The organism is Rhizobium sp. Leaf306 (assembly GCF_001423425.1).
In the GTDB taxonomy this organism is placed as follows: Bacteria; Pseudomonadota; Alphaproteobacteria; order Rhizobiales; family Rhizobiaceae; genus Neorhizobium; species Neorhizobium soli.
Window position 1 is genome coordinate 624,181 of record NZ_LMNX01000001.1, and the last position, 56,592, is coordinate 680,772.

The following is a 56,592-nucleotide window of genomic DNA, read 5'->3' on the forward strand; positions in this document are numbered from 1 at the left end:
GTTTTCCTGGGGTGCGCTGATGGGCTGGGCCGGCGTGTTCGGGAGCCTTTCCTGGGCGCCGATATGGCTTTATGCGGCAGCCGTTGCCTGGACGATCGGTTACGACACGATCTATGCCCATCAGGACAAGGAGGACGACGCTCTGGTTGGCGTGCGCTCCACGGCAAGACTGTTCGGGGACAATACCAAGGCCTGGCTGATCGGGCTTTACGGTCTGACGCTTGTGTTTCTGCTGTTTGCCTATATTGCCGGCGATGCGGGCCTCTTTGCCTATGTCGGACTGATCGCCGCGACCGTCATGCTCGCCTGGCAGATCCTGATCATCAATATCGACAATCCCGACCAGTGCTTGAAACTGTTCAAGTTCAATACACAAGTCGGCGCCGTTCTGTTCGGCGGACTGATTTTGGGCCTCATATTGTAACTAAGGAAAAGCCCGGCTGTTCGGCCGGGCTTCGCATTTTCGCGGGCGGTGGTTCTTAAGAGTACGTCTCCTAACGCCGCGCGATGATTTCCTTGCCTTCGATCTTCAAGATAACACCGAGGCTGCCGGTTGCGCGGCGGACCAGGAAACGCGGGCGGCGCTCTGCGAAATAGGAATGGCGGCGGCGCGGCTTGGTCGTGGCGGTGCGAAGATCGCCGAGGTGGTTTTCCAGCGGACGGGCAATGCCATCGGCTTCGACCATCAGCATCGGAATGCGGAACGCATCCGACCAGCTGCGCCAGTCTGCAGCGATATCGCAGAGATCGTGGGCGACGAGAAGCGGGATGCAGAGATCCGGATCGTCGTGATGCAGTTCAAGCGTGACAGTGACGTCGCCATCGCCATGATCGATGGCGCGGGCGGCCACACCCTTGAAGGCGCGGGCCGGGAGAGCGAAGGAAAGCGGCAGACCGCTTTCCGGAAGGATCTTGCGCAGAACAGCTCCGCGCTCGTCGATGGTGATTGTTACATCTCCTGACGTCTCGTTCATCGCATAGGTGACCTGCTGCGGAAAACGTGACGGATCGATCCTCAATGTCGACCCTGCCCAGACGGGCTTCAGAACGGTATTCGTCATCGGTTGTGCTACCCTTGTTTTACCTGAGAGCCGTTTCCGGTGTTTCCGGCTGCGTATCTCTGCGGGACTTATGTCCTCTGATAGGCTCACAATAAGCGGGCGCTGTTCGAGACTGCTTAAAAATCGCGGTTAAGGAAAACCTGCCGTTTTGAATGGTTAGCGAAACCGCATATGCTTTAAGTTTCCGAAGGATGAACGGGATCAAGTGTGTGCCCCATCGGGACGGATCAGACCCGCACAGTGAGACGGTCGATCTCGGTATGGGAAAACACCTCTATTCCCGCGGAGATAAGCAGCGCCGCGGTGACGCCGTTGCCGGCGTGCTTTCTCCCGGAAAACGACCCGTCATAGATCAGGCCCGAGCCGCAGGACGGGCTGCCGTCGATCAGCAGCGCATGGGTGCAACCGTTTTGCCTGGCAAAATCCAGCGCCCGGCGGGCACCGGCCACAAACTCCGCCGTCACGTCGCCGCCGGTGATTTCGAGCACGCGGGCGCGACCGGCGAGCACGTCATCTCCCGTCATGCCATTTTCGATTTCAGCTGGCGGACGCGGCACGCTCATGCCGCCGGCAAGCTCGGGACAAATCGTCACCAGACGCCCCTCCTCCCGCCACCGCTCGATCGCCGGATGGACGAGCGGCTTGCCCGTGCCATCATAACGGACGGCATGGCCGAGAAGGCAGGCGCTGATGAGGATCATCGGCTGCTTCATGCGGATGGATCGAGATGGCGGAGGGCGTCGGCCTTTTCGTGCAGCATGGGGACGAAGTCTGCGAAGGGTTCGCCAAAGGTGATCTGCACGGGCTTGTTCATGGGCGTTGTCCTATCGGCTCCACGCTATGAAGATAGCACGGAGCCGATGGAGAACAAAGGTTAGGACACGATGCGGGAGAAGTCCGCAACCGTGGCTGTCGCCTCCCGGATCGCCTTCAGGAGAGCGAGACGGTTGGCGCGGATTGCGGCATCCTCGTCATTGACGAGGACGTCGCCGAAGAACGTATCGACCGGAGCGCGCAGCTTCGACAGGGCTTCCATGGCCGAGCGGAAATCTTCCTTGGCAACTGCGTCCGAGGCTTCCTTCGAGGCTTCGGAAATCGCCGCCCAGAGCGCCTTTTCGGCATCGAGCGTCAGGAGTGCCTCGGAAACGCCATCGGCAACGACGGTGCCCTTCTTCTCTTCGGCGGCCAGCAACTGCGTGGCGCGCTTGGTGCCGGCGAGCAGGTTCTTTCCGTCCTCAGAGGTGATGAAGGCCGTCAGTGCTTCGGCACGACGGGCCACCAGCAGCAGATCGTCAGCGTCGGGCGTCAGCACCGCATCGATGATGTCATGACGGGCGCCGAGATCGCGCAGATAGACTTTCAGGCGGTCGTGGAAGAAGGAGAGGAGGTCTGAATCCTTGGTGACCGCAAGAAGCGGCAACCGAACCTTCCGCTCCAACAAAATCCGCACGACACCCAGCGCTGCACGGCGCAGGGCATAGGGGTCCTTGGAGCCGGTTGGCTTTTCGTCGATGGCCCAGAAGCCGACGAGTGTATCCAGCTTGTCGGCGAGTGCCAGCGTCAGGCCGACCTTGTCTTCCGGCAGGCGGTCGGAGGGGCCGTTTGGCTTCCAGTGGTCTTCGATGGCGGCGGCGACCGATGCATCCTCGCCCTGCAGCAGCGCATAGCGGCGGCCCATCAGGCCCTGGAGTTCCGGGAACTCGCCGACGGCTTCGGTGCGCAGATCCGCCTTGGCCAGCACGGCAGCACGATCGACCAGAACCGGATCGGCACCGGTGATCGGCGCCAGTTCCTTCGCCAGTGCGCGGATGCGGGTGACGCGTTCGCCCTGGCTGCCGAGCTTGGCGTGGAAGGTGACGTTGAGCGCATCGAGCTTGGCCATGCGCTGGTCGAGCGACTTCTTGAGATCGAGGCCGAATTTTTGGGCCGAGGCTTCCAACGTCGCGAGATCAGGCAGGTCGCCCTGGTCGCGGGTCCAGAAATGGCGGGCGTCGGAGAGGCGTGCGCGCACCACCTTGCCGTTGCCGTGAACGATTTCCTTGCCACCATCCTTCGCCTCGATATTCGAGATGAGAATGAAGTGGTTGGACAGGCTGCCATCGTCAGTGCCCTGGCGACGGGTGACGAAGCATTTCTGGTTGGTCTTGATGGTGAGGCGGATGATCTCGGCCGGGATTTCCAGATAGTCTTGCTCGAACGTGCCAAGCAGCACATGCGGCCATTCGACGAGGCCGGAGACTTCCTCCAGAAGGCCTTCGTCCTCGACGAGGTCGAGACCGTTGGCGAAGGCGATGTCGCGCGCGTCGTGCAGGATCATGTCCTTGCGGCGGTCCGCATCGAGCATGACCTTCGCCTTTTCGAGGTTCGACACATAATCGTCAAAGCGGCGCACGGTGATGGCGTCGGGCGCATGGAAGCGGTGGCCATAGGTGATGTTGCCGGCGGTGATGCCGTCGATCTGGAACGGAATGACCTTGGTTTCTTCATGCTCGGTGCCGAACATGCAGACGATCGACTGCAGCGGGCGAACCCAGCGCAGGCTTTCAGGCCCCTTGCCCTCGATGCCGGCGAAGCTCAAACCCTTCGGCATGGAGGCAGCACCCCAGCGCATGGATTTCGGCCAGGGGAAGGAGCGGATGATGCCGGGCATGACCGCTTCGATGATCTCTTCCGCCGCACGGCCGGGCTTGGAGACGACGGCCAAGTAGAAATCGCCCTTTTTCGGATCGCTGGCGACCTGGGCTTGCGAGATATCGGCAAGGCCTGCCTTGCGCAGGAAGCCGGCGATCGCCTGTTCCGGCGCCTTGGTGGATGGGCCCTTGATCTCCTCGCGCTGATCGGCCGAGCGCGCGTTGAGACCGCGGATATCCAGGATGAGGCGCCGCGGCGTCCAGTATTCGCGAACGCCCTCATAGGTCAGGCCCGCATCCACCAGCGCATCGGTAACGAGTTTCCTCAGATCGCCGGCAGCCTTGCGCTGCATGCGGGCCGGGATTTCCTCGGAGCGGAGTTCTAGGAGCAGATCGGGCATATCATTCTTCCTCACCCTCCCCTTGAGGGGGAGGGTCGGACCGCAGGTCCGGGGTGGGGTGACAATCGTGTGCTTCTGCTAGCAAAGTTAAGCGCTGCTGCACAATGGAAAATATGGTGTCGAGAACGGCTTCGAGTTCGTCAAGCACTTCAGCATTCCAGAATCGGACGACGTGGTAACCCGACGCCTTCAGGTAAGCGGTCCGTTCGGCGTCATATCGGCGCGCAGTCTCCTGCGCATGCTGGCTACCATCCAGTTAGATGATCAGGCCGATCTGGTGGCAGGCGAAATCGGCGAAGTACCGGCCGATCGGGACTTGCCTGCGAAAATGCGTGCCTTCAATCGGGATCTTCCAGAGATGGCGCCAAAGCCTGGCTTCGGCATCCGTCGCGTTGTTTCGCAAACGACGCGCGTTGGCGACTTTGAAGCGTTGAAGTTTTGCCGGTTTTTCCTCTGCCATGCGCCACCTCGAGAGAGTGTTCGAAGCATGCAATTACCCCCACCCGCCGCTTCGCGGCGACCTTCCCCCTCAAGGGGGGGGTGAAGAAAGTCATGAGCCGCGTCCCCCTTGAGGGGGATGTGGTTGTGGCAGGGTCGAGGTTTCTGCCATGCGTCACCCCACGAGAGTGCTCGAGGCAGGCGTCACCCCCACCCGCCGCTTTGCGGCGACCTCCCCCCTCAAGGGGGAGGTGAAGGAAGTCACCGGCGACTTCACCTCCTCACGCGGAGGTGAAGGACACTACCAGCCGCCTCCCCCGCCTCCACCGCCGCCGCCACCCGAGGAGCCGCCGGTGGAGAAGCCTGAGGATGAGGAGGATGTGGGTTGTGGCAGGGTCGAGGATATGGTCGAGGCCATGGAGGAGGAGAAGCCGCCGATGCGGTCTCCGAAACTGTTGAAGCCGCCGCCGTGATACCAGGCGGCGGTGTAGGCGGCGCCGAGACCGGCTGCCGCAAGCCAGGTGTCGAATGCCTGGCTCCACGGCTTCTCGACGCCGAGCGCTACTGCATAGGGCAAAAGCTTTTCGAAATGCTGCGGCGACATTTCCGGTGCGCCGGCCATGTTCATGCGGTCCTTCTCGGCGACGGTCAGATAGAGGCGCAGGCCTTCGATCCCGTCCATCAGCTTGGCGCCGATCGGTGTCGGCGCGCCCATCAGGAAGAAGAACATGACGTTGGCGAGCACGATGCCGCCGACCGATACGAGCAGCGGCCAGTGATCGGTGCCGGTGAGTTCGGAAACGAGCGCCACCAGGACGGAGGAGACGATCGAGAGGGCGACGAGGCCGACAAAGCCGAGCACGACCACGGTCATGATGCGGCCAAACAGCGACGAGCCTCGCCGCAGCTTCTTGCCGAAGCCGACCGCGATGAAGCCGAAGAAGACGGCCACGAAGACCGGCACGATCAGCACGGCGATCATGTCCGGTTCCAGATTGCCGAACACAAGCAGGGCTATGAGAAAGACGACGCTGAGGCCGATGCCGCCGAGCACATAGCCCCAGTTGGCGTTGTAATATTTGCCGCGATGTTCGCGTTCGATCGCCTGCCGGAAATTCTTGCCGACGGTCTGCACAGTGGTGCCGTTGTTCTTGTCGATGACGAAGCTTTCACCCTTGCCGCCGACTGCCGAGAGAATGACGGACTGCCCGGCGGGCAGATCGCGGCCGCTGCTCTTATCGGTGCGCCTGATGACGATCTGCCTCGAGAGATCATCGAGCACGACATAGCCCTTGACGGCAAGATCGATGGCGCTCGCGGCAAAGGCGGTCCAGCCGCCGCCGGAAAAGCCCTTGTTGTCGATATAGTTGACCAGCGCCGGAGACAGGCCATCGGGCGCATCCCAGCGCGGAACGACGATGCCGCGGGCCGGATCGCGGCCGACGCGTTTCCAGACGGCGAAGTAATAGGCCAGCACGATGACGAGACCGGCGCCGGCGATCAGCGTGCCCATATGATCGCGCAGCCACCAGCTGCGTTCCTGATCCTTTGAGGGTACGGCCACGACGCCCTTCGGAAAGCCGGCAACGATCGTCAGCCCTTCCTGCGGTCCGAGCGGTCGCGTCGTCGAGAAGACAGCACTGTCGCCGTTTGCCTGCATGCGGGCATTGCGGGCGGTCGAGCCGAGCGGGCCGGTAAAGGCCGCCGTCTGCTGCACCTGCCCGCCATCCGGCAGCGTGACCCTGGCCGAGGCCTGGGCGATGCGGAAATCCCAGCCGTTGCCGGTGACGTTCCAGTAGAGTTCGTCGTGATCGTCAAAGTAGCGGATCTGCCGGTCTGTCCTGTAGGTGAGCACGAATGTATGCTCGCCATCACGCAGGAAAACGTCCTGGTCTCCGGAATAGATGCGGATGCCGCCGGCGATGGTCTCGGTGCGGTAGGGTTCATTGCGGCCATCGCGGGTGACGGAGACGATATCGAAGCCGACCCGAACCGTGCGTCCCTCGGCATCGACCATGGTCAGCGGAAAGTCGCGGAAGATGCCGCGGCGGATGCGGTTGCCTTCCGACTTGGCGACAATCGTCTCGGTCACCGTCAGCTCGCCATCCGGCGCGACTGAGATTTCGGAATGGTAGCTGCGGATATACTCCTCGGCAGCGGCCGGAAGCCATGCCGCGCAGACAAGCACAACAGCGAGAACAAGGCGCCGAACCATCAGCCGGCTCCTCTTTAGAATTTCACGGTGGGAACGGCGCGATCGGCCTCGTTGGTGATCTCGAAATACTCGCGTTTGGAAAAGCCGAACTGTCCCGCCACCAAGTTGTTGGGGAAGGTTTCCACCTTGACGTTCAGTTCGCGCGCAGCACCGTTGTAATAGCGGCGCGACATCTGGATCTCGCTTTCGATGGTTTCGAGCGATGCCTGCAGTTCGGAGAAATTCTGGTTGGCCTTGAGATCCGGATAGGCTTCCGCCAGCGCAAACAGTTTTCCGAGCGCCTGAGAAAGCATGCCTTCGGCCTGGGCACGGCCCGCGACATCGCCGGCCGGCACCGCCTGCGCCTGGTTGCGCAACCGCACGACCTCTTCGAACGTGCCCTTTTCATGGGCCGCGTAGCCCTTGACGGTCTCGATAAGGTTGGGGATCAGATCGGCGCGACGCTTCAGCTGCACGTCGATGCCGGACCAGGCTTCCTCGGCCATCTGTCGCGCCTTGACGAGGCCGTTATAGATGACGACGAGATAGACAGCCACGAGGGCAAGAATGCCGAGCGCGATATACATGACGAGAACTCCCCCGGATAACAATAGCCGGGCGGAGACTAAGTCGGGTTCAATGAATTGTCACTGGAAATCGGTGGGTTAGCCCGGAAACGCTCTAGGCAGCTTCCCGGCCGAGTTTGGCGCCGCCGGCATCCGTCAGCAGGAAGGCTTCGCCGCAGGCCTTGGCGAGCGTGCGCACCCGCAGGATGTAGCTCTGGCGTTCGGTGACCGAAATCACGCCGCGCGCATCCAGCAAGTTGAACACGTGGGATGCCTTGATGCACTGGTCATAGGCCGGGAAGACGCATTTGTGCAGCATCTGGTTCGCCTGATCCCCCGGCGCGCCGAAAGCGAGCAGCGCCTGGCATTCCTTTTCGGCATCGATGAAGTGACGGTGCAGCATTTCGGTGTTGGCGAATTCGAAGTTGTGGCGGGAATATTCCTGCTCTGCCTGCAGGAAGACATCGCCGTAGGAGATCTTCTCTTCGCCTTCGCGGCCGTTGAAATTCAGGTCATAGACGTTGTCGACGCCCTGGACATACATGGCCAGCCGCTCGAGACCGTAGGTCAGTTCGCCGGCGACCGGCGAGCATTCGATGCCGCAGACCTGTTGGAAGTATGTGAACTGCGAGACTTCCATGCCGTCGCACCAGCATTCCCAGCCGAGACCCCAGGCGCCGAGCGTCGGGCTTTCCCAGTCGTCCTCGACAAAGCGCACATCGTGCAGAAGCGGATCAAGACCGATCGCGGCCAGCGAGCCGAGATAGAGTTCCTGCAGGTTGGACGGGTTCGGCTTCAGGATGACCTGATACTGGTAATAGTGCTGCAACCGGTTGGGATTTTCGCCGTAGCGACCATCGGACGGGCGACGCGAGGGCTGCACATAGGCAGCTTTCCAAGGCTTCGGACCAAGCGCGCGCAGCGTTGTGGCCGGATGGAACGTGCCGGCACCGACTTCCATGTCGTATGGCTGCAGGACCGCACATCCCTTGTCAGCCCAATAGGCATGCAAGGTCAGGATCAGCGCCTGGAACGAGCGCTTCGGGTTCATGTGATCTGGCAGGGTCGTGGCGGTCATGGGACTGGTCGCTATTTGCTTATTTCCGGTGGCGTCAGGTGCCACGGGCGGGACTGGGGGTCAAGAGTTTTGCGGCATTCGCCCGGCTGCGGCCGCCGTTGCGAACCGCGACTCTGCCGGGCCAAACGTCACTTGATCAATCGCAATTCACGCAGGGGCAGGTCACCTATGGTTCAAAGCACCGTTCGGATAAATCTCTGATTTTGTTGCCAAGTATAGAACCAGCCAGACCGGACCGGGCGTCGGAACGTTTCATTTTTCTTAAGTAAACTATGCTAAATTTCAACAAATCCGCACAATAGGACGATTGAAATGGTAACAATTCGTACCAAGATGATCTTTACGAGCCTTGCGATGTTCGTGCTTGCGGGCGGTGCTGCCGGAGCCGGGATTTGGGGTTCGACGACGCTGACGAACAATGTCGATACCGTCGCGCGCACCGCCGAGATCTTGCGCAATCACATGCAGGCCGACATGATGCACGACGCCCTGCGTGCCGATGTTCTTTCGGCACTGATGGCACGCAGTGCCCAAGGCGAGATCTCCACCGCTGACGTCAGCTCGGATCTGAAAGAGCATGTCGAGTCGTTCCGCAAGGCAATCGACGACAACAAGGCTCTGGTGACCGATCCCGAGATACAGGCTGTTCTTAAAAACCTGGATACGCCTCTGCGCGGTTACATCGACAATGCCAGCGCCATTGTCGCGCAGGCAGCGAGCAACCCGGATCAAGCACTGTTGTCGCTACCTGCATTCCAGCAGCAATTCTCGATCCTCGAAACCGCCATGGAAAAAGCAGGCGATAGCATCTCGTCGCTGTCCGACGGCGTCAAGCTCAACAGCGACCGGCTGGCGGTTCTGATCGACACGATCCTCAAGACTGTGCTGGCCGCAACGGCCGTATCTGCGCTTGTCCTGCTGTTCGTATCGCGAAAGACCATCATTCAGCCGATCCGCTTTCTTGCAGGCGACATGCAGAAGCTGGTCGGAGGCAACACGGCGCTGTCCATCACGGGGATCAATCGCACCGACGAAATCGGCGAGATGGCGACGGCTGTCGAGGTGTTCCGGCAGGCAGCGATTACCAACAAGCGACTGGAAGCGGAGGCGATTGCCGCGCGGGAGCGCAACGAAGCCGATCGCATCCGGGTGACCAGGGAAGCAGAAGCGGCAGCCCGCGTGATGCTGCACGAGGCAACCTCCAGCCTGGCGGGCGGGCTGCGAAAGCTCGCGGCAGGCGATCTCAGCTTTCATCTCTCGGACGCTTTCGCACCTGATTTTGAAGCGCTGCGGCACGACCTGAACACAGCCGTACACCAACTTGACCAGACGCTGACCACCGTCGCACAGGCGGCAGGCTCGATCGACACCGGCACCCGCGAAATCAGCATCAGTTCGGACGACCTGTCGAAACGCACGGAACAGCAGGCCGCCTCGCTCGAAGAAACTGCTGCGGCGCTCGACCAGATCACCATCAATGTCGCCAACGCCTCCAAGCGCGCCGACGAAGCCCGCGCGATCGCGATCCAGGCCAATGCCAGCGCCACCCAGTCCGGCATCGTCGTTGCCAGTGCGGTCGATGCGATGCAGCGGATTGAGGAGTCCTCGGGACAGATCTCCAGCATCATCGGCGTCATCGACGAGATCGCCTTTCAGACCAACCTTTTGGCGCTCAATGCGGGCGTCGAGGCCGCACGGGCCGGTGAGGCCGGCAAGGGCTTTGCGGTGGTCGCACAGGAAGTCCGCGAGCTGGCGCAGCGCTCTGCTCGGGCCGCCAAGGAGATCAAGGAACTGATCCGGAATTCGACGACAGAGGTCGAGAGCGGTGTGAAACTGGTGCGGGAAACCGGCGGCTCCCTGAAGGTGATCGGCGACTACATCATCACCATCAACCAGCATATGGACGCGATCGCAACGTCGTCGCGCGAGCAGTCGGTCGGTCTTGCCGAGGTCAATACAGCCGTCAACCAGATGGACCAGGTGACGCAGCGCAATGCAGCGATGGTGGAGGAAACCAGTGCCGCCAGCGCCTCATTGGCCACCGAAAGCCACCGCCTGCACGAGCTGATCTCACAGTTCACACTCGGCCGGCCCGCTGCCACAAAGCATGACAAGACACGCCGGGTTGCCTGATCATCGGAGCCAGGAACTACCAACGCAAAAGCAGCGCCCGGGAACGGACGCTGCTTTTTTTCTATGTGGAGCGCCAACCTCCCTCATTCCTGTGCTCGTCAGGGGATAGAGGGAGGCGTGGATGCCGGAATGAACGAAAGCGCGAGTAGAGGATGGAGCAACGTGGCAAGCGGGTGACGCGGCCATGAGCGCGATATCAAAGTCTATGTCTTCAAACCGTATCGACAGCGACTATCCGCCGGCAACAGCCTGATCAGACGTCGTCGTCGCGCTTGACCCGGTATTCGCCCGTCACCGGATCCTTTTCCAGCGTTCCCATGGCGCCGGTGCGTTGCTGCTCTTCCTCGCGGCGCGTGCGCGCCGTGAGCCGTTCCGCGTCCTTGATGAAGCGCTTGTAGAGCATCCATCCGCCGCCGATCAGCAGGGCCAGAAGTATGAGCTGAGCCATTTCCCGTCGAAACCTTATAAGGCGGGCATATCAGAGCCCGAAGCGGCTCCACATTGCCCGTTCTTCCAGGCCTTCGGCAAGACCTGCCGTGGCGCCTGAGGCAATTTCCCCCAGATTGGCGGATCCTAGCGCAACGCCCGGCACCCGGCGACCGAACAGGGTCCGCGTGCCGCCGATCAGCTCAAGCTTGGCATCCTTGCCGAAACGGCGCTTGATCACATCGCGCATCTCGCCCAGCCCATCGATGAGGCCAAGTTCGAGGCCACGGGTGCCAGTCCAGAAGAGCCCGGAGAAAATCGTGCTATCTTCGCCGAGCCGTGACCCGCGGCGCGATTTCACCATGTCGATGAAGACCTGGTGGATCTCGAGCTGCAGCGTCTTCAGGTACTCGATGTCGCCTTCCTTTTCAGGCTGGAAAGGATCGAGAATCACCTTGTTCTCGCCGGCCGTATAGACGCGGCGTTCGACGCCGATCTTCTTCAGCATTTCCGGGAAGCCGAAACCACCAGACACGACGCCGATCGAGCCGACGATCGAGGTCGGATCGGCAAAGATTTCGTCGCCGGCAAGGGCAATCATGTAGCCGCCGGACGCTGCCACATCTTCCACGAAGATCAGAACCTTCTTGTCCTTTTCCTCGGCGAGAGCCCGGATGCGTTGGTAGATCAGGCGCGACTGGACAGGCGAGCCGCCCGGCGAATTGATGGAGATGGCAACGACCGGCGCATCCTTCTTTGCGAAGGCCTTTTCCAGCATCGGCGCCACGGTTGCGATGTTGAGCGTCTGCTTGAACTGGCTGCCGCCCGCCATGATCGTGCCATGCAGTCGGACCACCGGGATCGACAAACCGGTCTTGCGGAAACGTTTTGGCAGCAGGCGATTCAAGAAGCTCATCATCCATCCTGTTCAAGCATATATCGGAAGCCTGGATGTATGTTCTCGAAGGGCGAACACAATGGCTGAGCCTCTAAAAACGGGGTTTATCGCCGTCTTCGGTGATAGGCGGTGCGACCGTTGTTCAAATCATCCGCCTGCGACATGAAGGAATTGCCATCCGCTCCATGCACGATCAGCGGCGCGCGGAACACCAGCCGCGCTCTCGATCCCTTGACGCCGGTTACCAGAATGCGGGTCGCATCCTCGCCCGGGCGGGGGTGGACCGGGGTTATTTCAAGCCCGCCGAAGCGCTTGCCGCAGGCCTCGATGATATCGACGATGGAATCCGGACGGGCGATCAGCGACAATTGCCCGCCGGGTTTCATGATGGCGGCGGCCGTGCGCAGCCAGTTTTCGAACAGGCCAGCGGTCATTGCATGCGCTTCGGCTTTCAAGGCATCCGGCGTTATGCGGTCGTCGGCGTGGTTGAAGGGCGGGTTCATGATCACATGGTCGTGCACGCCGTCGTGCAATCCCGCGTCGACCCGGGCCTTGCCCATGAGCGTCACATCGGCGCCGAGAACCGTGATACGGTCAGACAGGAAAGCATTTTCCGGCAAAGCCAGCGTTCGCCGCGCATACTCCGCCATCAACGGCAATTTCTCGACCAGAACGATGCGGGCGTTTTCGAGCCGGCTCGCGACCGCTAGTCCTGCGGCACCGGCGCCGGATCCGAGATCGGCAACCGAAATGGACCGTTCGTCCGCCACAAGCGAGGCGAGCAGCATCGCATCCACGCCGGACCGGTGGCCGCCGCCCTTCGGCTGCACCAGATGGAAGCGGCCGCGGTGAAACGCATCGATGGTGAAGTCCGACGAAAGATCCTGCGGGATGCCGGCGGACGTGGTCACGGGCGAAGCTCCGCCTCCAGGCCGGCATCGATCAGGATGCGGCGGGCTTCGTCTCCCCTCTCCTCCTCGACAAGGAAGCGTTTCGACAGCATGCCGAGCGAGCCTTCGAGCACGCTCATGGACTGGTCCGCAACCATGAAATGAATGCCGGCATCCTTCATCAGGCTGCTCGCAACCGAGAGAAGCACCGGGTCGTTGGCGCGAATGAGTTCCCGCATGCGGCAAAAATCCCCCTCAAAAACGGCAGGTCAGCGAATTGTCACTTGCCGCATCCTGCCACGCTTTCTATTGTCCAAGCCGGAACTTAATTTAGGAGTCCGGTCGTTGGGCGTCGTAATACCGCTTGAAGAAGGCAAAAACAAATCTGCTTCCGTGAAGCCCCTGGTGGACCTCACGAGAGGAGACATGGAGCGGGTCAACCAGCTGATCCTGTCGAAGGCAGGCTCCGACGTGCAAATGATCCCGGAAGTTGCCAACCACCTGATCTCGTCGGGCGGCAAGCGGCTTCGGCCTATGCTGACGCTCGCTTCTGCGGTGCTGTTCGGCTACAAGGGCGAAGGCCATGTGAAGCTCGCGACCAGCGTCGAATTCATGCACACGGCAACGCTGCTGCATGACGATGTGGTGGACGAAAGCGATCTGCGCCGCGGCAAATCCACCGCACGGATGATCTGGGGCAACCAGGCCAGTGTTCTCGTCGGCGACTTTCTGCTCGGCCAGTCCTTCAAGATGATGGTCGAAGTTGGTTCGCTTGAAGCGCTGGACGTTCTGGCAACCGCGGCTTCCGTGATTGCGGAAGGCGAAGTGCTTCAGCTTTCCGTCGCCAAGAACATGGAAACCACCGAGGACGACTATCTCTCCGTCATTCGCGCCAAGACGGCGGCTTTGTTTGCGGCGGCGGCGGAAGTCGGCCCGATCATCGCCAATGCCGACAAGGCCGGGCGTTCCGCGATGCGGTCCTATGGCATGAACCTCGGCTACGCCTTCCAGCTGGTCGATGACGCGCTCGATTACGGCGGCACCGCTGCCGATCTCGGCAAGAATGTCGGCGACGATTTCCGCGAGGGAAAGATCACGCTTCCGGTCATCCTTGCCTACCGGCGTGGCACCGAAACGGAGCGGGCATTCTGGAAGACGGCGATCGAACAGGGCGAAAGCAGCGAGGAAAATCTTGAAAAGGCGCTGGGCCTGATCAAGAAATACGACGCGCTGAACGACACGATCGGTCGGGCCCTGCATTACGGCACGATTGCCCGCGATGCGCTGGCGCCGCTGCCGGCATCGCCGCTCAAATCCGCGATGCTCGAGGTGATCGACTTCTCCATCCAGCGCGTGAACTGACGCTCCCTCCGTCGCGTTGACGAAGGTGTGACCGTTCCTGCCCGGCATCCGCTCTCTGCGATGCCGGAGAATTCCTTGCGGACATGCTTCAAAAAAGCCATTCTGTCATGACTCAATTGGCGCGGGATGGTGGCGATTTGCCACCGTCAAAGCGTCGCCTGCTCAAGGCCCACCACGAAAGGCATTCTTTTTATGCGGCAGAAATACAGCCTCCGTCTGCTTTCCAGCGCAGCGCTCGCAGCCGTTCTCATGCTCGCCGGTGCAGCGCAAGCGGCGACGCCAGAGGCGAAGCCGGCCGCCGCGGAGAGCGTGAAATTTGATGCCAGCGACGCGCAGTCGTTTTCGGGCGCGTTCCTCGCTGCCCGCACCGCCGATGTCGACCATGATTACGCGAACGCGATTGCGCTCTATCGCAAGGCGCTGTCCTTTGATGCGGCCAACCTTGAAATCCGCGAACGCCTGATGATTTCGCTGTTTCTGAGCGGCGATTTCGAAGGCGGCTTGAGCGAAGCGGAGAGGCTGAAGGACGATGCCGGGGTCGAGCGCATCACCCGCATCGTGCGGGGACTGGACGCGATCCGCGACAAGCGCTTCGATGCCGCCAAGAAGACGCTTGCCTATACCGGCCCGAACGATCTTGACCGGCTGACCCACCAGATGATGATGGCGTGGGCGGATGTCGGCGCAGGCCGCGGCCGTCAGGCGATCTCGACTATTGCCGGCCTCAAGGGGCCCGACTGGTTCAAGGTGTTTACGGACTATCATCTTGGCGCCATGGCGCTGGTTTCCGGCGACACGGCCAGTGCACGCAAATATCTGACCACCGCCATTACCAACCAGGAAGCGGTTGCGACAGCGCCCGATACGTTCATGCGCGCCATCATGGCGCTTGCCCGTCTTGAAGCCGCTGCCGGCAACAAGCAGAAGGCGCTCGACGCGATTTCGGTCGGCGACCAGATGATCAGCAACTATGCGCCACTGAAGGCGCTTCGCCAGAGCATTGAAAAGGGCGAGAAGCCCGAGCAGCAGATCACCAACGCTGCCGAAGGCGCGGCCGGCGTGCTGTTTTCGATCGGCGGCGCGCTGAACCGCCAGGGCGCCGAGGATATGGTCGGTCTCTACCTGCAGATCTCCCATGCAATGGACCCGAAGAGCGCCGACACGCTAATCCTGCTCGGCGGCATTGCCGAGAAGATGGAACAGCCGCAACGCGCCATCGAGCTTTATGCAAAGGTGCCGGCCGACAGCCCGATGCGCCGGATTTCCGAACTGCAGCTGGGCATCACCCTTTCCGATACCGGCAAGGTCGACGAAGCAAAGAGCCATCTGAAGGCGCTGATCGATTCGGATCCGGCCGATATCCGCAGCTATATCGCCTATGGCAGCGTGCTTTCCGAAGCCAAGGACTACAAGGCGATGGCCGCCAATTACGACAAGGCTGTCGAAATGATCGGCTCCGTGCCGAAGCCTGGCGACTGGACCGTGTTCTTCCAGCGCGGCATTTCCTATGAGCGGCTGAAGCAGTTCGACAAGGCCGAGCCGAACTTCCGGCGGGCGCTGGAGCTCAATCCCGAGCAGCCGCAGGTGCTGAACTACCTCGGCTATTCGCTTGTCGACCTCAACCTCAACCTTGCCGAAGGCCTCGACATGATCCGCAAGGCAGTCGATGCGCGGCCGGACGATGGCTATATCGTCGATTCGCTGGGTTGGGCCTATTTCCGCCTCGGCAAGTTCGATGAAGCCGTGACCGAACTGGAACGCGCAGTGCAACTGCGCGCCGGCGATGCGACGATCAACGACCACCTGGGCGATGCCTACTGGCGTGTCGGCCGCAAGCTGGAAGCGGTCTACCAGTGGAACCGGACGCTGATTTCCGAAGGCGAGGACGTCAACAAGGAAATGGTCAAGGAAAAGATCGCCAACGGCCTGCCGCCGCTCGATCCGAACGCGACGACGGCCGATCGCGGCCAGGCAGCACCAGTGCCGCCTGCCCCGCCGGCACCTGCCACTCCCGACAAGAAATCCTGATAAAGCGGGCTTTCCAGCATGACCATATCCGATACGCAAGACGCCACAGACGTGGCCCTGACAGAACTTGCGCCTGCGAAGATCAATCTTGGCCTGCATGTCGTGGGGCTTCGCTATGACGGGTTTCACCTGCTGGAAAGCGTCGTCACCTTCGCCGATCTGGGTGACGAGCTGACCTTCACGCTCTCGGAATCGGATGAGTTTTCCGTTTCCGGCCGCTTTGCGTCCGAGCTTTCAAATGACGAGGCGGGCCAAGCTGGCAATCTCGTGATCAAGGCGCGCGATCTCTTTCGCCAGCAGCTGGTTTCCAACGGCTTTCCGGCGCCTCCCGTTTCGATTCACCTCGAGAAGAAACTACCGATCGCGGCCGGGATCGGAGGGGGATCGGCCGATGCGGCGGCCACGCTTCGCGGCCTGTTCCGGCTGTGGAATGCGGAGATACCGGAAGCAGCCCTTTTGGCGCTTGGCCTTTCGCTGGGGGCCGACGTGCCCATGTGCCTGACGGGGGCTGCCGTTCTGGCCGAGGGGATCGGCGAAAGGCTTGAACCGCTGCCGATCATGCCGTCCCTTTCCCTCGTGCTCGCCAACCCGCTGATCAGCGTCTCGACGCCTGAGATTTTCAAGCTACTGGTGGACAAGGAAAACGAGGCCCTGCCGCCGACGCCGACCGACGCAGGCGGCTGGCTGCCTTACCTGAAAACGCTTCGCAACGACCTGGAGCCGCCGGCTCGCGCGCTCATCCCTGAGATCGAGGAACTCTCCGCGATGATCGCAGCGCAAGGTGCCGAGCTGGTGCGCATGTCCGGATCCGGAGCAACCTGTTTCGGTATGTTCCCTTCGAAGACAGACGCGGAAGCCGCCGCGCAGGCGCTGACCTCCCTGAAGCCGGGCTGGTATTTCGAAGCGGTCGAAACCGTCGGAGCAAAGCCATGAGCAAGATCGCCGAAACGCGCGAGTTCATTCCTATTTCGATCGCGGTACTGACCGTGTCGGATACCCGGACTATGGTGGACGACAAATCCGGCGATACGCTGGTTGCCCGTATCGCGGAGGCCGGTCACAGGCTTGGGGCACGCGCCATCGTGCCCGACGACAAGGAGCGGATCGCCGGCCAGGTGCGCGAATGGACCCTCGACCCTGAGATCGACGTGGTCATCACCACCGGGGGAACCGGCTTTACCGGCCGCGACGTGACGCCGGAAGCGCTGGAGCCGCTGTTCGACAAGAAGATGGACGGGTTTTCCGAGGTGTTTCACCGGATTTCCTACGACAAGATCGGCACCTCGACGATCCAGTCGCGGGCAACCGGCGGCGTTGCCAATGCAACCTTCATCTTCGTGCTGCCCGGCTCTCCCGGTGCCTGCAAGGATGCGTGGGACGGCATATTGAAAGCGCAGCTGGACTACCGCCACATGCCCTGCAACTTCATCGAGATTATGCCGCGGCTGGACGAGCACCTGCGGCGCGGTTCGGACAAGTAACGGCCTGATCTACCGCGCGGACGCTGCGACCCAGGCGGGGATCATTTCGCTCGCCAGTCTCGACGGCTTTGCGGCGGTCTTTACAGCCTTGGCTATACCCTCAAGACCCATGCCGGGCTTTGCGAGAGCGACGGCCTCGCGCTTGGGCAGGATCAGCCCCTGCTCGAGCGGCGGGACTGAACGGACGATCCTTGTAAGGAACGGCTTGCGGTAGGTTCGCGAAGGCGAGAACCGCACGGGCTGACGGTTGAGCGCCAGATATTCCATCACCTCGTCGATCCAGCCGGCCTGGAGACGCGCTCCGGGCTCCAGCAGAAGCAGCCATTCGGCGCGCGCCTTGTGCAGGATATCGACGATATCCCAGGAGCTGTGGAAACGGCAGCCGGCGGCATCCGCGACACGGGAGGACCCGTCGCGCGAGTTGTGATCGAGCACCACGACATCGCTGACCAGCCCCTCCACCGCGGCGGAAACAAGGACGGACAACGTCTGCGCGAGCTCGGCTTCCTGATCCCGGCATTCCAACAAAACAGTCAGCATTTTCAATGTCTAGCGCATTGCACAACGGATTGCCACAAAACCTTTGCGAGTTTGTTCTTGCATTGTTCTCAATGTCGCGATAGGAATCTTGTCATTCGAGAACGGGAATTTTTCCCGTCAGGAGTGCCCCATGAACGAGCTGTCCCATTTGCGGCAGGACGCATTCGCGCCTGCTCATACGGCTGATATTGCCGATGCATTGGTGAAGACCTCCGGCCTCCGGATCGGGGGGGATCGCCGGCGCGGTCGTGGCGCCGGACTGAACCCTTCAGGACGTTTCGAGACGGAGCGTCGCGAGGCTTTCGACGACGGCTGGCAGACGATCGAGGAACTAGAACCGTTCAGGACCGAGGTGCAGGTGGAAAAGCCGCGCACGGCGATTACCCGCAACGATTCACCCGACATTCCCTTCGACCGCTCGATCAACCCGTACCGCGGCTGCGAGCATGGCTGCATCTACTGTTTCGCGCGGCCGAGCCACAGTTTCATGGGGCTTTCGCCGGGGCTGGACTTTGAATCGAAGCTGTTTGCCAAACCCGACGTGCCGAAACTTCTGGAGCGCGAACTGAGCAGGGCCGATTACAAGGTCCGGGCGATTGCGATCGGCACCAACACCGATCCCTACCAGCCGATTGAACGGGAATGGCGCGTCATGCGCCAGATCCTTGAAGTCCTGCAGAAGGCCAACCATCCCGTAACAATCGTCACCAAATCGTCGCTGGTCACCCGCGACATCGACATTCTTTCCGACATGGCGTCGAAGGGCCTCGCCAAGGTCGCGATATCGCTAACCACCCTCGACCGCAAGCTTGCCCGCAGCATGGAGCCGCGCGCGTCGACGCCCGCCAAACGGCTCGAGGCGATCAAAGCGCTCTCGGACGCTGGCATACCGACAGCTGTGTTCACCTCGCCGATCATTCCGGCGCTGAACGACCACGAGATCGAGCGGCTCCTGGAAGCGGGGCACGCTGCCGGCGCAACGGAGGCGAGTTACGTGCTCTTACGTCTGCCGCTGGAAGTGGCGCCGCTGTTCCGCGACTGGCTGCTGCAGCATTACCCGAACCGCTACCGGCATGTGATGTCGCTCGTTCGCTCGATGCGGGACGGCAAGGATTATGACGCGGAGTTCGGCAAGCGGATGAAGGGCACCGGTCCTTACGCCTGGCAGATCGGGCGACGCTTCGAGATGGCAACGAAGCGGCTCGGCATGACGCGTCGGGGCGTGCCGCTCAGGGACGATTTGTTTGTTCGTCCGAATGGCGCGGGCATTCAGCTTTCGCTGCTTTGAGTTTGGCCTGCAGGGGCATCCGTCGTCCCTGCGAAACGGCCTGATGACGTCGCGAGAGTTACAGCGACTTTCATTCAGGTCGATTAATTTCGAATTTCGGCACGGTTCCCGCATATCACCTGCCGAAAGACCCCCGGTTCCCACCATCATCCCGAAAGGGCGCCCCCGATGGTGGGCAACGACGCCGCACTCGTTGTCCGGGGGTTGCCGGAGGTCGGGCGGGCGTGCGAAACTGCCGCCATGTTGCTTCGCACGCCGCCCGATTCTCTGACATTGTTTGAAGAGACGCCATTCGTTCCAGATTTCAGCCTGGAGCTGATGGCGCGGGATGCCGGACATTGGCCGGTGGCTGGCACCGACGAAGCAGGCCGCGGTCCCTTGGCGGGTCCGGTTGTGGCAGCCGCCGTGATTCTCGATCCCGACAACATTCCACCCGGTCTCGACGATTCCAAGAAGCTCAGCCTGAAGCAGCGGGAAGCGCTGTTTGCGATGATCATGGCGACGGCGCATGTGTCGATTGCATCGTCTGGTCCGCGCCTCATCGACGAGCGCAACATCCTGCGCGCCAGTCTCGACGCCATGCGGCGTGCGGTGATCGGACTGAATATCAAGCCGGCCTATCTCCTCACCGATGGCCGCGACATGCCGCCTGGGCTCGCCTGCCCCGGCAAGGCCGTGATCAAGGGCGATAGCCGCTCTGTCTCCATCGCCGCGGCCTCGATCGTGGCGAAAGTCACCCGCGACCGGATGATGGGTCGCGCATGCACCGTTTTTCCGGCCTATGGCTTTGCCAAGCATGTCGGATACGCCACCAAGCAGCACCGCGACGGCATTACGAGCCACGGCCCCTGCCCGCTCCACCGGATGAGCTTTCGTCCGATGCGGAAAGATCCGCTGCCGGAAGACGATCTCGCCGATCTCCAGGCCTCGGACATTACCCTCACCCCATAACGCAAAAGGCCGAGCTTTCGCCCGGCCTTTTCTTAATTCATGTATCTGAAGCTTAGTTCAGGCGCGTTTGAACCGTACCGACGGCGTCTCTGAACAGGGCTTCCTGCGTTGCTGCATCGGCCTTGCGGGCGATGACGCTTTCGGCGGCAGCGATGGCGAGGTCGACGGCGGCGGCGCGAACGGCGCTCACGGCATCGGCTTCCGCCTGCTTGATCTTCTGCTCGGAGACCGCATTGCGGCGGGCGACGAATTCTTCCGTCTTCTGGCGGGCTTCTTCCGTCAGGGCAGCGGCTTCGCGCTCGGCGGAGGCGACGATGCTGGCAGCGTCGGCTTCGGCCTGCTTGCGCTTCTTCTGGTATTCAGCCAGCAGCGCCTGGGCTTCTTCGCGAAGCTTCTTGGCTTCGTCGAGTTCGCTGCGGATGTTGGCGGCGCGTTCGTCGAGCGACTTTGCCATCATGCCCGGCACCTTGATGTAGATCAGGATGCCGAGGAAAATGACGAGACCAACGAGTGCGAAAAATGTTGCGTCGAATGCCATGCGATCAGGCCCCCGTCTTGGCGGCCGCGACGGCAGCCTTGATGTCATCGCCGCTTGCCTTGCCGCCGATCATGAGATCGACGATGGCGGATGCGGTCTCTTCGGCGATCTGGCCGACTTCAGCAAAAGCCTTGTCCTTGATCTCGCCGATGCGGGTTTCTGCTGCACTGAGCTTTGCGGCCAGTTCGGCTTCGATGGCGCTACGGTCGGCAGCGGCCTTGGTCTTGGCGGCTTCGCGGGCCGCTTCGGCAATGCCGTGCGACTTGGCGCGGGCGGCGGCCAGTTCCTTTTCATAGGTCTCGACGGCAGCATCGGCTTCCGCCTTGGCGCGGCCGGCTTCCTCGAGATCCTTGGCGATACGATCGTGACGATCCTCGATGATTCCGCCAACGCGCGGAACGATCACATTCTTCATGAGAAGGTAGAAGAGACCGAACGTGATGACGAGCCAGAGAAGCTGCGACGCGAAATGGGATGAGTCGAGCGGCGGAAACGCGCCACTGTGCTCAGTGTCGTGGGCGACACCGGTTTCGGTATGCACTTCGCCAGCCGGAGCAGCATGCGGTTCGGCCGCCGGTGCGGCGCCCGGTGCTGCAGGCGTTTCAGGAGCGGCCGGCGCGGTCTGCGCATATGCCGAAGTCACGAACATCATCACCTCCGGGTGAATTCCAAATGCGAAGGATCACGGTGCGCTTTGAAACGACCGTGATCCGAAGTCCAGGTCTGGTATTAGACCACGAACAGGAGAAGGAGAGCTACGAGCAGCGAAAAGATGCCCAGAGCTTCCGTAACGGCGAAACCGAATACCAGACGGCCGAACTGGCTGTCAGCGGCAGACGGGTTGCGCAGGGCGCCCGACAGGTAGCTGCCGAAGATGTTGCCGAGGCCGAGGGCCGTGCCGGCCATGCCAAAGCAAGCCAGACCTGCGCCGATGAACTTTGCTGCTTCCGCTTCCATGATGAACTCCTTGAATGGGTTTGCGGCTGATGACTGACGCCTCAGGACGCCAATTTGGTAGTTATTCTTAGTGCCCGCCGGGATGGACCGCGTCGTTCAGGTACATGCATGTGAGTACCGCGAAGACATAGGCCTGGAGGAAGGCAACGAGGAATTCGAGACCGGTCAGGGCGACCGTCATGGCGAGCGGCAGGATAGCGCCGCCGATGCCGAGTGCGCCGAGTGCTCCAAGCGAGCTGACAAAGCCCGCGAACACTTTCAGCGTGATGTGGCCGGCCAGCATGTTCGCGAAAAGACGAACGGAGAGCGAAATCGGCCGGGACAGGAAGGAGATGACTTCGATGACGACGACCAGCGGCAGAAGCGCGCCGGGTACACCGCTTGGCACGAACAGCTGAAGGAAGCCGAGGCCATGCTTGTAGAAGCCGTAGACGATGACCGTGCCAACCACCAGCAGAGCCAGTGCGAAGGTGACGATGATCTGGCTGGTGACGGTAAAGAAGTAAGGGAACATGCCGAGCAGGTTTGCCGTAAGCACGAACATGAACAGCGAGAAGACCAGCGGGAAGAACTTCATGCCATGGCTGCCGGCGCCTTCGCGCAGCATGTTGGCAATGAACTGGTAGGACATTTCGGCGACCGACTGCGCGCGGCCCGGGATCAGACTGCGGGCGGACGATGCGAAATACAGGAAGCCGGCTGCGCAGGCGACCGTAGCAGTCATGAACAGCGATGCATTGGTAAAGGATAGGTCGATACCGCCGATCTCGATCGGGACGATCTTGCTGATCTGGAACTGATGGATCGGATCGTTTGCCACCGCTTACCCTCTTTCATATGCCGCCATGCCGGCGGCTCAATTCGTGTTGCGAAACCGAGCCTGTTAGTGCCCTGCCCCGTCCCCGCTGCCTTTTTTCCGCAAGGGCGGCGGCTCGGCCACCTTGCCCACGGATCGAAGCACGTTCAGAACACCGGCGCAGAAACCAAGAAGGAGAAGAATGATCATCCCCCACGGCGACGTGCCGGCATAGTAATCCAGTCCATAGCCCAGAATGGCGCCGACTGCGACAGCCGAGATGAATTCGGAGGAAATCTTGAAGCCGAGGGCCATGCCCTTTCGACTTTCTTCAGATTGCGCTTCCCGCTTCGCCTCTACCGCGTCACCAGCCTTCCGATCCGCCAATTGTGCGGACAGACGCTTTCGGCGTTCTTCCAGACTGTCCTCGCGGTTGTCCATCCTCACGTCCTCCCATCCGCCCTTGTTCGGAGCGGACCAACCGCAACAGCAGCCAGCGGGGTTTCGCGCCTTCCGGCCCGCTTCTAAGTCGCGCGCAACATAGTTTTGAGAGGACTTATAGTCAAGGCGGTGCCGGGCCTTGATTCAGGGGAAATTAACGCTTCGATTTCAAGCGGTTATCGCTGAATTCCCGGCAACATGGCAAAACCTTCGCGGGAATATTCACAGATCGGCCGGGTTTATCAGCTCCAACCACCACCATAGGTACGGTAAAACACGTGCAGACCGATGCGTCCGACCTTTTTCATGGTCTTTGCCCAGTTCGGACGAACGTAGACGGCGTGGTAGTGAGTGGCTGAGCCGACTTCCGGCAGCCAGATCTTGCCGGCGGTCACCGCCATCGCAACTTCCTGCGCTGTTTCGAAATGATCCGGCGCGCGGATTCGGTCTGGAATGTTGTCGCAGGCGAAGGAGAACTGGCAGCGGTTGCGCCAGTCTTCGTTCTGATAGACGACGTCGCAGATGCTTTTCGGATAGTGCGGATTGCGAACGCGGTTGAGAATAACCTGTGCGACCGCTGCCTGGCCACGCACTTCTTCTCCGCGCGCTTCAAAATAGATGCCGGCGGCCAAGCATTGCTGCTGCTTGGGCGAAAACGATTCTTCCGGCAGCGCTGTTGCTGCCCAGGCGTGGTCTTCCGGGCCGATCGGCGGAATGAAGCGGCCGGTTTCTGGCTTTGCGCCCAGGATCGCATCGAAGGGCGACTTGCGCGAGAAGTCGGGCTTGGCCGGTGCATAGGCGGTTGCCAGCACATCGGCCTTTTCGTTGGTGATGAGGTCGGCGAGCATCGAAGGAAGACCGGGCTCCTTTACCTCGTCCTTGCGGAAATAGAATTCGGCGAGCTCGACCGGCTGGTCGTCGGCTTCGGCTTTGACGAAGGCGGTCATTTCATCGCTGGCATCCACAGGCGTGGTCAGCGAGCTGGAACGCTCGAGGATCGACCCGGCCGAAAAGGCCTTCGGCGGCTGCATCTGTTCGACGGCTACGATCCGGCTCTTCTTTTCAGCGCGGTTGACGCGGTCTTCGTCCGGCGTGTCCTCACCTGACTTCTCGTTGCCGGTGAATGCAACGCGGCGACCGTCGGGCAGCGTCATGCCGGCATCGCCGCCGAGCACGGAACCGCCACCCGGAAAGGCAAGCGATGCGTTATGAATAGAACCGGCCGGCGAGTTGGTCATGACCATGCGCCACTGGTCGCGGCCGCGGTCGATGCCGGAGAGGAGATCGGTGAGATCGCCTTGTGCGGGAACGGCTGGAAACACCAGCCAGGCAGCAAGTCCAAGGACGCCAGGCGCCAGCCAGATATCGCGGCGCGACAGGGCGCGGTGCAAAAGAGACTTCGTCCGAGCCGCCGGCATGGCCACTTTAGAGGACTTTCGACGCTGTACGGTCTTCGAACGCAAAACCGGCTACTCCACAAGGCAGGTCAACCAGGGACCTCAATGACTGATCGATGGGTCAAACATCAATCATTAACCTTGATGAGCAGTTAACGCTTATAGACAGAATCCCTTGTAACGCTGGGATTTGGGCATTTTCACTTAAACGTCAGAGGCTCGTGTCCGAAATGCCACGCGGGTTTTGGGCGACCTCTCCGTCACCCTTTCCGTCAGATGATGACGTGCGAACCCAGTTCGACGACGCGGTTGGCCGGCAGGTGGAAATAGTCGGACGGATCGGTTGCGGCATTGGCGAGCGCGATAAACAACCGGTCCTGCCACATGGGCATGCCGGAGGCTGCGTCCGGTACCAGCTTGCGTCGGCCGAGATAGAACGACGTCGACATGATATCGAACTTGAAGCCGGTCTTTCTCAGATAGGCAAGCGACTGCGAGACATTGTGGGATTGCATGAAGCCGAAGCGCAGTTCGATGACCGTGAACCGTTCCGACAGCTTCTCGACCCGGTAGCGGTCCTCGATCGAGACGCGCGGCTTGTTGACCGTGATGATGGTCAGGATGACGTTCTTCGCATGCAGCACGTGATTGTGCTTGATGTTGTGCAGCAAGGCCGCGGGTGCCGTCTGCGGATCACCGGTCAGGAAGATGGCGACGCCGGGCACGGACACCGGAGCATGATCGCTTTTCTTTTCCACCATGGGGATAAAGGTCTGCAGCGGCACATCGATGCGGCGGGTCTTTTCAAACAGGATCGCAGCACCCCGCTTCCAGGTCCACATGACGACGGTAAAGCCGATCGCCATCATGACCGGCACCCAGCCGCCATCATGAATCTTCAAAAGATTGGCGCCCAGGAAAACGAATTCGAGCAGCAGAAGCGGCGCGAGCACAAGGGTTGCCAGCACACGCGGCCAGCGCCATCTCAGCCGAACGAACTCGAACGCCATCAGCGTCGTCACCACCATGGCGCCGGTCACCGAGATTCCGTAGGCGGTGGCCAGAGCATCGGAGCTCTCGAAACCAAGAACCAGCGCGATGACGCCGACCAGAAGCAGCGTGTTGACGCCCGGCAGGAAGATCTGGCCGGTATTGGTTTCCGAGGTGAACAGGATCTGCATGCGCGGCAGATAGCCGAGATGGATCGCCTGGCGCACCAGCGAGAAGGCGCCGGTAATGACAGCCTGGCTTGCGATGATGGTGGCGCAGGTGGCGAGAATGATGACCGGAACGAGCGCCCATTGCGGGAACATCAAATAGAACGGATCGCTCATCGCTTCGGGATGGCTCAGCACCATGGCGCCCTGACCGAGATAATTCAGCGTCAGCGCCGGAAAGACCAAGACGAACCAAGCCCACTGGATGGGACGGCGACCGAAATGGCCGAGATCTGCATAAAGCGCTTCCGCACCTGTCACCGTCAGGAAGACGGCGCCGAGAACGACGACGCCGGCAAAGCCTTCTTCGCTCATGAACTGGAAGGCATGCAATGGATTGAAGGCGGCCAGAATGCTGAGGTCGTCGAAAATGTGCACCAGGCCGATGCCGCCCATCACGAGAAACCAGATGGCGGTGATCGGTCCGAAGAACTTCGCCACCATGCCGGTGCCCTTCGACTGGATGGCAAACAGCGCAACCAGGATGGCAATCGAAATCGGCAGAACGGCGCTTTCGAAATGCGGTGATACGTATTTCAGGCCTTCCACCGCCGACAGGACCGACAGCGCCGGCGTGATCATCGCATCGCCTAGAAACAGCGCGGCGCCGATCAGCCCGAGCAGCATCAGGACAGCCCGATGGCCGCACGCTCCTTTGGTCATGAGCGCCAGAAGCGACAGCGTGCCACCCTCGCCATCGTTATCGGCGCGCAGCAGGAAGAGAACGTATTTGAAGGTGACGATGATGGTCAGCGTCCAGATCATCAGAGAGATGAGGCTGATGATTTCCATCTGCGTGACGCCGTCATGGGCGACGGGCTTCAACGCCTCGCGAAAGGCATAGAGCGGGCTCGTGCCGATATCGCCATAGACGACACCGACAGAGCCGAGCGCAAGCGCGAACAGCCCATGTCCTTTGGTTTTCTCGGCGGCACTATGTTCTGCTGGGTGGCCCATTCGGCATCTGGCGTTCGAGCCAGCCTTTCAACGGAAAAATGCGGATACTTCGCTCCGCCCGCGAAGAGCAAGGAAGCGCCCTCCGGCGGGAGGCGCCTATAAAGACAGCAATTGCACAAGGCAAGGGCTGCAACTGCATGCTTTCACCCTCGCCGCAGACGTCTAGCGGCGATGTTTAACAATTTCGAAACGAAAAGAGAGGCGATTTCAGAGTATTGACCGCCACTGACCGTGTATTCCTGCCCGGGAGACCGTCCAAACTCGAATAGGTTCTATTCGAAAACGATGGCAGGCGCATTGCGCAGCGGCTTGCCCTTAATCTCTGCCCAGGCCTTGGATGCGATCTCCCGATAAACGGCGGCGGATGCACTGTCCGGGTCGGAAACGACGACCGGCGTGCCCGCGTCGGAGCGTTCGCGGATGTCCATCGTCAAAGGGATTTCGCCGAGGAAGGGAACGCCGATGCGCTCGGCTTCCGACTTTGCGCCACCATGGCCGAAGATGTCGTAGCGGGTGCCCGTATCGGGAGCGAGGAAGTAGCTCATGTTCTCGATGATGCCGAGGATTGGTATCTCGACCTTGCCGAACATGGCGATGGCCTTGCGGGCGTCGATCAGGGCGAGATCCTGCGGGGTCGAGACGATCACGGCACCGGCGAGTGGCACCTGCTGGGCGAGCGTGAGCTGCACGTCGCCAGTTCCAGGCGGCATGTCGATCACGAGAATATCGAGCTCGCCCCAGCCGACTTCGCGCAGCATCTGCAGCAGTGCCGACTGGATCATCGGGCCGCGCCAGATCATCGCGGTTCCTTCTTCGACCAGGAAGCCGATCGACATCGCCTTCAGCCCGTAGTTTTCCATCGGGGCGATCTTGCGGTCTTCAAGCTGCTGCGGCTTGCCGGAGATGTTGAGGAGACGCGGGATGGACGGGCCGTAGATATCCGCATCGAGAATGCCGACCTTGAGACCGTTGGCCTGGAAACCCAGCGCCAGATTGACTGCTGTCGTCGATTTGCCAACGCCACCCTTGCCGGACGCCACCGCGATAATGGCACCCACGCCCGGAACGCCGGCTTTCGGTGCGGGCTGTCTCGGCCCGGGTGTGGCGGGGGGGTGCGGATGCGCGTGACCGGCGGCAGGCTCTTGCGGCTTTGGCGGAGGTGCCGTCTTGGCAGGTGCCGTTCCAGCTCTGCGATCGGCCGTCAGCGTAACCAGCGCGCCGTTGACGCCCTGCATCGCGGCGACAGTCCGTTCGGCGGCCATGCGCAGCGGCTCGAGTTCGGTTGCGCGATCGGCCGGCACGGTAATCGAGAAATAGACCTTCTTGTCGGAAATGAAGACATCGGAGACCATTCCGCGAGAGACGATATCACCCTCGAGGTCGGGTCCACGAACCTTCGCGAGAACCGCCAGAACCTGTTCCTTGGTGACGTCGGACATTGCCTGCTCCTGATAGCGATCTCGACACAAACTGCCCGCGCCGGATCCAAGGCTTATATAGGAAGTGTCACCGGTCTCGAGCAAGACGCTTCGTTGAAACGCCCCACGTCAGAAAAAAGAAAGCCGCTACCCGGATGGCAGCCAGACGGCGCCCCGGATAGCGGCTTGTTTTTATCGCGCCTCTTGGGACGCTTTCAGCCCCCTCTGGACCTGCCCGTAAACAAGCACGAACCATGCCAGACCGTAATGCGGATGTTTACGTAGTCGAAACAGGGTGTTAGGGACAGGCAACTCGAGAGCGTTGGGAATTTGCCCAGTGAACGATCAATTGACCGCGTAGAAAACAGAGGCGTTGATCAAATAATGATCGCCCGCATCGTTACTTGATGATGCCGGATCGCAACGCCTTGGCAACCGCCTGGGTGCGGTTGACGGTATCGAGCTTGCGGGCCGTGCGGTTGAGATAATGGTTTACGGTGTGCTCGGAGAGTCCAAGGATTTCGGCAATTTCCGCGCTGGTCTTACCCGCAGCCGTCCAGTTCAGGCAATCGACTTCGCGTTCGGTCAGGACATCGTTGGTCTTGACGTCGAGGCTGCGGATCTGCGCCAGCTGTTCATAGACGTGAACCGAGAGATAATGCAGTTCCATCATCTGCTGCTGGTCAAATGTCTTGCCCGTACCGCCGAAGCAAACGGCGCCGCGATTGCCGAGCCGGTCATGGACGGGGAAACAGGCGCCGCGCTGGATGCCGAACCCGGAAAAGATCTGCGTGACCTCGTCGCTCGAATTGATCACGCCGCGATCGCTCGAGAGATCGAAGACGAACGGCGTCGTGAACTTGCGCAGATGTGCAAGGCCGGAGCTGGTCTGCATCAGACCGCTTTTGTCGAACTGCGACATCAGCTCCGCCGGCCAATTGGTAACGACGGTATTTTCGGACAGTTCGCGAGACGTGATCGACGGAAGGTTGAGAACCATGAAGGTGCGACAGTTATAATACTGCGTCACTCGCTTCAGGAACCGGATGACATCAAACTGGGTCTGCAGGGTGGCGATTTCGGCGACACTGCCGTCGAGAAAGGACATCTCTTCGGCTTTTTCGGTCTTAGACATGTACTGCTTCTTGCTCCGACCAGACCTTACGCACGCAAACGTCACCAGGTGATGGTGATAGGTTCTCGCATTTGCGAATCTTGTCGCATGGTTTCAGGAATTTGTCAGGGAAAATCTGATGACGCGGCTAGCCATCGCGGCGGTTCGCGTTAATTCTGCAACGAACAGAAGCTTCTGCGGAGGATGCCCGTGACCACAGCCGATTTTGTCTCTCACCCGTTCCAGGGTAGCGTATTGTCCTCGACGCCTTGTGAACTTGGCGAAGGAGCCAGCTTCGATGCGGACACCGGGACGATCTGGTGGTTCAGCATTCTCGAAAAGCAGCTTCGCTCGCTCGACATCAACACCGGCAAAGAATCTGTGCAGATCCTCCCCATAATGGGGAGCGTTCTCGTGCCGGTCGACGCCGAGCGGCAGCTGATCGCCTCCGATCAAGGGCTCTTCATACGGGATCGCGCCACCGGCGAACTGACCCTGCACTGCGACCTCGAGAAGGACAAGCCGGACAACCGCTCCAACGACGGCCGGCTGCACCCTTCCGGCGCGCTGTGGATCGGCACGATGGGGCGCTCCGCTGCGGAAGGCGCGGGTGCGATCTATCATGTCGTGGGCGGCAAGGTCACGACGCTGTTTGACAAGATGAGCATTCCGAATGCGATCTGCTTTTCGCCGGACGGAAGCATCGGCTATTATGTCGACACGCGCATCAACCACCTCATGCGTGTCGACCTTGATCCATTGACCGGGCTCCCGACGTCAAAACCCACCCTCTTCATCGATGGCAGCGGCAGCCCCGGTGGAATGGATGGCGCGATCTGCGATCAGGACGGCACGATCTGGAACGCCCGCTGGGGTGAAGGTGCGGTCGACCATTATGGTCTGGACGGTGTCCTTCTCGCGCGTTTCGAAGTGCCCGCCAAGAGAACGACCTGCCCTGTCGTGATCGGAAATGGGCGCTTGGCTGTCACATCAGCCTGGGAGGGAATGGACCAGGACGCCCGTACCTCCGATCCGCTGGCGGGAGCGTTGTTCGAACTCGCCGTTCCAGTCACGCTTGGTCGGGAACCCCGATACTCGGCCTGACTTTAAGGATCTATATTCTCGCTGATAAAGCCCCAAACCCGCCAAGTGCTGAAACGTTCCGCAGTTTCTGCCTAATAAAACGGCATGGAAATGCGGAACCAAACCGGCGTTTCGGCCATTTCCCTACCGAAGCCAAGCAGAACGAATGCGTCCTTCTTGGTCGAGACGGCCCTTCAATCCGAGAAGCCGTCCTTCATGACGAATTAGATGGAAAAGGTAGGAACACGATGAAAAAGACTCTCAGCACGATCGCCGCAGCAGCCGTTCTCATGGCGTCCACCACACTTGCACCGGCCTTTGCCCAGACGGCACAGCCTGCTCCGGCGACACCGGCAGCACCTTCGGCACCGGCCGATACCACGACAACGACCCCGGCTGCACCAGCAGGTGGCATGGCTACCACTGCAGACGGCAATTACCTGACCGAACAGGCGACCACCCAGGTCAGCGCCAACGATTATATCGGCAAGTCGATCTACAATTCGGCTAACGAAAGCATTGGTGACGTCAACGACCTCCTGTTTGAAGAAAACGGCGGACTCGTTGCAGCAGTTGTCGGCGTCGGCGGCTTCCTCGGCATCGGCGAAAAGGATGTAGCTCTTCCGATCAGCAAGCTGACGCTTACCCGCGACGCGCAGAACAACAACGAAGTGCGTCTGTCGACCACCGAAACGGCCGAGGCGCTGAAGTCAGCGCCAGAGTTCAAGACGCTGGACGACAAGCAGGCAGCATCCGACACATCGACCACGTCTTCCACGATGAACCCGGCTCCGGGCACCCCGGCAGCACCGGCTGAAAATGGCGCCACAACTCCGTCGACGGCTCCTAAGAACTAATTTTTAGGGACCTGGAACGGGCTACACGCCACGTGACAGACGATTGAATGGAAGAGGCGGCATTGATAATGCCGCCTTTTTCGTGCGCGGTTTACAGAAGCGAGCAGTATCGCAGCGCATCGTAGATTGCTGCATGGACATTGCGGCTTGCCACAGCGTCGCCGATCCTCACGAGATCGAAAGCCGCGCCGGGGTTCTTCGGCAGCAGCGGCGCTTTTCTGTTAATCAGCATCGCGTAGTCCACGGCGCCAAGATTGCGCGAGAGCGGCTTCAACTCGTAATAGAGCTCCGCGTTCGCGGCCGTGCCGTGCTCGACCACGACCTGTGCGACACGCCTTTCCTCGACCACATCCTTTGCGTAATCGGATCCGAGGCTTGCCACCAATGCATTGCCGTCACGCCGCACCGACTTCAACCGCGTGTTGATCGTCACGCGGACACCCTTCTCGGCAAAAATCCGTGCGTAGGGGACATGGTTCATGCCCCCCATCTCAGGTGCGAAGAAGCGTTCGGGGGAGACAAGCTCGAGATCCGCGCCTGATGTGGCGATGACTTCGGCGGCACTCATACCCGGATGGCCGCCATTGTCATCGAACAGCAGAACCGGGCCTGCGGGTTTGGCAGATCCGGCGAGAATATCCCAGCTGGAGGTCAGAAGCTCTTCGCCCGCCTCAAGTTGCGGCGACTGCGGTATGCCGCCGGTTGCGACGACGACGAGGTCGGGCTCGAGTTCGAGGACATCGTCGGCGTTGGCGAACACGTCGTAGCGGATCTCGACACCCAACCGCTCAAGCTCCGCCAGCCGCCAGTCGATGATGCCGATCATTTCGCGGCGGCGCGGATTGCGAACCAGAAGATTGATCTGGCCACCCGCCTCCCCCGTTGCCTCGAGCACGGTGACTGCGTGGCCGCGCTCTGCCAGCACGCGGGCCGCCTCGAGCCCGGCAGGACCGGCACCGATCACGACGGCCCTTCGGACAGCTGCTGACTTTTCGATCACATGCGGCAGCAAGGCTTCGCGCCCCGTCGCCGCATTGTGGATACAGAGAGCCTCTCCTCCCTCGTAGATGCGATCCAGACAGTAGGTCGCACCGACGCAGGGGCGAATGGTCGCCTCCTTGCCACTTGCTACCTTGTTCGCGATATGCGGATCGGCAATGTGGGCACGGGTCATGCCGACCATGTCGAGCTTGCCTTCGGCGACCGCATGCCGGGCCGTTGCAACATCGGCGATTCGGGCTGCATGAAAGACCGGGAATTTCGTCGCCTTCCTGACATCGCCGACAAAGTCGAGATGCGGCGAGGATCGCATGCCCTGGATCGGGATCACCTCGTTCAGGTCCGCATCGTGATCGATATGGCCGCGGATGACGTTCAGGAAGTCGATGCCGCCCGACGCCACCAGCCGGCGGGAGATCTCGATCCCCTCTTCGCGGGAAAAGCCCTTGTCCCAGTTCTCGTCGGCAACCAGGCGGATGCCGACGATGAAATCCGGACCGACGGATTTTCGCACCGCATCGATCACCATGGTCGAAAACCGCATGCGGTTTTCGAGCGACCCGCCGAACGCATCGTCGCGGTGGTTGGTGGCGGGCGACCAGAACTGGTCGATCAGGTGGCCGTAGGCTTCGATCTCGATGCCATCGAGACCCGCCGCCTGCATGCGGCTGGCGGCATCGGCATAGTCTGCAACGATGCGCTCGATATCCCAGTCCTCGATCTCCTTCGGGAAGGCGCGGTGGGCGGGTTCGCGAATGGGAGATGGCGCCAGAACAGGAAGCCAGGCCCCCTTGTTCCATCCGGTCCGGCGCCCGAGATGGGTGAGCTGGATCATCACCGCCGTGCCGTATTCATGACAGTCATCGGTGAGCTTCTTCAGCCACGGCACGATGTCGTCGCGATAGGCATGCAGGTTGCCGAATGCGGGTGGACTGTCATGCGAGACGATCGCCGAGCCGGCGGTCATGGTGAGCGCGATACCGCCCTTGGCCTTTTCGAGATGGTAGAGCCTGTAACGATCCTTCGGCATGCCGTCTTCGGAATAGGCCGGCTCGTGTGCCGTCGACATGAAGCGGTTCTTGAGGGTCAGATGCTTCAGCTGAAACGGCTGCAGAAGGGGATCGTTCGAAACGGACATGGGATCTCGCAATGCGGCTTGCAAAATCACATCATCGCGCAGCGGACAGCCCCGTGCGAGCATCAGACGCGGCGCGGACTGTCCACTCCGCGCCCTCTCCTCAACGGTGGTGCAGGCGGAAGATCAGTCCCGATCGGGGGTCATGAAGTCGCGGTGATGGGTGCTCAGATACCGCAGCGTCGAGGCCGTATCGGCGGGTCTGCCGTGGTAATAGCCCTGCCCCATGGCACAGCCCAGCGATCGCAGCATTTCCGCTTCTTCCGGCTGCTCGATGCCCTCGGCGACTACTTCCAGTTCCAGACCGTCGCACATGGCGATGATCGCCCTGACGATGTGTCCAGAGGCACGGTCCGAGGTGATGCGGGAGACGAAGGCGCGATCGATCTTGACCTTGTCGAAGGTGAAGTCGCGCAGACGTCCGAGACTGGACTGACCGGTTCCGAAATCATCGAGCGAGATGCGCGCGCCTGCCTTGCGAAGATCCGTGATGATGCGCTCTGCCGTATCGGCCGAGGTCATCACAGCAGTCTCGGTGATCTCGAATTCCAGCCGATGCGGATCGAGCCCGACGCGGGCGAGCGTCGAAAGGATGCTTTCCGTGGTGGTCGGGTCCATCAGCTGGGCAGAGGACAGATTGAAGGACAGGAACAGATCCCGCGGCCAGGACAGCGCTGCCTCGGCCGCCTTGCGCAGCAGGGTTTCCGACAGCGCATCGATGAAACCGCGCTCTTCGGCAAGCGGCACGAAGACGGCGGGCGATACGAAACCGAGATCCTTGTCGTTCCATCTCGCGAGTGCCTCGAACCCGACGACCGATCCATCGTCCAGGCGCACGATAGGCTGGAAATGGACATCCACGGCATCGCTGATGATCGCATGGCGCAGCGCCTGTTCAAGCTGCGTCGCGCGCATCATCTCCTGCGCGATTTCCTGGGAATAGACCGTGATCTGGCCGCGACCGCGGCGTTTGGACCGGTAAAGCGCGGTTTCAGCGCTCTTCAGCAGTTCCTCGAAATGCTCGCCGGCGAAGGGGTAGATGGCAAAGCCGAAGGACGCCGAGAGACGCACATTGCGATCCCCCAGATCATAGGGTGCGGAAAGAACATCCCGGATCATCTGGCCGATCCGTTCGGCACCGGTGCGCTCGAAGACGAGCGGCAGCACGAAGGCAAACTCGTCGCCGTCGTGACGAGTGACCGTTGCGCCATCCGGAATGCAGGCCTTGAGGCGATGCGCCACCTGGCAGAGGATCTCGTCGCCCGCTTCCATACCGAACAGGTCGTTGATCGGCTTGAAACCATCGAGATTGGCAATGCAAACAGTAAACGGGGCGGGATCGGCTGCACGCTCTGCGGCGAGAAGGTGAACCTTGTCGCGCATACGGTGTCGGTTTCCAAGACCCGTAAGCGGGTCGCTATAAGCCTTGGCCTGCAGCTCATGCTGACGGAGCTGCGGCAACGGGTTTTCCGCCAACGTCATAAGTTTATCCGCTTGCACCACATTTGATAGGCGACGATGCGGGACAAAGCTTAACATTTCATAGCGGAACCGTAGCGTTTCGGGATAGCCGCCCGCGCTTCCGATCCATGCTCAAGACAGCATCTGCTGCGAACCGGCAACGACGAGAAATTTCGCGAACAGGGTTTCCAGCACATCGGGACTGATCGGCTTCAGGATCACGTCGTCCATTCCCGATGCAAAGCATTCCTCGCGGTCGCGGTCGAATGCCTGGGCGAGAACGCCGACGATCGGTGTCGACGCCTGCCCTTCTTCCTCGAGCGTGCGGATCGCCCGCGCTGCCTCGAAGCCGTTCAGGGTCGGCAGAGTGACATCCATCAGCACCAGCGAAGGACGAAGCTCGTGCCACATCCTGACCACCTCTTCTCCATCGACCGCAATCGCATAGCGGTACCCGAGGCTTTCGAGGATCTGCGAGAACACGATCTGGTTCACCTCGTTATCTTCAGCAACAAGGATATCGACGCAGGGCTGAGGGTCATCGGGCAGGATCTGCCAGTTGTCTTCTTCGTCCTGTTCGACAGGTCCACGCAACTTGGTCAGTTCGCGGCTGAGGGTGGGAACGAGATGCTCTTCGAGAGCCGCAGCATCGAAGGCCACGACCTGTTTGTCGTAATTTGAGCCGATGGCGCGGCAGGCGGATGCCAGATCGCGATCCGCGACGATGAGATCGACCCTGACCGCGGCGTTGGACACGAGTTCGAGGCAAAGCGCCAGTTCGTGTTCATCAACGACCGAGGATGCCTCGACCTGAAAATCCGCAAGGATCGCCTTCGCGGTTCCGGTGAAAAGCGGGTCGCTTGAAACGATCAGGATCTGGCTTCCGGCGATATCGGGATCCGCGCCCTGCAAAGCGTCCCGCATCTTGCTCTTGCGATGCAGCTTGGCGGAAAACAGATTGGGGTCGTCGAACAGGCGGATAAAGCCACGCCCGTCCTCTTCCACCTCCACCATCCGGGAAATGTCCTGCATGGCGGTGACGAGATAGTACCGGCCCGGCTTGCCGATCCGGTACTTGTTGGCGACGATCACCATCTGCGAGCCATCCGGCCGCGTCAGACGCTCCGGCAGCTGGATCTCTTCGCCGTCTTCCACCACCCGGCGGTTGATACCGTCGAGCCGCTGGGCCAAGGCCGGAGCATGGATGTCGGTCCCCGTGCAGCCGAGCAGCGCTTCGGCGGGGAGATCGTGAAAGCGGCAGGCAGCCTTGTTGACGGCGACGAAGGCGAGATTGGTGTCCTTGACCATGACCGGGAACGGCAGGTTGTCGAGGATATCCTCGGTCAACTGCACACGCTCCATGTCGGCGCGCCACTGCTCTTCGCGCTTGCGCTGTTCGGAAACGTCCCGGAGGATGCAGACGCCGTAGCCCGACGGCAGGCGCCGTTTGGCAAGACTGATCCAGCGATCGGCACCACGGCGCATCAGCGCCTCGTGCCGCTCCTTCCAGAGCGTGGCAATATTGTCGGAAATCCAGTCGTCGCGGCTGAGCAATCGTTTTGTGCCGCCGGTCTCGGACATGAACCGTCCGCCGCCGTCATAGATGGCACCAAGGAGATCGCGCAGCCGTGTACCGGGTGCAAGGACGCTGTCAGGAATGCCGAGAAGGATGGTCAGTTGTTGACCGGCAAAGATCAACAGGTCGTTCTTGTCGTAGACGACAAGGCCGCCTGAGTGCCCACCCGAGATCGCCTCGGAAATCACTTCCATCATCGCAGTCTGAATGTCCGCGTCCGCCGACGCCAAATCATTCATGTGACAAAACCCCCTGTGTGTTCACAGACTCGGCCAATCGCCGGCACCATGCGGTGCAATCCGTCTCAATTAATCAAGTCGGGTAAGACACATGCTGGCTTCAAGTCCTCGAACAAAGGGCCGATCCTCGTGTACGGGTGCCCAGCCGGCCCATACATCGGTTCCTCTGCGGAGAGCTGGCGCTCTCCCGGGTTCATCCTGTTCAACTCAGATTGAATATCGGTTTTCGGTTAAGGCCGAATTAAGATAGGCTTGCTGCAGGGCTTGCAGGGGACAAACCATCCGGCAGCCTTTCCTTCCCGCCGGAAATCCTTGAAAATAGCGCCATGTTCATCAAGCAGCTTTCCGAAACGCTCATCAACCAGATCGCTGCCGGCGAGGTCATCGAGCGACCCGCAAGCGCTGTCAAAGAACTGGTCGAAAACGCCATCGATGCGGGTGCGACGCGCATCGAGATCGCCACGGCGGGCGGTGGCAAGTCTCTTCTGCGCGTCACGGACAATGGATCGGGCATGGAGCCCGCCGATCTCGACCTCGCGATCCGCCGCCACTGCACCTCGAAGATCGCGACGACGCTCGACGATATCAGAACGCTCGGCTTTCGCGGCGAGGCACTGCCGTCGATCGGGTCGGTCGCGAAACTCACGATCACCAGCCGGCGCCAAGGGAGCGACAGCGGCTCGCAGGTGTCGGTGACCGGTGGCAAGACGACCGCGGCGCGGCCGGCACCGGCCAATCCCGGCACGGTGGTGGAAGTTCGCGACATCTTCTTTGCAACGCCGGCACGCCTGAAATTCCTGAAGACCGAACGGGCGGAAGCCGGTGCGATCACCGAAATCGTCAAGCGCATGGCGATCGCTTTTCCGCATGTGCGTTTCGTTCTGTCGGGCTCCGACCGCACCACGCTGGACCTGCCGGCGACCGGCGAGGACCATCTGGCGCGCATGGCGCAGGTTCTCGGGGCCGAGTTTCGCGACAATGCGATCGAGATTGACGCGATGCGCGAGGATGTGGGCCTCACAGGCTTTGTCGGGCTGCCGACGTTCCACCGGGGCAATTCGGGACATCAATACGCCTTCGTCAACGGACGGCCGGTGCAGGACAAGCTCATCCTGTCGGCCATCCGCGGTGCCTATGCGGAGCGGATGCCGTCCGGTCGCTATCCGGTGGCGGTTCTGTCCATCACGCTCGATCCGGCGCTGGTGGATGTCAACGTACACCCGGCCAAGGCCGACGTCCGGTTTCGCGATCCGGGGCTGGTACGCGGGCTGATCGTCGGCGCCATCCGCGAGGCGTTGCACCGCGAGGGCGACCGGGCGAACACGACCGGCGCATCCGGCATGATGCAGGCGTTCAGGCCGGGGTTTTCATCCGGCCACGCCTATCGGCCCCCGACGCCAGCGCCCTGGAGCCCTGCGGCATCGCCGTCCCGGCCGCTGCAGGCACCGTTCGGCTTCGGGGAACGGGCGCAGCAGGGTTTCGACGGTCTAACCATGCCGGCGGCCCGCACGGACGATGCCATATCTGAAACGGTGCATGTCCCGGAGGACCGGCAGCGCCACCGGCTCGGTGCGGCGCGCGCGCAGGTGCACGAGAACTATATCGTCGCCCAGACGGAAAACGGCCTCGTCATCGTCGACCAGCATGCGGCCCATGAAAGGCTGGTCTACGAGGCGCTGCGTCAGGCTTTGAACGACAAGCGGCTGGCGTCCCAGGTTCTGCTCATTCCGGAGATCGTCGATCTGCCGGAAGAGGAATGCGACCGGCTGATGATGCATGCGGAGGAACTCGACCGGCTGGGGCTGGCGGTCGAGCGGTTCGGTCCCGGCGCGGTTGCGGTGCGCGAAACGCCGGCGATGCTTGGCGAAGTTGATGCATCCTCGCTGATCCGCGATCTTGCCGACGAAGTGGCCGAATGGGGCACGGCCGGTGCCCTGCGCGGCAAGTTGGAATATGTCGCGGCCACCATGGCCTGCCATGGCTCGGTGCGCTCAGGGCGCCGGCTTCGGCCCGACGAGATGAATGCGCTTTTGCGCCAGATGGAGGCGACGCCCGGTTCCGGCACCTGCAACCATGGCCGCCCGACCTATATCGAACTTAAGCTGTCCGACATCGAACGCCTGTTCGGGCGGACTTGAAGGCTTGCCATGCGCGGTGTAGGGAATGGCGGCCAAAGGCGCGAGCAATCCGATGTTTTTTCGCAGGAGACGCAGACAGATGAACCGGTTCGAAGGCGGCAGCTTCCGCGAGGCGAAAATCCGGTACCTGGATGGCGACTACCAGATCGTCAGCAGCGGTTCATACGTGATCTGCGCGATGACGGGTGCACAGATCCCGGTCGACGAGCTCAAATACTGGAGCGTGGCGCGGCAGGAAGCCTATGCCGATTGCGCGTCCTCGCTGGAAGCCGACAAGCGCTCCGGCCTGCTGCCGAACCAGAGCCGGGCTTAAGCACAATCAACCGACGCGCGCTTGCGCCCTGATCAGGGTTTAACGCCGTTCTTCAATCGACGTTCGCGAAAACGGGCGAGTGCTGCGTCGATGATCTGGCCGGGCGCCTTCGGATTGTCGAAGATCATCTCCACGTCCACCACCTGTACCCGGTTGAGCAGTTTTTCGGCCGGACCGTGATGACCGACGAGACGCACCGCGTCCTTGGCCGTCGTCACGAGATGGAGACCGTTCCTGTCGGCATCCTCCAGCAGGCTTTCGATTTCATCCGCCGTGAAGAAATGATGGTCCGGGAACGACCGGCGCTCTGAAATCAACCCGCCGACGCTGTTGACCGTGCGGTAAAATTTTTCCGGATCGGCAATCCCGGTAAAGGCGAGAAGATTTGTGCCCGCCAGCGACTGGCCGGGGCTTGGATCGAGTGTCGCGACGTGGACCTGCTTGCCGGCGCGCGATGCCTGGCGCACGATCCTGTCGGCCGCGTCGCCGGTGCCGACCTTGAGGATGGCGGAGGCCTGGCGCATCTGCTCGGCCAGCGGTGCCCGCACGGGACCGCCCGGCACGAGATGGCCGTTGCCGATGCCGCGGACGGAATCGATCACGACAAGCGCGAAATCGATCGAGAGACGGGCGCTCTGGAACCCGTCATCCATGATGATGAGATCGACGCCGTTTTCCGCCAGCATCCTTGCACCATCAACGCGGCGGCGGGAAATGACGGTCATCGCTTCGCGCTCGAGAAGCAGCGCTTCGTCGCCGACGGCTTCGGCTTTGTGTTTGGAACGATCGACCATTGTCGTGACGTCGAGCGATCCGCCATAGCCGCGGGTGAGGAAGCCGGGGGTGAGGCCCTTCGCCTTGGCGGCGCGGGCAAGCGTGATCGCCGTCGGTGTCTTGCCGGCGCCGCCGACGGTGAAGTTTCCGACGCAGATGACCGGCAGGGGCGCCTGCGCCCGCTTCGACTTCGCCATGCGGCGGCCGGAGACGGCACCATAGACGAACGAAACCGGCGACAGCGCCCAGACGCGCCAGTCGGCCTTGGTCCACCAGAAGGGCGGCGCTTCGGAAACCACCGCTCAGCCCGCCGCAGCCGGTGCCGAGACCGGCAGGAGGGCGGCAAAGGCGGAGATATCGTCGAGGCAGAGATCGGCGGCAGTCGACAGCGTCTGGCGCGAACCGGTCCCGGTCAAAACCGCGACCTTGATGCCGGCGCCGGCCGCCTCGCCCATATGCATGTCGTGATTGTTGTCGCCGACCATCGCCACCTGTTCCGGTTCGAGACCGACGACCTCGCAGAATTTCAGGAACATGCCGGGTTTGGGCTTCACACCAAAACCGCTGTCATAGCCGCAGATGAAATCGACATGATCGATAAAGCCGAAACGGATCGCCGTCTGGCGGATGGCTTCCTCATTGTCGCTGGAGGCGATGCCGAGCTTCAGGCCGCGTGCCTTCAGCGCGCCGAAGAAGGCGGCGAGATCGGTGACCGGAACGGAATATTCGGCAGAGCGAACGAAGAGTGCATCGAGCTGACGGGTGAGATCTGCCACATCCATGGGGGCGCCTGCGGACACGAAACCTGCGGCGATCTCGGCGGCATTGCCGGCCGCAAGCAGGCTATCGGCACGGGTGTGGCCGGATACGGGATCCATGCCGCCGGCTTGCAGGAGGCGCATTTCGAGATCCGCATCGCCGCCCGACGCGATGCGGGCCGCTTCGCGGTTCACCGGGCCCCAGCTCGCATCATAGTGCAAAAGCGTGCCGTCCTTGTCGAACAGGATGCCGGCGATATGCGAGAAGTCCATATCCGCCACGTCGCTTGTCGCCCCGGCCATCAGCGTGCAGCACCGGCGGCGGCTGTCTTCGGCTGAAGTCTGGCGCTGACGGTCAGCGGATTGACGTAAGGTTCGAGCGCCTTGACGGTCTTGGCCAACGCGCCGCGCATTTCGTCCATCGCGTCATGGCCGGCTTCGACCATCTTGCGGCGGGCAAGGTCGTTGATCATCAGGTAATGCACGGCCTTTGCTAGCATTTCGACATCGCGGACCATCCGGGCACCGCCCTTCTTGACGAGATGCTGGTAGGCATCGCGGAAATTGTCGATGTTCGGGCCGGACAGAACGGCAGATCCGAGCATGGCCGGCTCCAGCGGGTTCTGGCCGCCCTCGTTGGTCAACGACTTGCCGACGAAGGAGATTTCGGTCAGCCGCAGATAGAGACCCATTTCGCCGATGGAATCGCCGAGGAAAATATCGGTTTCCGGCGTGATCGTGTCGTTGCGCGAGCGGCGGGCGACGGTGAGCCCCTCCGCCTTCAGCATCTCCTCGATCGCATCTGCGCGATCCGGATGACGGGGCACGAGGATGGTCAACAGGTTGCTTTTCGGCTTCAGCGCCCGATGCACGGTGGCGGCGGCCTTTTCCTCGCCATCGAACGTGGAGATCGCAGCCCAGGTCTTGCGCTCGCCGATTTCGGCCTTGTAGCGGGCCAGAAGCTCCTCGTCACATGGCGGCGGGTCGGTATCGGTCTTGAGGTTGCCGGACACGATCACCGGCCAGGCGCCGAGATCACGGAAACGCTCCGCATCGAGATCGGACTGGGCCACCACGAGGGCCAGCTTTTCGAACAGCGCTTCGGCGATGGTATTATGATTGTGCCAGCGCGTGAACGAGCGATCGGAGAGGCGTGCATTGACGCGGATCTGCGGGATGCGACGCCGCGCCAGCTCGGCCACCGTCGTCGGCCAGATTTCGGACTCGGCCGTAATGCACGCATCCGGCTTCCAGTAGGAGACAAAGCGCTTGATGGAGAATTTCAGATCGAACGGCACATATTGATGAATGACTTCATCGCCGAGCCTGGCATCGACCAGTGCTGCGGATGTAACGGTCCCTGTCGTCAGCAGGACATGGATCTCGCGACGGCGAAGTTCGCGGATCAGCGGCATGATCGACATGGTTTCGCCGACGCTTGCGGCATGAACCCAGACCAGCGGTCCGCGCGGGCGCGGCAGGCTGGCATAGCCGAGCCTTTCGAGACGGCGCGAGGAATCTTCCTTGCCCTTCATCGACCGGTACGTGAGGTACGGCCCGGCAAAGGGATAAAGCGCGATGCCGGCCAGGCGGTATCCCGCCAGGGCCATGCGAGCCATACTGCCGCTCATCGCTTTTGCCCCCACTGCATGATGGCCGTCATCAATCCCGGTCGTCCTTCTGATATCGTATCAGTCGCCGAATTTCTGTCATGCACAAATGCGTCAAAAAGGGGTCCCGGACCCTATGTTCCAGACCTTGGCATTTCGAAACCTGGCAGATCAGGCTTGCTTCAGCGTTACTTGGGGCCTGGCTCGAGCAGGCGATGCATGTGAACGATGAAATAGCGCATCTGGGCGTTGTCGACCGTCTGCTGTGCCTTGCTGCGCCAGGCCGTCAGGGCCGTTGCATAATCGGGATAGATGCCGACGATATCCAGCGCCGCAAGATCCTTGAACTGAACCTCTTCGAGGCTCGAAAGTTCGCCACCGAAAACCAGATGCAGAAGCTGTTTCTTGTCAGTCGTCGCGGTCATGTCCATCCTGTCCCGTTTATCCTCTCCGCCCGATCCTCATCTGCGGCATTACGCCACAAAGGTCAAGCGGCCGGAAATCGCTGGATCTGCGGCAATAGCCGTTCCAGTGCATGCTCTGCGCCAGCCACCAGCATCTCGTGGCGGACCTGCCGCCGGTTGTAGGTGAGCGGGCTTCCCGCAAGGTCGGTCAACCGGCCGCCTGCGCATTCCAGGATAAGGTCGGCGGCGGCGAGATCCCAGTCATGCGAGTTGCGCTTGACGACGGTGCCATCGAGGCGTCCGTCCGCGACCATCGCCAACCGGTAGGCGAGCGACGGGATATGCCGATGGCGTTCGACATGGCTGCGGAACGGCAGATCAAATTTCTTCACAAGGTTTTCATCGGCAGCGATCACAAGCTTATCATGATCATCCTTGGTAACAGAGATCGGCGCACCGTTGCGGATCGCCTGACCGCCCTTGACGGCAAAGAACTCCTCGCCGAGCGCCGGCGCGACCAGAACACCCGCCACGGGTCGGCCTCGATGGACGACGGCGACCGAGACGCACCAGGTCTTTTCGCCATTGATGAAGGCGCGGGTGCCGTCGATCGGATCCACCACGAACAGCGTGTCGAGTGAAAGCCTGGCGTCGTCGTCATCCGTTTCTTCCGAGAGCCAGCCGTAATTGGGACGGGCGGTCAGAAGCAGGCTCTGGAGAATGTCGTTTGCCGCAAAGTCTGCGGCACTGACGGGCGACGAGCCCTCGTTTTTCCACCAGACTTCCGGCGACTGGCCGAAAAAGCCATGCGCGATCTCGCCGGCCTGACGGGCGGCATCGCGGATCAGGTCCAGATCTTCAAGCCATTGCCCTTCCGCGCCAGCCATCGGTCAGCGTCCTGCCAGCGTCATGCCTTCGATGGCGATCGTCGGAGAGGCCGTGCCGAACTTGCGGTCGATATCGTTTGCCGGCGTCATCCGCATGAACATGTCCTTCAGGTTGGAGGCGATCGTCACTTCGGACACCGGATAGGCAAGCTCGCCGTTCTCGATCCAGAAGCCGGTCGCGCCGCGCGAATACTCGCCGGTGATCATGTTGACGCCCTGGCCGATCAGTTCGGTGATGTAGAAACCGGTGCCGATCTGGCGGACCAGGTCTTCAGGCGAAATGTCGCCCGGTTCGAGCGCGAGGTTGGTGGAGGCCGGGGTAACGGATGTGCCGCCGCGCACGCCGCGGCCGTTGGTCGGGAACCCGATTTCGCGGCCGGTCGAGGTGGAGAGGAACCAGTGGTTCAGCACGCCGTCCTCGATCATCACGAGACGCTCGCCCTTCACACCCTCGCCATCGAAGGGGCGCGAGGAAGAACCGCGCACGATCAAGGGATCGTCGGTGATGTTAAGGCCTGATTTCAGAACCTGCTGGCCCATCTTGTCGCGCAGGAACGATGTCTTGCGGGCAACAGATCCGCCGTTGATGGCGCCGGCGATATGGCTGACAAAGCCGCGCGCGATGCGGGGTTCGAAGACGACGGTGACATTGCTGCCGGTATCGACCTGGCGCGGATTGATGCGCTTGACCACCCGCTCGCCGGCCCGCCGGCCGATCAGCTTCGGATCGTCGAGATCGGCTGCAAACAGACGGCTGTCGAAATCGTAGTCGCGCTCCATCTTCGTGCCCTCGCCGGCGATGACGCTGACGGAGCGGCCGAAGCGGCTGGCCATATAGGCGCCGGAAAATCCGTGCGACGTGACGAGAACCATTCCGCCCATGCCGGAAGAGGCGCCGGATCCCGACGAATTGGTGACGCCTGCGACATCGAGCGCTGCCTGTTCCATCTCGAGCGCCACGTCCCGCATCGTATCGGCGGAGACTTCGGTCGGATCGAACAGGTCGAGATCGGGGTAATCTCTCGCAAGGTCCTTTTCATCCGCGAGGCAGGCGAAGGGATCCTCGGGCGAGACCTTTGCCATGGCGACTGCGCGTTCGGCCAGCACCTTCAGATCGAAACCCGGATTGGCGGAAACGCTTGCAACCTTGTTGCCGACGAAGACACGCAGCGAGAAATCGTCGCTTTCCGAGGATTCGGTTCCCTCCACCTTTCCGAGCCGGACGCTGACCGAACTGGAGCGGGAGCGGACGACCACCGCATCCGCCTTGTCGGCTCCCGCCGCCTTGGCCAGATCGATCAGTTCGCCGGCACGCGCCAGAAGGGAGGCGGAATCGATTTGCGAGGTCATGTTTGCAAGCCTTTCGTTTGCACACCATTTATTGTGCACCGACCAAAGCATCAAGGGCAGCGCTCCGATTCCCCGGTTGACCTTCCGCATTCCCGACCCGAAAGTGCCCCATGACTGCAAACGGCTCCCACTTTACCGAAATGTTGATGCTGCTTGCCGGTGCGGTGATCGCCGCCCCGCTGTTTCGCAGGCTCGGTCTTGGCACCGTGCTTGGATATCTCGCGGCCGGCATCCTGATCGGTCCGGTGCTGCAACAGGTGACCGATACGCAGGAAGTGCTGCATGTCGCGGAATTCGGCGTCGTGTTCCTGCTCTTCGTCATCGGGCTGGAGCTGAAACCCTCGCGTCTGTGGCAGATGCGGGCCGATGTGTTCGGGCTTGGGCCGGCGCAGGTGGCGATATCGGGTGGCATCCTGAGCGGGTTCGCCTACCTGTCGGAAATGGCGGACTGGCGCGGCAGCCTGATGATCGGCTTCGGGCTTGCCCTGTCGTCCACCGCCTTTGCGCTGCAGATCCTCAATGACACAGGTGAGATGAACAGCCGCTACGGGCAGCGCTCCTTCTCCGTTCTCTTGTTCCAGGATCTCGCGATCGTGCCGCTTCTGGCGTTGATCACAATCCTGGCACCCGGCACCAGCGAGGCAGCCGCCACCCCGATGCTGGACTTTGCAATCGCTGTCGCTGCCGTGGGCGCCATGGTAATTGCCGGCAAGTACCTGCTGACACCGATGTTCCAGATCATTGCCAGCAGCGGTGCCCGCGAGGTGATGATTGCCGCCGCCCTTCTCGTCGTGCTCGGTTCGGCGGCTGCGATGCAGGCCGTCGGTCTGTCGATGGCGATGGGTGCTTTCCTCTCCGGCGTCATGCTGGCGGAATCCTCCTATCGGCACGAGCTGGAAGCGGATATCGAACCCTTCCGCGGCCTGCTTCTGGCGCTGTTCTTCGTCGCTGTCGGGCTTTCGCTCGAAGTCCAGGTGATCTTCGAAAACCTTGCCTTCCTGATCCCGGCCGTTGCCGTGTTCATGGGTGTGAAGGCGGCCGTGGTCTACGCTCTCTCGCGCCTGTGGGGTTCGCCGCCCAATGACGCCCTGAAGATCGCGTTCCTGTTGCCGCAGGGTGGCGAATTCGGCTTCGTGCTGTTTACCACCGCAACCGCCGCGGGCCTCCTCTCTTCCGCCACCGCTTCGCTTCTGATTGCCGGCGTGACGCTGTCGATGGCGCTGACGCCGCTTGGCTCGGCGCTTGCTAGGCGCCTGCAGAAGAGCGAGACGCGCGAACATCTGGAGGAGGATTTCGAAGGCGCCGGAGCCGATGTGCTGATGATCGGCTTTTCCCGTTTCGGCCAGATCGCCGCGCAGATCCTGCTTGCCGGCGGCAGTTCCGTGACTGTCATCGACGACAGTCCCGAGCGTATCCGGCAGGCGGCGAATTTCGGCTTCCGGATCTATTTCGGCGATGGTGCCCGCAAGGACGTTCTGATCGCGTCCGGTATCGAGAAGACGAAGATCGTTGTGGTCGCGACGCAGAAACGGGAAACGACGGACCGGATCGTCGACCTGATTGCGTCGGAATTTCCCGATGTGCGCCTGTTCGTGCGGTCCTACGACCGGGTTCATTCGCTGGCGCTACGCGAAAAGAACGTCGAATACGAGTTGCGCGAAACGCTGGAGTCCGGGCTGCTGTTCGGGCGACGGACGCTGGAAGCGCTCGGCATGAGCGAGGCTGCCGCCTCCGAGATCGGCGACGACATCCGCCGTCGCGACGAGGAACGGCTGCAGGTTCAGGCCGTGCAGGGTTTGGGCGCCGGCCGCGAGATGCTCTTCAACAGTCCCGTTCGCCCCGAGCCGCTGATCAAGCCGAAACGCACCGGCAAAAGCCCGGAGGAAAAGGCTTCCGGTGTTTCGATCGGCAAGTGGTGATCAGGCAGCCCTTTCCAGAGCCTCGATCGCCCGCTTCAGCTCTTCTCTTGTGCCTTCTGAGGCTTCGAGGATGTCGCGCGCCTTAAAGAAATCCATTACGCCGAAGCGATTGACGCTGGGACGCAGGAAGATGTGCGGCGGATTGAGTTTCAGCTTGAGGGCGATGCTGGCCTGCATGGTGAGCTGGCTTGCGCCGAACAGGCTGTCGAAGCGGTTGGGCGGATGCAGGCCATCGCCTTCCGGCGCGCCGACCACATCGATGCCGATCACCACGTCGGCGAGATCCATCAACTGCTCGTAAGGGACGGGATTGAAGACGCCGCCATCGATCATGATGCGGTTGTTGACCCTGACCGGCATGAACAGGCCGGGAATGGCGGCAGAGGCCGCGATCGCCTTGCGCAGATTGCCCGTCTCGAGGATCACCTCCGCCTGGCCATAATAATCGGTGGCGGAGATCTTCAAGGGTATGACGAGATCGGCGAAATCCTGGGGGATCTGGCTCGGCAGGAAGGCCTCGAGGATCGGCTCCAGATTGAAGTGACCGAAGCGAAATCCGCCGAGTGCATCCCGCATCGTCGACGGGCCGAGACCCCAGAGCCGGTTCACCAGCGAGCCGCGGTTGCCGACGGTCTCGACGGTATAGTCGCGGATCTCGCGGCCCGACATGCCCGATGCCATGGCGGCACCCATGATCGCGCCGATCGAAGAGCCGGAAATTGCTACCGGCCGGATGCCGAGTTCGTCCAGCGCTTCGATGACGTGGATATGGGAAATGCCGCGGGCGCCGCCGCCGCCGAAGGCGACCGCATAGCGCAGATCGCCCTTCTTCCGGCCAACGCGATCCGCTGTCTCATGATCAGCAAGGGTCAGCCTCGTGCTCATGATCGGCCTCTCCCGCTCGCTCAGGCCGGTTCGTAGCGGAAGAAATCCATCCGCGTATCGCCGAAGGTTCGGCTTTCGAGCAGTTTGAAGGCCGGATCGACGGCAACCGTGACATCGGCGCGTTCTTCCAGGATCGCGAGTGCGCCGGGCACCAGCCAGCCGCCGACATGGGCTGCAAACAGAGCCCCCTCGCCCAGCTTCTGGCCATAGGGCGGATCGGCGAAGAGGAAGTTGTAGGGTTCCAGCGTTCCGACTGGCCCAAGCTTGGTGGCATCGCGCCGCAGGATGCGGGCGCGACCATGCAGGCCGAAACTGTCGATGTTCTCCCACAGGAGACCGCGACCTTCGACACCGTTTTCAACGAACAGCGCATGACGGCAGCCGCGCGAGACGGCTTCCAGTCCGACGGCACCGGTGCCGGCGAAGAGATCGATCACCCGCGTGCCATCCAGCGCCTGCGGATAGACATGGCCGATGATATTGAACAGGCTTTCGCGCGTCCGGTCGATGGTCGGCCGGATCGCGCTGGTTTTCGGCGTGGCGAGCGTGCGGCCGCGGAATTCACCCCCTACGATGCGCACGGATCAGCCTCTCGGGGTCCGCGGTTTTCCACCCGGGCCGCCTGAGCGAGCGCCAGCCGGACGTCCGCCGGGCTTGCCACCCGAGGGACGGCCACCCGATGGTTTGCCGCCGAAGCCGGGCTTGCCACCGCTCGGCTTGCCACCGAAGGATTTGCCGGCAGGCCGTGCACCCCTGGGCTTATCGCCGAATGCAGGCTTGTCACCGAAGGGACGATCCGAACGCGGACGATCGGGACGGCTTTCGCCAGCATTGAACGAGCGTGCGGGACGATCACCATCCTCGCGCGGACGACGATCAGTGCTTGGCCGGTCACGCGTTGGACGGTCACCCGTCGGGCGATCACCGCGCGCAGGCCTGTCACCATAAGGACGATCCGAGCGCGGACGATCGGAGCGGCCTTCGCCGGCGTTAAAGGCACGGGCGGGACGGTCACCATCCTGACGCGGGCGACGGTCGCCGGTTGGGCGGTCTCCGGTCGGGCGGTCTCCACGGGAAGGACGATCCCCAAACGAACGCTCGCCGCGGGGCTTGTCGCCATAGGGACGATCGCCGCTTTCGCGCGGCTTGCGGTCGCCAAAGGAGCGCTCGCCTCTCGGGCTGTCACCGCGGGGGCTATCGCTGCGAGGTCTGTCGCTTCTCGGCTTGTCGCCACGGGGTTTGTCACCGCGGGGTTTGTCACCGAAGGAACGCTTGGCGCCGAATTCGCCCTTTTCCGGCTCCGGCGGAGAATCCGCACGGATCCAGTCGGCGTCGTCATCGGCGCGCTTCACGATCACGCGGCGGTCATTTTCGGGCACCTGTTTCCTGAACAGCTGCTCTGCCTGCGCACGAGCGGAAACCGCCCGGACGCTGCCGTCGGCGTTTGGACGCGCACCCGGCGCCATCCAGACATTGGCGGTGCGGCTGGTGCCCATCGGCGGACGCTTCTTCGGCTTTTCGTCGCCGAGATCGCGGTCATTGGACTTGAAGCCCGGCTTTGCGCCGAACTTGCCCTCGGGCTTGCCACCAAATTTGCCGGCCGGCTTTTCGGAGAACTTGCGTTCGGTCGCCTTGGTATCGAGACGGCCGAGCGAGCGCTCGCGTCTGTCCTCGTCGCGAGGACGTGCCGGGCGGTCCGCCGGGCTCGACCATTCGGAGCGGGAGGAACGTGCCGGCTTCTCGTCTTCAGAGGCAGCAGGCGTTTCGTTATAGATCGGCGCGTCGAAATTCGCCTTCGCTTCTTCGATCAGGCGCGGACCGAGCTGGTCGCGCAGCGTGCGGCCGCGCACTTCCATGACCTCGCCTTCCGGCAGGTCGCCGAGCTGGAACGGGCCGTAGGAGATACGGATCAGGCGGTTGACCTCGAGGCCGAGCGCGCCGAGGACGTTCTTGATCTCGCGGTTCTTGCCTTCGCGAAGACCCATGGTGATCCAGACGTTGCGGCCCTGCGAACGGTCGAGCGTGGCTTCGATCGAGCCGTAGAGAACGCCATCGACGGCAATGCCGTCCTTCAGCTTGTCGAGCGCTTCCTGATCCACCTCGCCATGGGCGCGGACGCGGTAGCGACGCAGCCAGCCGGTGGTCGGAAGTTCCAGCACGCGCGACAGACCGCCGTCGTTGGTCAGAAGCAGCAGGCCTTCGGTATTGATGTCGAGACGACCGATGGAGAGCACCCGCGGCAGTTCGCCGGGCAGGTTTTCAAACACGGTCTGACGTCCTTCCGGATCGGAATTCGTCGTCACCAGGCCGCCGGGCTTATGGTAGAGCCACAGGCGCGTGCGCTCGACACCGCGGATCGGCACGCCATCCACCTCGATCGCATCGTCGAAGGTGACGTTGACGACAGGCGTATCGAGAACCTTGCCGTTGAGCGACACACGGCCATCCATGATCATCCGCTCGATATCGCGGCGGGACGCCACGCCGACGCGGGCAAGGATCTTGGAAATACGCTCGGGCTTACCATCCGACGCTGCCGTTTCGGCAGAGGCTGCCTGACGGCGCATCGGCTTTGCCGGCTTGTCGGCGGCAGCGTTTTCGCCACGGGGCTTTTCAGCGCGCGGCGCAACGGAGCGCGGACGTTCTGAGCGGGGCGCGTCGGAACCGGGCTTTGCGGGCGCCCGTTTCTTGAAGCCCGTCCCCGTCTTTGTCTTGCCGGCTGCAGCATCTGCAGATTTCGGCTTGATCTCGCGGATGAAGGTTTTGGCTTCGCCGCGCTTCGGCTTGTCTTTTGAAGTCATTTGTTGTTTGCCTGAAGCATGATGTCTACGGAAACGAACCGGACATTCGTGTTCGTGGATGGTGATGAAACACGCGCACAGCGCGCTTCGTGTTGAATGCTTCCTACCAGTTCATGCGAGCCGGGTTAAGAGGAAATCGCGGAAATGCCCAAGAGCGACGGTTTCATGGATGCCGCACTCACAGAAGCCAGGCTTGCAGCGGCACAGGGCGAAGTTCCCGTGGGTGCCGTGCTGGTCATGGACGGCCAGATTATCGCCAGATCCGGCAACCTGACCCGCACCAAGAACGACGTGACGGCGCATGCCGAGATTGCGGTTATCCGGGCTGCGGCCGGGGTTCTCGGCCAGGAACGGCTTAGTGGTGCCGATCTTTACGTGACGCTGGAACCATGCACCATGTGTGCGGCGGCGATTTCGTTCGCGCGAATTCGCCGGCTGTATTACGGCGCGGGAGATCCGAAGGGTGGCGCTGTCGAAAATGGCGTGCGCTTCTTTGCGCAGCCGAGCTGCCATCATGCGCCGGATGTCTATTCCGGGCTCGGAGAGCGGGAAGCCGCCGACATTCTGACAGGCTTCTTTCGCTCACGCCGGGATTAAGCAACACACGAGGTCTTACTGGAAGGGCTTCCACCAGCTGCTGTTCGACGCCTGGGTTGCGCTCTGCGCTTCCTTCTTGCGACGGCGCTCCTTCTCGTTCTCGGGTTCTCCGAGATCCTGAAGCGTTGCGGCATCGGCGGCACGGAATTCAGCCGGCGGCTCGGACAGTGAACGGCGGCGCGAGCCCATGTTGACCGTTTCGACATCCTGCTTGGCCTTGCGGAAGGCTTCCCATTTTTCCGTTTCGGTCATCTGACCGCCCTGGCCACGACCGGCCATCAGCGGCGAACGGTAATTGTTGTTGCCTTCGTTTTCCTTGGCCTCCAGACGCAGGCGCGCACGGGTCTCTTCCGGCGATTCAACCCAGTTCGGGTTGCTTTCGCGATTGGCAAGGGACTGCTGGGGTGCAGGAAGGCTGGCCTGCCCCTTGCCGGCAACGACCAGCGTCGGGCGGGGATTGTAGCGCAGCTTTTCTTTTTCTTCGTCGCGGGCGCTGCCGAGAGCCACGGCTGCTCCAAGATCGTCGCCGAGCTGGGCCATTGCCGTCTTGTCGGTGCCATAGGTCGGGCCGCCCATGCAGCCGGAAAGAGACACGGTTGCAGCCAGCATGCCAACCGCACCGATCGCGGCACGAAACGCATAAGTCGTTTTCATCAAACCCCTACCATCGGCGCCCGTCCTGACGCCTTCAAAACCGGAAGTCATCTCGTGCCGGAACATTCCGGCCAATTTCAGGCAGGAATACCGGATGACGCGGCCAAGCGCAATCATCCGGTAATCTGCAGATCATCAGAGCCGGCCAAGCTTGGCCAGTTCAGTCAGTGCCGCCGCATCGCGGGCCGAAACATCCGGCCAGGCGGGATCGGACCCGACATCCGTCGTCACCCGCCACGAGCGGGCGCACTTGACGCCGTCCGCGGGCTTCGGCTCCACCGACACGCCAGACACTTCGGATAGACGGAACGCCGTCTGCGGGCCTTCGTCTGCCACGATCGTGATGGCGGATGTGATGCAGGTTTCTTCGAAATCCAGTCCTTCCAGCGCCTTCAAAAGCTCGGCATCGGCGACATGGACGACGGGAGCGGCTTCAAGCGACGAACCGATGCGCTTGTCCTTGCGCTCGATTTCGAGCGCGCCTGTGACGACCGAGCGAACCTTGCGGATCTTTGCCCATTTCTCGGCAACCGCATCGTTCTTCCATTCGGCCGGCACATCCGGGAACTGTTCCAGATGCACGGAGACGGCATTTGGCTTCAGGGACAGCCATGCCTCTTCCGTGGTGAAGGGCAGCATGGGTGCGAGCCAGGTGACCGTGCATTCGAAGATCTTGCGGATGACCGCAAGCGAGGCGCGACGGCGCAGCGACGACGGAGCGTCGCAATAGAGCGCATCCTTGCGGATGTCGAAGTAGAAGGCCGACAGTTCAATATTGCTAAAATCGATCAGTGCGCGGGCGATCTTCTTGAATTCGAACGCATCGTAACCGGTGCGCACGACTTCATCGAGTTCGGACAGCCGATGCAGCATGAGCTTTTCAAGTTCCGGGAGCTCGGCATAAGCGATCTCTTCGCCGTCGTCGTGGGCCAGCGTGCCGAGCATCCAGCGAATGGTGTTGCGCAGCTTTCTGTAAGCATCGACATTGGTCTGGATGATCGTCTTGCCGAGGCGCTGGTCTTCCCAGTAATCGGTGGTCATGACCCACAGGCGCAGGATATCGGCGCCGGCATCCTTCATGACGTCCTGAGGCGCCACGACATTGCCGAGCGACTTCGACATCTTCTGGCCCTTCTCATCCATGGTGAAACCATGGGTGACGACCGTGTCATAGGGCGCCCGGCCGCGGGTGGCAGCCGATTCCAGAAGCGATGAATGGAACCAGCCGCGATGCTGGTCCGACCCTTCGAGATAGACGTCCGCCGGCCATTTCAGGTCCGGACGGTCTTCGAGGGTGAACGTGTGCGTCGAGCCTGAATCGAACCAGACGTCGAGGATATCCATGACCTGCGTCCACTTGGCGCCGTCATGGGCATTGCCGAGGAAGCGTTCCTTGGCACCTTCGGCAAACCAGGCATCGGCACCTTCTGCATCGAAGGCCTCGAGGATGCGGGCATTGACCTCTTCGTCCTGCAGGACATTGCCTTCTTCATCTGCAAACACGCAGATCGGGACGCCCCAGGCGCGCTGGCGCGACAGAACCCAGTCCGGGCGCTGCTCGATCATGGCGCGCAGGCGGTTCTGGCCGGCGGCGGGCACGAAGCGGGTATCGTCGATGGCGGTCAGCGCACGGGTGCGCAGCGTCGTACCGTCTGCCAGGTCCTTGTCCATATAGACGAACCACTGCGGCGTGTTGCGGAAGATGATCGGCTTCTTCGAGCGCCAGGAATGCGGATAGGAATGCTTAAGGCGGCCACGGGCAAACAGCGCGTTGCGTTCGATCAGCGCCTTGATGACGCGATCGTTGGCATCGCCCTTCTTGCCGTTGTCATCCATGACGCGAGCACCCTCGAAACCGGGGGCGTCGATGGTGTAGGTGCCGCTATCATCGACTGGGAACGGGATGCGCGGATCGATGCCGCGGGCTTCGAGTTCCTTGACGCTGGACATCCAGGCCTCGAAATCCTCGCGGCCGTGGGACGGCGCGGTGTGGACGAAACCGGTACCGGCGTCATCGGTGACATGGTCGCCGGCGAGGAGTGGGACGGTGAAGTCGTAGCCGAGATCCTTGAGGGGATGCGCGCAGGTGACGCCAGCCAGTTCGTCGGCGGAGACGCCCCGCAGACGACTGAAGGCGAGCTTTGCCTTAGCTGCGGATTCGTCCGCCAGGCTGTCTGCAAAGATCAGTTTCTCGCCCGGCTGCGGGCCAAAATCATTGGCAGCTTCGGTGACTTCGTAGAGGCCATAGGAGACCTTCGGCGAATAGGCGATGGCGCGGTTGCCCGGGATGGTCCACGGCGTCGTCGTCCAGATGACCACATGGGCGTCAGCCAGTTCTGCCGAGCCACTGTTCACCGGGAACTTCACCCAGATCGTGTCGCTCTCGTAGTCGTGGTATTCGACCTCGGCTTCCGCCAGCGCCGTGCGCTCGACAACCGACCACATGATGGGCTTCGAGCCGCGATAGAGCTGGCCGCTCATGGCGATCTTCAGGAGCTCGCCGGCGATGCGGCTTTCCGAGTGGAAATCCATGGTCAGGTAGGGTCTGTCGAAATCGCCGACGATGCCGAGGCGCTTGAATTCTTCGGCCTGGATCGCGATCCACTTCTGCGCATAGGCGCGGCATTCCTTGCGGAATTCGATCATCGCGTCCGGCTGTTTCAGGTCGGGCTTGGCCTTGCCCTTGGCGCGGTAATTCTCTTCCTCGATCTTCCACTCGATCGGCAGACCGTGGCAATCCCAGCCGGGAACGTAGTTCGCATCATAGCCGCGCATCTGGAACGAGCGGGTGATGACGTCCTTGAGGATCTTGTTCAGCGCATGGCCGATATGGATGTTGCCGTTGGCGTAAGGAGGGCCATCGTGCAGCACGAATTTTTCGCGACCGGCGGCGGAGGTGCGCAGCTTCTTGTAGAGATCCATCTCGCGCCAGCGGGCAACGGTTTCCGGCTCTTTCTGCGGCAGGCCTGCCCGCATCGGAAACTCGGTCTCGGGCAGATAGAGGGTCTTCGAGTAATCGAGCTTTTCAGTCACTGTATCGGTCATATTGGCTATCGTCTCTGGCGCCGGGACAGGGGCGCATGCGGATGAATTCGGTGGCAGAAGCGCTCTTGGAAGCGCCGAAAACCCGGACCCTCCGGCCGACTGTTCAAGCCGCGCGGAAGGCCGGGCCGATAATTCGTATGATCATCGCGGCCATGATCCTGGCCCGCCGGAAATCTGTCATGGGGGCGGTTATTACGGTGTTTTTCGGGTGAAAGGAAGGGGCAAAACCGAGATGGTTCGTGGACTCCCTGCCCGCCCTTGGATTACAACTGACTATCTGACCAGTTGGAGGATGATATGCCGGAAAGACGTCAGGAAAACATCTGGAAGCTCGAAGATGCCAAGGCACGGTTTTCCGAGGTGGTGCGGCGCGCCCGTAACGAAGGCCCGCAGCATGTGACGGTGCGCGGAAAAGACAGCGTCGTGGTAATCAGCAGCGAGGAGCTGGAGCGGTTGAGCCGGCCGGCGCCCAAGACATCGCTCATCGATTTCATGGAAGGGTTGGGGCTGGAAGATCTTAATCTCGACCGGGATGCCGACCGCGGACGGGACGTGGAACTGTGATCGGCTGGCTTCTCGACACCAACGTCATTTCCGCCCTGATCAACCCGAACGGCGCGCCCTCGGTCAAGCGCTGGGCGGCGAACCAGGATGAAGAGCGGCTGTTCATCAGCGTTCTGACGCTGGCCGAATACGACAAGGGAATAGCGAACCTGCCCGACGACGATGCCAATCGCTACCGGTACAAGGCCGCCACCGACGCGCTTGAAGCCCGGTTCAGTGGCCGTACGCTGTCCGCGACCGACCCTATCGTGCGCCGCTGGGGCGAGATTTCGGGACGCGTGAAGCGTTCCACCGGTCACGCGCCGCCTGTCATCGATACGCTGTTTGCGGCGACCGCCATCGAGCACGATCTCTATCTCGTCACCCGCAACGTCAAGGACTTCCGCATGTCGGGCGCGGCGATCTTCGATCCCTGGCAGGACGATGTCGCGCTGTTTCCGTTGAGCGGCCGCTAAGCCTTCGGGTTGGCCAGCATCGTTGCCCGCAGAGCATCGTTGATGCGGTCCTGCCAGCCGGGGCCGTCGTCCTGGAAGTATTCGATGACGGCGCTGTCGAGCTTCAGGGACACGAGTTCCTTTGCCTGGGGAGCTGCGCGTCTTTCGACTGCCGGAGCAGCGGGTTTCTTGACCGGCTTGAACAGCGCTTCGGCCGCTTCCATCGGGTTTACGGGCCTGCGGGGTGGGGTTGCCATGGGATATCATTCCTGCGTTGCGGACTACTGATGACAGATATATGGTTTTCGGGAAACCGCAGACCTTCAGAGTAGACACCGTGAAGAGAACATTCTTTATCAAAGCTGTCTGGGATGAAGAAGCCAGGCTCTTCTATTCGGAGAGCGATATCGAGGGCCTTCATATCGAGGCGCCCGACGTGGATTCTTTTGAAGACGTCATCTTCGATGTCGCCATCGATCTGATCGTCGCCAATCATATTTCCGCAGAGGATCTGGCGCACAAGCCGGTGAAGGACCTGATCCCAACAATTCTCTGGCAACGGCCCGCCGAGATGACGGCGGCCGCCTGAAATACGCCTCTAAAGCCTAAAACGCGATCTTCATGTCCAGTTCGCCGAGCGGCTTTACGCCTGACAGCAGCGCCCTCGCCTCTTCCTCGTCGTTTTTCATCTGGGCAACCAGAGGGTCTAGGCCGTCGAATTTGAGTTCGGGGCGCAGGTAGCCGAAGAAGGAGACCGAGCAGATCTCGCCGTAGAGGTTTCCGGAGAAGTCGAACAGATAGGTTTCGAGAAGCGGTGCACCGTCGTCCGTCACCGTCGGGCGTCGGCCGTAGCTTGCGACGCCGTCGTGAAGCGTGCCGTCGGCTCTTCTGAAGCGCACGGCATAGATG

53 protein-coding genes and 1 pseudogene (2 of these 54 cut by a window edge) are annotated in these 56,592 nt (G+C 61.6%); 17 read left to right on the top strand and 37 right to left on the bottom strand.

Going from position 1 to position 56,592, the window contains the following annotated elements; translation table 11 throughout:
• A protein-coding gene (ubiA, locus tag ASG19_RS02980; protein WP_062454835.1) for a 4-hydroxybenzoate octaprenyltransferase crosses the window boundary here: on the top strand, positions 1–424 show its end. The gene continues 536 nt to the left of window position 1, outside the view; the window shows 424 of its 960 coding nt (coding positions 537–960); its start codon lies off the left edge, out of view; its stop codon occupies positions 422–424.
• 70 nt (positions 425–494) lie between these two features.
• Here the strand turns inward: ubiA and ASG19_RS02985 are convergent, their stop codons facing one another.
• The 7 genes and pseudogenes from ASG19_RS02985 to ASG19_RS03015 form a co-directional block, all read right to left on the bottom strand.
• Positions 495–1,061 carry a DUF6101 family protein gene (locus tag ASG19_RS02985; RefSeq protein ID WP_062453671.1) on the bottom strand — a complete coding sequence of 189 codons (567 nt, stop codon included), beginning with the start codon at positions 1,059–1,061 and terminating at the stop codon, positions 495–497.
• 227 nt (positions 1,062–1,288) lie between these two features.
• Positions 1,289–1,762, bottom strand: coding sequence for a DUF523 domain-containing protein (locus ASG19_RS02990; protein ID WP_244476068.1), 474 nt, complete (start codon positions 1,760–1,762; stop codon positions 1,289–1,291).
• A gap of 173 nt (positions 1,763–1,935) precedes the next feature.
• Complete coding sequence (gene glyS / locus ASG19_RS02995; protein WP_062453673.1) at positions 1,936–4,092, bottom strand: glycine--tRNA ligase subunit beta; 2,157 nt, start codon at positions 4,090–4,092, stop codon at positions 1,936–1,938.
• 1 nt (position 4,093) lies between these two features.
• Positions 4,094–4,552 (bottom strand): annotated as a pseudogene (locus tag ASG19_RS03000) (DUF559 domain-containing protein).
• Between the two features lie 279 nt (positions 4,553–4,831).
• Positions 4,832–6,745 (bottom strand): DUF2207 domain-containing protein, encoded by a 1,914-nt coding sequence (locus ASG19_RS03005; RefSeq protein ID WP_062453674.1) that lies wholly within the window; start codon positions 6,743–6,745, stop codon positions 4,832–4,834.
• 14 nt (positions 6,746–6,759) lie between these two features.
• Positions 6,760–7,311, bottom strand: coding sequence for a LemA family protein (locus ASG19_RS03010; protein WP_062453675.1), 552 nt, complete (start codon positions 7,309–7,311; stop codon positions 6,760–6,762).
• A 94-nt stretch (positions 7,312–7,405) separates the two neighbouring features.
• Positions 7,406–8,341 (bottom strand): glycine--tRNA ligase subunit alpha, encoded by a 936-nt coding sequence (locus tag ASG19_RS03015; protein WP_062454837.1) that lies wholly within the window; start codon positions 8,339–8,341, stop codon positions 7,406–7,408.
• 339 nt (positions 8,342–8,680) lie between these two features.
• On the opposite strand from ASG19_RS03015, the gene ASG19_RS03020 reads away from it, so the two are divergent.
• Positions 8,681–10,501 (top strand): methyl-accepting chemotaxis protein, encoded by a 1,821-nt coding sequence (locus tag ASG19_RS03020; RefSeq protein ID WP_062453676.1) that lies wholly within the window; start codon positions 8,681–8,683, stop codon positions 10,499–10,501.
• Positions 10,502–10,754: 253 nt separating this feature from the next.
• On the opposite strand, the gene ASG19_RS03025 is transcribed toward ASG19_RS03020, so the two are convergent.
• From ASG19_RS03025 to ASG19_RS03040, 4 genes are all read right to left on the bottom strand, one after another.
• The gene (locus ASG19_RS03025; RefSeq protein ID WP_062453677.1) at positions 10,755–10,949 is read right to left on the bottom strand and encodes a hypothetical protein; all 195 of its coding nucleotides are present in this window, start codon (positions 10,947–10,949) and stop codon (positions 10,755–10,757) included.
• A 30-nt stretch (positions 10,950–10,979) separates the two neighbouring features.
• Entirely contained in the window at positions 10,980–11,846 is an 867-nt protein-coding gene (locus tag ASG19_RS03030; protein ID WP_062453678.1) for a S49 family peptidase, read from the bottom strand.
• An 83-nt stretch (positions 11,847–11,929) separates the two neighbouring features.
• Positions 11,930–12,718 (bottom strand): methyltransferase, encoded by a 789-nt coding sequence (locus ASG19_RS03035; RefSeq protein WP_062454838.1) that lies wholly within the window; start codon positions 12,716–12,718, stop codon positions 11,930–11,932.
• A 14-nt stretch (positions 12,719–12,732) separates the two neighbouring features.
• Positions 12,733–12,954: a DUF2007 domain-containing protein gene (locus ASG19_RS03040; RefSeq protein WP_062453679.1), complete on the bottom strand. Its 222-nt coding sequence runs from the start codon at positions 12,952–12,954 to the stop codon at positions 12,733–12,735.
• A gap of 106 nt (positions 12,955–13,060) precedes the next feature.
• Between ASG19_RS03040 and ASG19_RS03045 the strand changes: the two genes are divergently transcribed.
• The 4 genes from ASG19_RS03045 (at position 13,061) to moaB (ending at position 17,586) form a co-directional block, all read left to right on the top strand.
• Positions 13,061–14,077 (top strand): polyprenyl synthetase family protein, encoded by a 1,017-nt coding sequence (locus ASG19_RS03045; RefSeq protein ID WP_062453680.1) that lies wholly within the window; start codon positions 13,061–13,063, stop codon positions 14,075–14,077.
• 192 nt (positions 14,078–14,269) lie between these two features.
• A complete protein-coding gene (locus ASG19_RS03050) occupies positions 14,270–16,105 on the top strand; it encodes a tetratricopeptide repeat protein (RefSeq protein WP_062453681.1) in 1,836 nt (611 codons plus the stop codon).
• Between the two features lie 18 nt (positions 16,106–16,123).
• Positions 16,124–17,038, top strand: coding sequence for a 4-(cytidine 5'-diphospho)-2-C-methyl-D-erythritol kinase (locus ASG19_RS03055; RefSeq protein ID WP_062453682.1), 915 nt, complete (start codon positions 16,124–16,126; stop codon positions 17,036–17,038).
• Positions 17,035–17,586: a molybdenum cofactor biosynthesis protein B gene (gene moaB, locus ASG19_RS03060; RefSeq protein ID WP_062453683.1), complete on the top strand. Its 552-nt coding sequence runs from the start codon at positions 17,035–17,037 to the stop codon at positions 17,584–17,586. Before ASG19_RS03055 ends, moaB begins: the two co-directional genes overlap by 4 nt.
• A 9-nt stretch (positions 17,587–17,595) precedes the next feature.
• Here moaB and ASG19_RS03065 read toward each other — a convergent pair whose 3' ends face one another.
• Positions 17,596–18,126 carry a hypothetical protein gene (locus tag ASG19_RS03065; RefSeq protein ID WP_062453684.1) on the bottom strand — a complete coding sequence of 177 codons (531 nt, stop codon included), beginning with the start codon at positions 18,124–18,126 and terminating at the stop codon, positions 17,596–17,598.
• Between the two features lie 130 nt (positions 18,127–18,256).
• Between ASG19_RS03065 and ASG19_RS03070 the strand changes: the two genes are divergently transcribed.
• Together ASG19_RS03070 and ASG19_RS03075 are read left to right on the top strand one after the other, a co-directional pair.
• Complete coding sequence (locus ASG19_RS03070; protein WP_062453685.1) at positions 18,257–19,414, top strand: PA0069 family radical SAM protein; 1,158 nt, start codon at positions 18,257–18,259, stop codon at positions 19,412–19,414.
• A gap of 240 nt (positions 19,415–19,654) precedes the next feature.
• The gene (locus ASG19_RS03075; protein WP_062454840.1) at positions 19,655–20,365 is read left to right on the top strand and encodes a ribonuclease HII; all 711 of its coding nucleotides are present in this window, start codon (positions 19,655–19,657) and stop codon (positions 20,363–20,365) included.
• 52 nt (positions 20,366–20,417) lie between these two features.
• Here ASG19_RS03075 and ASG19_RS03080 read toward each other — a convergent pair whose 3' ends face one another.
• From ASG19_RS03080 to ASG19_RS03120, 9 genes are all read right to left on the bottom strand, one after another.
• The gene (locus ASG19_RS03080) at positions 20,418–20,903 is read right to left on the bottom strand and encodes a F0F1 ATP synthase subunit B (RefSeq protein WP_062453686.1); all 486 of its coding nucleotides are present in this window, start codon (positions 20,901–20,903) and stop codon (positions 20,418–20,420) included.
• Positions 20,904–20,907: 4 nt separating this feature from the next.
• Positions 20,908–21,555, bottom strand: a complete 648-nt coding sequence (locus ASG19_RS03085; RefSeq protein WP_062453687.1) for a F0F1 ATP synthase subunit B — start codon at positions 21,553–21,555, stop codon at positions 20,908–20,910.
• Positions 21,556–21,632: 77 nt separating this feature from the next.
• A complete protein-coding gene (locus tag ASG19_RS03090; protein ID WP_037087706.1) occupies positions 21,633–21,860 on the bottom strand; it encodes a F0F1 ATP synthase subunit C in 228 nt (75 codons plus the stop codon).
• A 67-nt stretch (positions 21,861–21,927) separates the two neighbouring features.
• The gene (locus ASG19_RS03095) at positions 21,928–22,680 is read right to left on the bottom strand and encodes a F0F1 ATP synthase subunit A (RefSeq protein ID WP_062453688.1); all 753 of its coding nucleotides are present in this window, start codon (positions 22,678–22,680) and stop codon (positions 21,928–21,930) included.
• 63 nt (positions 22,681–22,743) lie between these two features.
• The gene (locus ASG19_RS03100) at positions 22,744–23,097 is read right to left on the bottom strand and encodes an AtpZ/AtpI family protein (RefSeq protein ID WP_062453689.1); all 354 of its coding nucleotides are present in this window, start codon (positions 23,095–23,097) and stop codon (positions 22,744–22,746) included.
• A gap of 242 nt (positions 23,098–23,339) precedes the next feature.
• Positions 23,340–24,515, bottom strand: coding sequence for a cell wall hydrolase (locus ASG19_RS03105; protein ID WP_062453690.1), 1,176 nt, complete (start codon positions 24,513–24,515; stop codon positions 23,340–23,342).
• Positions 24,516–24,766: 251 nt separating this feature from the next.
• Positions 24,767–26,668 (bottom strand): potassium transporter Kup, encoded by a 1,902-nt coding sequence (locus ASG19_RS03110; protein ID WP_062453691.1) that lies wholly within the window; start codon positions 26,666–26,668, stop codon positions 24,767–24,769.
• 272 nt (positions 26,669–26,940) lie between these two features.
• A complete protein-coding gene (locus ASG19_RS03115) occupies positions 26,941–28,107 on the bottom strand; it encodes an Mrp/NBP35 family ATP-binding protein (protein WP_062453692.1) in 1,167 nt (388 codons plus the stop codon).
• A 379-nt stretch (positions 28,108–28,486) separates the two neighbouring features.
• Positions 28,487–29,221 (bottom strand): LuxR family transcriptional regulator, encoded by a 735-nt coding sequence (locus ASG19_RS03120; protein WP_062453693.1) that lies wholly within the window; start codon positions 29,219–29,221, stop codon positions 28,487–28,489.
• 189 nt (positions 29,222–29,410) lie between these two features.
• On the opposite strand from ASG19_RS03120, the gene ASG19_RS03125 reads away from it, so the two are divergent.
• Together ASG19_RS03125 and ASG19_RS03130 are read left to right on the top strand one after the other, a co-directional pair.
• Entirely contained in the window at positions 29,411–30,304 is an 894-nt protein-coding gene (locus ASG19_RS03125; RefSeq protein WP_244476069.1) for an SMP-30/gluconolactonase/LRE family protein, read from the top strand.
• Positions 30,305–30,531: 227 nt separating this feature from the next.
• A complete protein-coding gene (locus ASG19_RS03130; protein ID WP_062453695.1) occupies positions 30,532–31,140 on the top strand; it encodes a PRC-barrel domain-containing protein in 609 nt (202 codons plus the stop codon).
• A 91-nt stretch (positions 31,141–31,231) separates the two neighbouring features.
• Here ASG19_RS03130 and ASG19_RS03135 read toward each other — a convergent pair whose 3' ends face one another.
• From ASG19_RS03135 to ASG19_RS03145, 3 genes are all read right to left on the bottom strand, one after another.
• On the bottom strand, positions 31,232–33,277 hold the full coding sequence (locus ASG19_RS03135; protein WP_062453696.1) for an NADH:flavin oxidoreductase: 2,046 nt from the start codon (positions 33,275–33,277) through the stop codon (positions 31,232–31,234).
• Between the two features lie 123 nt (positions 33,278–33,400).
• A complete protein-coding gene (locus tag ASG19_RS03140) occupies positions 33,401–34,756 on the bottom strand; it encodes an EAL domain-containing protein (RefSeq protein ID WP_062453697.1) in 1,356 nt (451 codons plus the stop codon).
• 111 nt (positions 34,757–34,867) lie between these two features.
• Positions 34,868–36,550: a response regulator gene (locus tag ASG19_RS03145; protein ID WP_062453698.1), complete on the bottom strand. Its 1,683-nt coding sequence runs from the start codon at positions 36,548–36,550 to the stop codon at positions 34,868–34,870.
• Between the two features lie 326 nt (positions 36,551–36,876).
• On the opposite strand from ASG19_RS03145, the gene mutL reads away from it, so the two are divergent.
• Positions 36,877–38,688 carry a DNA mismatch repair endonuclease MutL gene (gene mutL / locus ASG19_RS03150; protein ID WP_062453699.1) on the top strand — a complete coding sequence of 604 codons (1,812 nt, stop codon included), beginning with the start codon at positions 36,877–36,879 and terminating at the stop codon, positions 38,686–38,688.
• 79 nt (positions 38,689–38,767) lie between these two features.
• Positions 38,768–39,001, top strand: a complete 234-nt coding sequence (locus tag ASG19_RS03155) for a DUF2093 domain-containing protein (protein WP_062453700.1) — start codon at positions 38,768–38,770, stop codon at positions 38,999–39,001.
• 32 nt (positions 39,002–39,033) lie between these two features.
• Here the strand turns inward: ASG19_RS03155 and lpxK are convergent, their stop codons facing one another.
• The 6 genes from lpxK to ASG19_RS03185 all read right to left on the bottom strand — a co-directional run bounded on the left by lpxK (position 39,034) and on the right by ASG19_RS03185 (position 44,784).
• Complete coding sequence (gene lpxK / locus ASG19_RS03160) at positions 39,034–40,074, bottom strand: tetraacyldisaccharide 4'-kinase (protein ID WP_062453701.1); 1,041 nt, start codon at positions 40,072–40,074, stop codon at positions 39,034–39,036.
• Positions 40,075–40,077: 3 nt separating this feature from the next.
• On the bottom strand, positions 40,078–40,836 hold the full coding sequence (locus ASG19_RS03165) for an HAD family hydrolase (RefSeq protein WP_244476070.1): 759 nt from the start codon (positions 40,834–40,836) through the stop codon (positions 40,078–40,080).
• Positions 40,836–42,164, bottom strand: a complete 1,329-nt coding sequence (gene waaA / locus ASG19_RS03170) for a lipid IV(A) 3-deoxy-D-manno-octulosonic acid transferase (protein ID WP_062453702.1) — start codon at positions 42,162–42,164, stop codon at positions 40,836–40,838. The genes ASG19_RS03165 and waaA overlap by 1 nt, the downstream gene beginning before the upstream one ends.
• 167 nt (positions 42,165–42,331) lie before the next feature.
• Positions 42,332–42,568 (bottom strand): DUF4170 domain-containing protein, encoded by a 237-nt coding sequence (locus ASG19_RS03175; protein ID WP_062454846.1) that lies wholly within the window; start codon positions 42,566–42,568, stop codon positions 42,332–42,334.
• Between the two features lie 62 nt (positions 42,569–42,630).
• Positions 42,631–43,434 (bottom strand): 3'(2'),5'-bisphosphate nucleotidase CysQ, encoded by an 804-nt coding sequence (locus ASG19_RS03180; protein ID WP_062453703.1) that lies wholly within the window; start codon positions 43,432–43,434, stop codon positions 42,631–42,633.
• A gap of 3 nt (positions 43,435–43,437) precedes the next feature.
• Positions 43,438–44,784 carry a TldD/PmbA family protein gene (locus ASG19_RS03185; RefSeq protein WP_062454848.1) on the bottom strand — a complete coding sequence of 449 codons (1,347 nt, stop codon included), beginning with the start codon at positions 44,782–44,784 and terminating at the stop codon, positions 43,438–43,440.
• A 110-nt stretch (positions 44,785–44,894) separates the two neighbouring features.
• On the opposite strand from ASG19_RS03185, the gene ASG19_RS03190 reads away from it, so the two are divergent.
• Entirely contained in the window at positions 44,895–46,703 is a 1,809-nt protein-coding gene (locus tag ASG19_RS03190; RefSeq protein ID WP_062453704.1) for a monovalent cation:proton antiporter-2 (CPA2) family protein, read from the top strand.
• Here ASG19_RS03190 and ASG19_RS03195 read toward each other — a convergent pair whose 3' ends face one another.
• From ASG19_RS03195 to ASG19_RS03205, 3 genes are read right to left on the bottom strand one after another with little or no spacing between them, the layout of a single operon-like run.
• Complete coding sequence (locus tag ASG19_RS03195; protein ID WP_082476170.1) at positions 46,704–47,588, bottom strand: patatin-like phospholipase family protein; 885 nt, start codon at positions 47,586–47,588, stop codon at positions 46,704–46,706.
• 20 nt (positions 47,589–47,608) lie between these two features.
• Positions 47,609–48,169 carry a 16S rRNA (guanine(966)-N(2))-methyltransferase RsmD gene (rsmD, locus tag ASG19_RS03200; protein WP_062453705.1) on the bottom strand — a complete coding sequence of 187 codons (561 nt, stop codon included), beginning with the start codon at positions 48,167–48,169 and terminating at the stop codon, positions 47,609–47,611.
• A gap of 3 nt (positions 48,170–48,172) precedes the next feature.
• Positions 48,173–50,389: a pseudouridine synthase gene (locus ASG19_RS03205; RefSeq protein ID WP_062453706.1), complete on the bottom strand. Its 2,217-nt coding sequence runs from the start codon at positions 50,387–50,389 to the stop codon at positions 48,173–48,175.
• A gap of 144 nt (positions 50,390–50,533) precedes the next feature.
• Between ASG19_RS03205 and ASG19_RS03210 the strand changes: the two genes are divergently transcribed.
• Positions 50,534–50,986 (top strand): nucleoside deaminase, encoded by a 453-nt coding sequence (locus tag ASG19_RS03210; RefSeq protein ID WP_062453707.1) that lies wholly within the window; start codon positions 50,534–50,536, stop codon positions 50,984–50,986.
• A gap of 15 nt (positions 50,987–51,001) precedes the next feature.
• On the opposite strand, the gene ASG19_RS03215 is transcribed toward ASG19_RS03210, so the two are convergent.
• Together ASG19_RS03215 and ileS are read right to left on the bottom strand one after the other, a co-directional pair.
• Positions 51,002–51,640 (bottom strand): hypothetical protein, encoded by a 639-nt coding sequence (locus ASG19_RS03215; RefSeq protein WP_062454852.1) that lies wholly within the window; start codon positions 51,638–51,640, stop codon positions 51,002–51,004.
• A 135-nt stretch (positions 51,641–51,775) separates the two neighbouring features.
• Positions 51,776–54,685 (bottom strand): isoleucine--tRNA ligase, encoded by a 2,910-nt coding sequence (ileS, locus tag ASG19_RS03220; protein WP_062453708.1) that lies wholly within the window; start codon positions 54,683–54,685, stop codon positions 51,776–51,778.
• Positions 54,686–54,982: 297 nt separating this feature from the next.
• Here ileS and ASG19_RS03225 point away from each other — a divergent pair, with 297 nt between their 5' ends.
• Together ASG19_RS03225 and ASG19_RS03230 are read left to right on the top strand one after the other, a co-directional pair.
• Positions 54,983–55,249 (top strand): type II toxin-antitoxin system Phd/YefM family antitoxin, encoded by a 267-nt coding sequence (locus ASG19_RS03225; protein ID WP_062453709.1) that lies wholly within the window; start codon positions 54,983–54,985, stop codon positions 55,247–55,249.
• Entirely contained in the window at positions 55,246–55,704 is a 459-nt protein-coding gene (locus ASG19_RS03230) for a type II toxin-antitoxin system VapC family toxin (RefSeq protein WP_062453710.1), read from the top strand. The genes ASG19_RS03225 and ASG19_RS03230 overlap by 4 nt, the downstream gene beginning before the upstream one ends.
• On the opposite strand, the gene ASG19_RS03235 is transcribed toward ASG19_RS03230, so the two are convergent.
• Positions 55,701–55,940, bottom strand: a complete 240-nt coding sequence (locus ASG19_RS03235; protein ID WP_062453711.1) for a BrnA antitoxin family protein — start codon at positions 55,938–55,940, stop codon at positions 55,701–55,703. The two genes, ASG19_RS03230 and ASG19_RS03235, sit on opposite strands and share 4 nt — an antisense overlap.
• Positions 55,941–55,981: 41 nt before the next feature.
• Between ASG19_RS03235 and ASG19_RS03240 the strand changes: the two genes are divergently transcribed.
• The gene (locus tag ASG19_RS03240; RefSeq protein ID WP_062453712.1) at positions 55,982–56,272 is read left to right on the top strand and encodes a DUF1902 domain-containing protein; all 291 of its coding nucleotides are present in this window, start codon (positions 55,982–55,984) and stop codon (positions 56,270–56,272) included.
• Positions 56,273–56,288: 16 nt separating this feature from the next.
• Here the strand turns inward: ASG19_RS03240 and ASG19_RS03245 are convergent, their stop codons facing one another.
• A protein-coding gene (locus tag ASG19_RS03245; RefSeq protein ID WP_062453713.1) for a bifunctional riboflavin kinase/FAD synthetase crosses the window boundary here: on the bottom strand, positions 56,289–56,592 show its end. It continues 677 nt past the right edge of the window; the window shows 304 of its 981 coding nt (coding positions 678–981); its start codon lies beyond the right edge, outside the window; the stop codon is at positions 56,289–56,291.

What these genes read in the sequence shown, in the direction of transcription:
- ASG19_RS03165 (WP_244476070.1), bottom strand. Translation starts at nt 40,836, where the DNA reads ATGGCCGGGGCGACAAGCGACGTGGCGGATATGGACTTCTCGCATATC.
- ASG19_RS03015 (WP_062454837.1), bottom strand. Translation starts at nt 8,341, where the DNA reads ATGAACCCGAAGCGCTCGTTCCAGGCGCTGATCCTGACCTTGCATGCC.
- ASG19_RS03130 (WP_062453695.1), top strand. Translation starts at nt 30,532, where the DNA reads ATGAAAAAGACTCTCAGCACGATCGCCGCAGCAGCCGTTCTCATGGCG.
- ASG19_RS03075 (WP_062454840.1), top strand. Translation starts at nt 19,655, where the DNA reads ATGTTGCTTCGCACGCCGCCCGATTCTCTGACATTGTTTGAAGAGACG.
- ASG19_RS03140 (WP_062453697.1), bottom strand. Translation starts at nt 34,756, where the DNA reads ATGACGTTGGCGGAAAACCCGTTGCCGCAGCTCCGTCAGCATGAGCTG.
- waaA (WP_062453702.1), bottom strand. Translation starts at nt 42,164, where the DNA reads ATGAGCGGCAGTATGGCTCGCATGGCCCTGGCGGGATACCGCCTGGCC.
- ASG19_RS03065 (WP_062453684.1), bottom strand. Translation starts at nt 18,126, where the DNA reads ATGCTGACTGTTTTGTTGGAATGCCGGGATCAGGAAGCCGAGCTCGCG.
- ASG19_RS03135 (WP_062453696.1), bottom strand. Translation starts at nt 33,277, where the DNA reads ATGTCCGTTTCGAACGATCCCCTTCTGCAGCCGTTTCAGCTGAAGCAT.
- ASG19_RS03215 (WP_062454852.1), bottom strand. Translation starts at nt 51,640, where the DNA reads ATGAAAACGACTTATGCGTTTCGTGCCGCGATCGGTGCGGTTGGCATG.
- ASG19_RS03145 (WP_062453698.1), bottom strand. Translation starts at nt 36,550, where the DNA reads ATGAATGATTTGGCGTCGGCGGACGCGGACATTCAGACTGCGATGATG.
- ASG19_RS03195 (WP_082476170.1), bottom strand. Translation starts at nt 47,588, where the DNA reads ATGAGCACGAGGCTGACCCTTGCTGATCATGAGACAGCGGATCGCGTT.
- ASG19_RS03005 (WP_062453674.1), bottom strand. Translation starts at nt 6,745, where the DNA reads ATGGTTCGGCGCCTTGTTCTCGCTGTTGTGCTTGTCTGCGCGGCATGG.
- ASG19_RS03040 (WP_062453679.1), bottom strand. Translation starts at nt 12,954, where the DNA reads ATGCGGGAACTCATTCGCGCCAACGACCCGGTGCTTCTCTCGGTTGCG.
- ASG19_RS03180 (WP_062453703.1), bottom strand. Translation starts at nt 43,434, where the DNA reads ATGGCTGGCGCGGAAGGGCAATGGCTTGAAGATCTGGACCTGATCCGC.
- ASG19_RS03010 (WP_062453675.1), bottom strand. Translation starts at nt 7,311, where the DNA reads ATGTATATCGCGCTCGGCATTCTTGCCCTCGTGGCTGTCTATCTCGTC.
- ileS (WP_062453708.1), bottom strand. Translation starts at nt 54,685, where the DNA reads ATGACCGATACAGTGACTGAAAAGCTCGATTACTCGAAGACCCTCTAT.
- ASG19_RS03070 (WP_062453685.1), top strand. Translation starts at nt 18,257, where the DNA reads ATGAACGAGCTGTCCCATTTGCGGCAGGACGCATTCGCGCCTGCTCAT.
- ASG19_RS02985 (WP_062453671.1), bottom strand. Translation starts at nt 1,061, where the DNA reads ATGACGAATACCGTTCTGAAGCCCGTCTGGGCAGGGTCGACATTGAGG.
- ASG19_RS03090 (WP_037087706.1), bottom strand. Translation starts at nt 21,860, where the DNA reads ATGGAAGCGGAAGCAGCAAAGTTCATCGGCGCAGGTCTGGCTTGCTTT.
- ASG19_RS03190 (WP_062453704.1), top strand. Translation starts at nt 44,895, where the DNA reads ATGACTGCAAACGGCTCCCACTTTACCGAAATGTTGATGCTGCTTGCC.
- ASG19_RS03120 (WP_062453693.1), bottom strand. Translation starts at nt 29,221, where the DNA reads ATGTCTAAGACCGAAAAAGCCGAAGAGATGTCCTTTCTCGACGGCAGT.
- ASG19_RS03050 (WP_062453681.1), top strand. Translation starts at nt 14,270, where the DNA reads ATGCGGCAGAAATACAGCCTCCGTCTGCTTTCCAGCGCAGCGCTCGCA.
- ASG19_RS03175 (WP_062454846.1), bottom strand. Translation starts at nt 42,568, where the DNA reads ATGACCGCGACGACTGACAAGAAACAGCTTCTGCATCTGGTTTTCGGT.
- ASG19_RS03210 (WP_062453707.1), top strand. Translation starts at nt 50,534, where the DNA reads ATGCCCAAGAGCGACGGTTTCATGGATGCCGCACTCACAGAAGCCAGG.
- ASG19_RS03110 (WP_062453691.1), bottom strand. Translation starts at nt 26,668, where the DNA reads ATGGGCCACCCAGCAGAACATAGTGCCGCCGAGAAAACCAAAGGACAT.
- ASG19_RS03080 (WP_062453686.1), bottom strand. Translation starts at nt 20,903, where the DNA reads ATGGCATTCGACGCAACATTTTTCGCACTCGTTGGTCTCGTCATTTTC.
- ASG19_RS03240 (WP_062453712.1), top strand. Translation starts at nt 55,982, where the DNA reads ATGGTTTTCGGGAAACCGCAGACCTTCAGAGTAGACACCGTGAAGAGA.
- ASG19_RS03185 (WP_062454848.1), bottom strand. Translation starts at nt 44,784, where the DNA reads ATGACCTCGCAAATCGATTCCGCCTCCCTTCTGGCGCGTGCCGGCGAA.
- ASG19_RS03085 (WP_062453687.1), bottom strand. Translation starts at nt 21,555, where the DNA reads ATGATGTTCGTGACTTCGGCATATGCGCAGACCGCGCCGGCCGCTCCT.
- ASG19_RS03055 (WP_062453682.1), top strand. Translation starts at nt 16,124, where the DNA reads ATGACCATATCCGATACGCAAGACGCCACAGACGTGGCCCTGACAGAA.
- ASG19_RS03105 (WP_062453690.1), bottom strand. Translation starts at nt 24,515, where the DNA reads ATGCCGGCGGCTCGGACGAAGTCTCTTTTGCACCGCGCCCTGTCGCGC.
- ASG19_RS03030 (WP_062453678.1), bottom strand. Translation starts at nt 11,846, where the DNA reads ATGATGAGCTTCTTGAATCGCCTGCTGCCAAAACGTTTCCGCAAGACC.
- ASG19_RS03025 (WP_062453677.1), bottom strand. Translation starts at nt 10,949, where the DNA reads ATGGCTCAGCTCATACTTCTGGCCCTGCTGATCGGCGGCGGATGGATG.
- ASG19_RS03225 (WP_062453709.1), top strand. Translation starts at nt 54,983, where the DNA reads ATGCCGGAAAGACGTCAGGAAAACATCTGGAAGCTCGAAGATGCCAAG.
- ASG19_RS02990 (WP_244476068.1), bottom strand. Translation starts at nt 1,762, where the DNA reads ATGATCCTCATCAGCGCCTGCCTTCTCGGCCATGCCGTCCGTTATGAT.
- ASG19_RS03115 (WP_062453692.1), bottom strand. Translation starts at nt 28,107, where the DNA reads ATGTCCGACGTCACCAAGGAACAGGTTCTGGCGGTTCTCGCGAAGGTT.
- ASG19_RS03205 (WP_062453706.1), bottom strand. Translation starts at nt 50,389, where the DNA reads ATGACTTCAAAAGACAAGCCGAAGCGCGGCGAAGCCAAAACCTTCATC.
- ASG19_RS03155 (WP_062453700.1), top strand. Translation starts at nt 38,768, where the DNA reads ATGAACCGGTTCGAAGGCGGCAGCTTCCGCGAGGCGAAAATCCGGTAC.
- ASG19_RS03020 (WP_062453676.1), top strand. Translation starts at nt 8,681, where the DNA reads ATGGTAACAATTCGTACCAAGATGATCTTTACGAGCCTTGCGATGTTC.
- glyS (WP_062453673.1), bottom strand. Translation starts at nt 4,092, where the DNA reads ATGCCCGATCTGCTCCTAGAACTCCGCTCCGAGGAAATCCCGGCCCGC.
- ASG19_RS03100 (WP_062453689.1), bottom strand. Translation starts at nt 23,097, where the DNA reads ATGGACAACCGCGAGGACAGTCTGGAAGAACGCCGAAAGCGTCTGTCC.
- ASG19_RS03235 (WP_062453711.1), bottom strand. Translation starts at nt 55,940, where the DNA reads ATGGCAACCCCACCCCGCAGGCCCGTAAACCCGATGGAAGCGGCCGAA.
- mutL (WP_062453699.1), top strand. Translation starts at nt 36,877, where the DNA reads ATGTTCATCAAGCAGCTTTCCGAAACGCTCATCAACCAGATCGCTGCC.
- moaB (WP_062453683.1), top strand. Translation starts at nt 17,035, where the DNA reads ATGAGCAAGATCGCCGAAACGCGCGAGTTCATTCCTATTTCGATCGCG.